The sequence below is a fragment of the Pseudomonas sp. WS 5410 genome (genome assembly GCF_012985645.1).
Taxonomy (GTDB): Bacteria; Pseudomonadota; Gammaproteobacteria; order Pseudomonadales; family Pseudomonadaceae; genus Aquipseudomonas; species Aquipseudomonas shahriarae.
In genome coordinates this window covers 1-52,806 of sequence record NZ_JAAQWS010000026.1, presented here as the reverse complement: position 1 = coordinate 52,806, position 52,806 = coordinate 1, and the positions used below count along the sequence as shown (strand labels likewise).

69 protein-coding genes and 1 pseudogene (1 of these 70 only partly in view) are annotated in these 52,806 nt (G+C 58.8%); 47 read left to right on the top strand and 23 right to left on the bottom strand.

Features of this window, described 5'->3' with window-relative positions:
* The 3 genes from HBO24_RS26665 to HBO24_RS26655 all read left to right on the top strand — a co-directional run.
* Positions 1 to 484, top strand: partial view of an OmpA family protein gene (locus HBO24_RS26665; RefSeq protein WP_057439335.1) — the 3' portion only. 425 nt of this gene lie to the left of the window's left edge; the window shows 484 of its 909 coding nt (coding positions 426-909); its start codon lies off the left edge, out of view; the stop codon is at positions 482 to 484.
* 129 nt (positions 485 to 613) lie between these two features.
* On the top strand, positions 614 to 1,831 hold the full coding sequence (locus HBO24_RS26660; RefSeq protein ID WP_029295244.1) for an argininosuccinate synthase: 1,218 nt from the start codon (positions 614 to 616) through the stop codon (positions 1,829 to 1,831).
* A gap of 629 nt (positions 1,832 to 2,460) precedes the next feature.
* Positions 2,461 to 3,093 (top strand): response regulator transcription factor, encoded by a 633-nt coding sequence (locus HBO24_RS26655; RefSeq protein WP_032858436.1) that lies wholly within the window; start codon positions 2,461 to 2,463, stop codon positions 3,091 to 3,093.
* 61 nt (positions 3,094 to 3,154) lie between these two features.
* Here the strand turns inward: HBO24_RS26655 and HBO24_RS26650 are convergent, their stop codons facing one another.
* The 8 genes from HBO24_RS26650 to metG all read right to left on the bottom strand — a co-directional run bounded on the left by HBO24_RS26650 (position 3,155) and on the right by metG (position 10,063).
* On the bottom strand, positions 3,155 to 3,337 hold the full coding sequence (locus HBO24_RS26650) for a hypothetical protein (RefSeq protein ID WP_057439336.1): 183 nt from the start codon (positions 3,335 to 3,337) through the stop codon (positions 3,155 to 3,157).
* Between the two features lie 107 nt (positions 3,338 to 3,444).
* Positions 3,445 to 4,083 (bottom strand): endonuclease III, encoded by a 639-nt coding sequence (gene nth, locus HBO24_RS26645; RefSeq protein WP_115128897.1) that lies wholly within the window; start codon positions 4,081 to 4,083, stop codon positions 3,445 to 3,447.
* 16 nt (positions 4,084 to 4,099) lie between these two features.
* Entirely contained in the window at positions 4,100 to 4,603 is a 504-nt protein-coding gene (locus tag HBO24_RS26640; protein ID WP_115128896.1) for an Rnf-Nqr domain containing protein, read from the bottom strand.
* On the bottom strand, positions 4,596 to 5,201 hold the full coding sequence (locus HBO24_RS26635) for an RnfABCDGE type electron transport complex subunit G (protein ID WP_170060673.1): 606 nt from the start codon (positions 5,199 to 5,201) through the stop codon (positions 4,596 to 4,598). Before HBO24_RS26635 ends, HBO24_RS26640 begins: the two co-directional genes overlap by 8 nt.
* Positions 5,198 to 6,169, bottom strand: coding sequence for an RnfABCDGE type electron transport complex subunit D (locus HBO24_RS26630; RefSeq protein WP_115128894.1), 972 nt, complete (start codon positions 6,167 to 6,169; stop codon positions 5,198 to 5,200). Before HBO24_RS26630 ends, HBO24_RS26635 begins: the two co-directional genes overlap by 4 nt.
* Complete coding sequence (gene rsxB, locus HBO24_RS26625) at positions 6,150 to 7,358, bottom strand: electron transport complex subunit RsxB (RefSeq protein ID WP_170060672.1); 1,209 nt, start codon at positions 7,356 to 7,358, stop codon at positions 6,150 to 6,152. Before rsxB ends, HBO24_RS26630 begins: the two co-directional genes overlap by 20 nt.
* A complete protein-coding gene (locus HBO24_RS26620; RefSeq protein ID WP_057439341.1) occupies positions 7,355 to 7,906 on the bottom strand; it encodes an Rnf-Nqr domain containing protein in 552 nt (183 codons plus the stop codon). Before HBO24_RS26620 ends, rsxB begins: the two co-directional genes overlap by 4 nt.
* Before the next feature lie 105 nt (positions 7,907 to 8,011).
* On the bottom strand, positions 8,012 to 10,063 hold the full coding sequence (gene metG / locus HBO24_RS26615) for a methionine--tRNA ligase (protein WP_057958614.1): 2,052 nt from the start codon (positions 10,061 to 10,063) through the stop codon (positions 8,012 to 8,014).
* A 171-nt stretch (positions 10,064 to 10,234) separates the two neighbouring features.
* Between metG and apbC the strand changes: the two genes are divergently transcribed.
* Positions 10,235 to 11,329, top strand: coding sequence for an iron-sulfur cluster carrier protein ApbC (gene apbC, locus HBO24_RS26610; protein WP_057439343.1), 1,095 nt, complete (start codon positions 10,235 to 10,237; stop codon positions 11,327 to 11,329).
* 498 nt (positions 11,330 to 11,827) lie between these two features.
* Here apbC and fdxA read toward each other — a convergent pair whose 3' ends face one another.
* The 15 genes from fdxA to HBO24_RS26535 all read right to left on the bottom strand — a co-directional run bounded on the left by fdxA (position 11,828) and on the right by HBO24_RS26535 (position 20,830).
* Positions 11,828 to 12,151, bottom strand: a complete 324-nt coding sequence (gene fdxA / locus HBO24_RS26605) for a ferredoxin FdxA (protein ID WP_003222178.1) — start codon at positions 12,149 to 12,151, stop codon at positions 11,828 to 11,830.
* 142 nt (positions 12,152 to 12,293) lie between these two features.
* On the bottom strand, positions 12,294 to 14,873 hold the full coding sequence (mutS, locus tag HBO24_RS26600; protein ID WP_170060671.1) for a DNA mismatch repair protein MutS: 2,580 nt from the start codon (positions 14,871 to 14,873) through the stop codon (positions 12,294 to 12,296).
* A 35-nt stretch (positions 14,874 to 14,908) separates the two neighbouring features.
* A complete protein-coding gene (locus tag HBO24_RS26595) occupies positions 14,909 to 15,445 on the bottom strand; it encodes a hypothetical protein (protein ID WP_010564154.1) in 537 nt (178 codons plus the stop codon).
* Positions 15,446 to 16,444 (bottom strand): tyrosine-type recombinase/integrase, encoded by a 999-nt coding sequence (locus HBO24_RS26590; RefSeq protein ID WP_170060670.1) that lies wholly within the window; start codon positions 16,442 to 16,444, stop codon positions 15,446 to 15,448. It lies immediately after the preceding gene.
* Between the two features lie 11 nt (positions 16,445 to 16,455).
* On the bottom strand, positions 16,456 to 16,650 hold the full coding sequence (locus HBO24_RS26585; protein WP_010564156.1) for a DUF4224 domain-containing protein: 195 nt from the start codon (positions 16,648 to 16,650) through the stop codon (positions 16,456 to 16,458).
* 67 nt (positions 16,651 to 16,717) lie between these two features.
* Positions 16,718 to 16,966 (bottom strand): hypothetical protein, encoded by a 249-nt coding sequence (locus tag HBO24_RS26580; RefSeq protein WP_057712001.1) that lies wholly within the window; start codon positions 16,964 to 16,966, stop codon positions 16,718 to 16,720.
* Positions 16,963 to 17,394: an HNH endonuclease signature motif containing protein gene (locus tag HBO24_RS26575; RefSeq protein ID WP_157255579.1), complete on the bottom strand. Its 432-nt coding sequence runs from the start codon at positions 17,392 to 17,394 to the stop codon at positions 16,963 to 16,965. The genes HBO24_RS26580 and HBO24_RS26575 overlap by 4 nt, the downstream gene beginning before the upstream one ends.
* A gap of 70 nt (positions 17,395 to 17,464) precedes the next feature.
* Positions 17,465 to 17,632 (bottom strand): hypothetical protein, encoded by a 168-nt coding sequence (locus tag HBO24_RS26570; protein WP_170060669.1) that lies wholly within the window; start codon positions 17,630 to 17,632, stop codon positions 17,465 to 17,467.
* Positions 17,629 to 17,910: a hypothetical protein gene (locus HBO24_RS26565; RefSeq protein WP_170060668.1), complete on the bottom strand. Its 282-nt coding sequence runs from the start codon at positions 17,908 to 17,910 to the stop codon at positions 17,629 to 17,631. Before HBO24_RS26565 ends, HBO24_RS26570 begins: the two co-directional genes overlap by 4 nt.
* The gene (locus HBO24_RS26560) at positions 17,898 to 18,554 is read right to left on the bottom strand and encodes a hypothetical protein (protein ID WP_170060667.1); all 657 of its coding nucleotides are present in this window, start codon (positions 18,552 to 18,554) and stop codon (positions 17,898 to 17,900) included. The genes HBO24_RS26565 and HBO24_RS26560 overlap by 13 nt, the downstream gene beginning before the upstream one ends.
* Complete coding sequence (gene csrA / locus HBO24_RS26555; RefSeq protein WP_170060666.1) at positions 18,541 to 18,846, bottom strand: carbon storage regulator CsrA; 306 nt, start codon at positions 18,844 to 18,846, stop codon at positions 18,541 to 18,543. The genes HBO24_RS26560 and csrA overlap by 14 nt, the downstream gene beginning before the upstream one ends.
* 49 nt (positions 18,847 to 18,895) lie before the next feature.
* Entirely contained in the window at positions 18,896 to 19,066 is a 171-nt protein-coding gene (locus tag HBO24_RS26550; RefSeq protein ID WP_170060665.1) for a hypothetical protein, read from the bottom strand.
* 2 nt (positions 19,067 to 19,068) lie between these two features.
* Positions 19,069 to 19,506, bottom strand: a complete 438-nt coding sequence (locus HBO24_RS26545) for a TerB family tellurite resistance protein (protein ID WP_122822414.1) — start codon at positions 19,504 to 19,506, stop codon at positions 19,069 to 19,071.
* Positions 19,507 to 19,596: 90 nt separating this feature from the next.
* Positions 19,597 to 19,977 carry a LuxR C-terminal-related transcriptional regulator gene (locus tag HBO24_RS26540; protein WP_170060664.1) on the bottom strand — a complete coding sequence of 127 codons (381 nt, stop codon included), beginning with the start codon at positions 19,975 to 19,977 and terminating at the stop codon, positions 19,597 to 19,599.
* 133 nt (positions 19,978 to 20,110) lie between these two features.
* Positions 20,111 to 20,830 carry a helix-turn-helix transcriptional regulator gene (locus tag HBO24_RS26535; protein WP_170060681.1) on the bottom strand — a complete coding sequence of 240 codons (720 nt, stop codon included), beginning with the start codon at positions 20,828 to 20,830 and terminating at the stop codon, positions 20,111 to 20,113.
* An 83-nt stretch (positions 20,831 to 20,913) separates the two neighbouring features.
* Between HBO24_RS26535 and HBO24_RS26530 the strand changes: the two genes are divergently transcribed.
* From HBO24_RS26530 to HBO24_RS26320, 43 genes and pseudogenes are all read left to right on the top strand, one after another.
* On the top strand, positions 20,914 to 21,207 hold the full coding sequence (locus HBO24_RS26530; RefSeq protein ID WP_170060663.1) for a YdaS family helix-turn-helix protein: 294 nt from the start codon (positions 20,914 to 20,916) through the stop codon (positions 21,205 to 21,207).
* Between the two features lie 145 nt (positions 21,208 to 21,352).
* Positions 21,353 to 21,655, top strand: coding sequence for a hypothetical protein (locus HBO24_RS26525; protein ID WP_170060662.1), 303 nt, complete (start codon positions 21,353 to 21,355; stop codon positions 21,653 to 21,655).
* The gene (locus HBO24_RS26520; RefSeq protein ID WP_170060661.1) at positions 21,652 to 21,945 is read left to right on the top strand and encodes a hypothetical protein; all 294 of its coding nucleotides are present in this window, start codon (positions 21,652 to 21,654) and stop codon (positions 21,943 to 21,945) included. Before HBO24_RS26525 ends, HBO24_RS26520 begins: the two co-directional genes overlap by 4 nt.
* Positions 21,942 to 22,187 carry a hypothetical protein gene (locus HBO24_RS26515; protein ID WP_262381564.1) on the top strand — a complete coding sequence of 82 codons (246 nt, stop codon included), beginning with the start codon at positions 21,942 to 21,944 and terminating at the stop codon, positions 22,185 to 22,187. The genes HBO24_RS26520 and HBO24_RS26515 overlap by 4 nt, the downstream gene beginning before the upstream one ends.
* A complete protein-coding gene (locus HBO24_RS26510) occupies positions 22,184 to 22,690 on the top strand; it encodes a hypothetical protein (protein ID WP_170060660.1) in 507 nt (168 codons plus the stop codon). The genes HBO24_RS26515 and HBO24_RS26510 overlap by 4 nt, the downstream gene beginning before the upstream one ends.
* Positions 22,687 to 23,424: a Rha family transcriptional regulator gene (locus tag HBO24_RS26505; protein ID WP_262381563.1), complete on the top strand. Its 738-nt coding sequence runs from the start codon at positions 22,687 to 22,689 to the stop codon at positions 23,422 to 23,424. The genes HBO24_RS26510 and HBO24_RS26505 overlap by 4 nt, the downstream gene beginning before the upstream one ends.
* On the top strand, positions 23,421 to 24,074 hold the full coding sequence (locus tag HBO24_RS26500; RefSeq protein WP_262381562.1) for a hypothetical protein: 654 nt from the start codon (positions 23,421 to 23,423) through the stop codon (positions 24,072 to 24,074). Before HBO24_RS26505 ends, HBO24_RS26500 begins: the two co-directional genes overlap by 4 nt.
* The gene (locus HBO24_RS26495) at positions 24,071 to 24,307 is read left to right on the top strand and encodes a hypothetical protein (protein WP_170060659.1); all 237 of its coding nucleotides are present in this window, start codon (positions 24,071 to 24,073) and stop codon (positions 24,305 to 24,307) included. The genes HBO24_RS26500 and HBO24_RS26495 overlap by 4 nt, the downstream gene beginning before the upstream one ends.
* Complete coding sequence (locus HBO24_RS26490) at positions 24,304 to 25,041, top strand: helix-turn-helix domain-containing protein (RefSeq protein ID WP_170060658.1); 738 nt, start codon at positions 24,304 to 24,306, stop codon at positions 25,039 to 25,041. The genes HBO24_RS26495 and HBO24_RS26490 overlap by 4 nt, the downstream gene beginning before the upstream one ends.
* Positions 25,028 to 25,849 (top strand): ATP-binding protein, encoded by an 822-nt coding sequence (locus tag HBO24_RS26485; RefSeq protein WP_170060657.1) that lies wholly within the window; start codon positions 25,028 to 25,030, stop codon positions 25,847 to 25,849. Before HBO24_RS26490 ends, HBO24_RS26485 begins: the two co-directional genes overlap by 14 nt.
* Positions 25,846 to 27,282 carry a DnaB-like helicase C-terminal domain-containing protein gene (locus tag HBO24_RS26480; protein WP_170060656.1) on the top strand — a complete coding sequence of 479 codons (1,437 nt, stop codon included), beginning with the start codon at positions 25,846 to 25,848 and terminating at the stop codon, positions 27,280 to 27,282. The genes HBO24_RS26485 and HBO24_RS26480 overlap by 4 nt, the downstream gene beginning before the upstream one ends.
* On the top strand, positions 27,269 to 27,832 hold the full coding sequence (locus tag HBO24_RS26475) for a hypothetical protein (protein ID WP_170060655.1): 564 nt from the start codon (positions 27,269 to 27,271) through the stop codon (positions 27,830 to 27,832). The genes HBO24_RS26480 and HBO24_RS26475 overlap by 14 nt, the downstream gene beginning before the upstream one ends.
* 168 nt (positions 27,833 to 28,000) lie before the next feature.
* A complete protein-coding gene (locus HBO24_RS26470) occupies positions 28,001 to 28,300 on the top strand; it encodes a hypothetical protein (RefSeq protein ID WP_170060654.1) in 300 nt (99 codons plus the stop codon).
* A complete protein-coding gene (locus HBO24_RS26465; RefSeq protein ID WP_169899063.1) occupies positions 28,297 to 28,842 on the top strand; it encodes a hypothetical protein in 546 nt (181 codons plus the stop codon). The genes HBO24_RS26470 and HBO24_RS26465 overlap by 4 nt, the downstream gene beginning before the upstream one ends.
* A gap of 125 nt (positions 28,843 to 28,967) precedes the next feature.
* The gene (locus HBO24_RS26460) at positions 28,968 to 29,705 is read left to right on the top strand and encodes a hypothetical protein (RefSeq protein ID WP_170060653.1); all 738 of its coding nucleotides are present in this window, start codon (positions 28,968 to 28,970) and stop codon (positions 29,703 to 29,705) included.
* Between the two features lie 330 nt (positions 29,706 to 30,035).
* On the top strand, positions 30,036 to 30,545 hold the full coding sequence (locus HBO24_RS26455) for a hypothetical protein (RefSeq protein ID WP_170060652.1): 510 nt from the start codon (positions 30,036 to 30,038) through the stop codon (positions 30,543 to 30,545).
* Positions 30,546 to 30,596: 51 nt separating this feature from the next.
* Positions 30,597 to 30,968 carry a putative holin gene (locus tag HBO24_RS26450; protein WP_170042723.1) on the top strand — a complete coding sequence of 124 codons (372 nt, stop codon included), beginning with the start codon at positions 30,597 to 30,599 and terminating at the stop codon, positions 30,966 to 30,968.
* Complete coding sequence (locus tag HBO24_RS26445; protein ID WP_170042724.1) at positions 30,961 to 31,245, top strand: phage holin family protein; 285 nt, start codon at positions 30,961 to 30,963, stop codon at positions 31,243 to 31,245. The genes HBO24_RS26450 and HBO24_RS26445 overlap by 8 nt, the downstream gene beginning before the upstream one ends.
* A gap of 54 nt (positions 31,246 to 31,299) precedes the next feature.
* Positions 31,300 to 31,476, top strand: a complete 177-nt coding sequence (locus HBO24_RS26440; protein WP_169872355.1) for a hypothetical protein — start codon at positions 31,300 to 31,302, stop codon at positions 31,474 to 31,476.
* A gap of 4 nt (positions 31,477 to 31,480) precedes the next feature.
* Positions 31,481 to 31,807 (top strand): HNH endonuclease signature motif containing protein, encoded by a 327-nt coding sequence (locus HBO24_RS26435; protein ID WP_170060651.1) that lies wholly within the window; start codon positions 31,481 to 31,483, stop codon positions 31,805 to 31,807.
* 138 nt (positions 31,808 to 31,945) lie between these two features.
* On the top strand, positions 31,946 to 32,404 hold the full coding sequence (locus HBO24_RS26430) for a phage terminase small subunit P27 family (protein ID WP_170060650.1): 459 nt from the start codon (positions 31,946 to 31,948) through the stop codon (positions 32,402 to 32,404).
* Complete coding sequence (locus HBO24_RS26425; RefSeq protein ID WP_178124621.1) at positions 32,358 to 34,145, top strand: terminase TerL endonuclease subunit; 1,788 nt, start codon at positions 32,358 to 32,360, stop codon at positions 34,143 to 34,145. The genes HBO24_RS26430 and HBO24_RS26425 overlap by 47 nt, the downstream gene beginning before the upstream one ends.
* Positions 34,145 to 35,416, top strand: coding sequence for a phage portal protein (locus tag HBO24_RS26420; RefSeq protein ID WP_170060649.1), 1,272 nt, complete (start codon positions 34,145 to 34,147; stop codon positions 35,414 to 35,416). The genes HBO24_RS26425 and HBO24_RS26420 overlap by 1 nt, the downstream gene beginning before the upstream one ends.
* 18 nt (positions 35,417 to 35,434) lie before the next feature.
* Positions 35,435 to 36,097 (top strand): HK97 family phage prohead protease, encoded by a 663-nt coding sequence (locus HBO24_RS26415; RefSeq protein WP_170060648.1) that lies wholly within the window; start codon positions 35,435 to 35,437, stop codon positions 36,095 to 36,097.
* Between the two features lie 3 nt (positions 36,098 to 36,100).
* Positions 36,101 to 37,264 (top strand): phage major capsid protein, encoded by a 1,164-nt coding sequence (locus tag HBO24_RS26410; protein WP_170060647.1) that lies wholly within the window; start codon positions 36,101 to 36,103, stop codon positions 37,262 to 37,264.
* A gap of 38 nt (positions 37,265 to 37,302) precedes the next feature.
* Entirely contained in the window at positions 37,303 to 37,491 is a 189-nt protein-coding gene (locus HBO24_RS26405) for a hypothetical protein (protein ID WP_170060646.1), read from the top strand.
* Positions 37,492 to 37,791: a head-tail connector protein gene (locus tag HBO24_RS26400; protein ID WP_170060645.1), complete on the top strand. Its 300-nt coding sequence runs from the start codon at positions 37,492 to 37,494 to the stop codon at positions 37,789 to 37,791.
* Positions 37,791 to 38,123: a head-tail adaptor protein gene (locus HBO24_RS26395; RefSeq protein ID WP_170060644.1), complete on the top strand. Its 333-nt coding sequence runs from the start codon at positions 37,791 to 37,793 to the stop codon at positions 38,121 to 38,123. Before HBO24_RS26400 ends, HBO24_RS26395 begins: the two co-directional genes overlap by 1 nt.
* A 9-nt stretch (positions 38,124 to 38,132) precedes the next feature.
* Entirely contained in the window at positions 38,133 to 38,303 is a 171-nt protein-coding gene (locus HBO24_RS26390; protein WP_170060643.1) for a hypothetical protein, read from the top strand.
* Positions 38,304 to 38,306: 3 nt separating this feature from the next.
* Positions 38,307 to 38,882 carry an HK97-gp10 family putative phage morphogenesis protein gene (locus HBO24_RS26385; protein ID WP_170060642.1) on the top strand — a complete coding sequence of 192 codons (576 nt, stop codon included), beginning with the start codon at positions 38,307 to 38,309 and terminating at the stop codon, positions 38,880 to 38,882.
* Positions 38,875 to 39,261: a DUF3168 domain-containing protein gene (locus tag HBO24_RS26380; protein WP_170060641.1), complete on the top strand. Its 387-nt coding sequence runs from the start codon at positions 38,875 to 38,877 to the stop codon at positions 39,259 to 39,261. The genes HBO24_RS26385 and HBO24_RS26380 overlap by 8 nt, the downstream gene beginning before the upstream one ends.
* Before the next feature lie 55 nt (positions 39,262 to 39,316).
* Entirely contained in the window at positions 39,317 to 39,817 is a 501-nt protein-coding gene (locus HBO24_RS26375) for a hypothetical protein (RefSeq protein WP_170060640.1), read from the top strand.
* A gap of 39 nt (positions 39,818 to 39,856) precedes the next feature.
* Positions 39,857 to 40,183: a hypothetical protein gene (locus HBO24_RS26370; protein WP_170058963.1), complete on the top strand. Its 327-nt coding sequence runs from the start codon at positions 39,857 to 39,859 to the stop codon at positions 40,181 to 40,183.
* 41 nt (positions 40,184 to 40,224) lie between these two features.
* The gene (locus HBO24_RS26365) at positions 40,225 to 40,434 is read left to right on the top strand and encodes a hypothetical protein (RefSeq protein WP_170058962.1); all 210 of its coding nucleotides are present in this window, start codon (positions 40,225 to 40,227) and stop codon (positions 40,432 to 40,434) included.
* A 36-nt stretch (positions 40,435 to 40,470) separates the two neighbouring features.
* Positions 40,471 to 40,974, top strand: a complete 504-nt coding sequence (locus tag HBO24_RS26360) for a hypothetical protein (protein ID WP_170058961.1) — start codon at positions 40,471 to 40,473, stop codon at positions 40,972 to 40,974.
* 58 nt (positions 40,975 to 41,032) lie between these two features.
* Positions 41,033 to 44,464 (top strand): tape measure protein, encoded by a 3,432-nt coding sequence (locus tag HBO24_RS26355; protein ID WP_170060639.1) that lies wholly within the window; start codon positions 41,033 to 41,035, stop codon positions 44,462 to 44,464.
* Complete coding sequence (locus tag HBO24_RS26350) at positions 44,461 to 44,814, top strand: phage tail protein (RefSeq protein ID WP_169956115.1); 354 nt, start codon at positions 44,461 to 44,463, stop codon at positions 44,812 to 44,814. Before HBO24_RS26355 ends, HBO24_RS26350 begins: the two co-directional genes overlap by 4 nt.
* 48 nt (positions 44,815 to 44,862) lie before the next feature.
* On the top strand, positions 44,863 to 45,567 hold the full coding sequence (locus HBO24_RS26345; protein WP_170060638.1) for a phage minor tail protein L: 705 nt from the start codon (positions 44,863 to 44,865) through the stop codon (positions 45,565 to 45,567).
* Between the two features lie 2 nt (positions 45,568 to 45,569).
* Positions 45,570 to 46,352 (top strand): C40 family peptidase, encoded by a 783-nt coding sequence (locus HBO24_RS26340; protein WP_170060637.1) that lies wholly within the window; start codon positions 45,570 to 45,572, stop codon positions 46,350 to 46,352.
* Positions 46,349 to 46,936 carry a tail assembly protein gene (locus HBO24_RS26335; protein ID WP_170060636.1) on the top strand — a complete coding sequence of 196 codons (588 nt, stop codon included), beginning with the start codon at positions 46,349 to 46,351 and terminating at the stop codon, positions 46,934 to 46,936. The genes HBO24_RS26340 and HBO24_RS26335 overlap by 4 nt, the downstream gene beginning before the upstream one ends.
* 53 nt (positions 46,937 to 46,989) lie before the next feature.
* Positions 46,990 to 50,910, top strand: coding sequence for a phage tail protein (locus tag HBO24_RS26330; protein WP_170060635.1), 3,921 nt, complete (start codon positions 46,990 to 46,992; stop codon positions 50,908 to 50,910).
* Between the two features lie 306 nt (positions 50,911 to 51,216).
* Positions 51,217 to 52,080, top strand: coding sequence for a hypothetical protein (locus tag HBO24_RS26325; protein ID WP_170060634.1), 864 nt, complete (start codon positions 51,217 to 51,219; stop codon positions 52,078 to 52,080).
* A 53-nt stretch (positions 52,081 to 52,133) separates the two neighbouring features.
* Positions 52,134 to 52,806, top strand: a pseudogene (locus tag HBO24_RS26320) (hypothetical protein); the annotation flags it as partial.

Genomic DNA, 52,806 nt, shown 5'->3' with positions numbered 1-52,806 from the left:
CCGCTTGCTGCCGGTGCGCTTCAACAAGGCTTACAGCGATTACCAGTTATGTACTGCGAAATTGCTGCCGATGAATTTCGAGCAGGTCAAACAGGCTGAAGTCGGCTTTCCGGGTGGCGGTATCGACCTCGACCCGGCGGCCAAGGCCAAGCTGTTGGTCATGCTTGAGTTCATCAAGGCCGACCCTACGGTCAACCATATCGAACTGGACGGCCATTCGGATAACAGCGGCAATCGCCTGACCAATCGCGACCTGTCCCGGCGTCGAGGCCTGGCGGTGATGGACTTCTTCAAGGCCAATGGCATTCCCGAATCGCAGATCGTCCTGCGCTTCCACGGCGAGCGCTATCCGCTGGTGCCCAATACCAACCCGGCCAACCGGGCGAAGAACCGACGGGTGAATATCCATCTCGACCGGGTGCCAGCCCCCGAGAAACCGGCACCCCAGGCCACCGCCCCGGCGAATGCGGCGGCGACCTCGTAGGCATCGGCCATTCGTCGCTCGCCCGACATAATCTGTCGCTTTATCTTCATTTGCTGTCGCGCCCCTGTAATTTCACGGTTTTGATCGGTAGAATCGACGCCTTTCCGTAAAACCCCGTGGAGTGATGGCATGGCCGACGTAAACAAGGTCGTTCTCGCGTATTCCGGCGGCCTGGACACTTCGGTGATCCTCAAGTGGCTGCAGGATACTTATAACTGTGAAGTGGTGACCTTTACCGCTGACCTGGGTCAGGGCGAAGAGGTCGAACCTGCACGAGCCAAGGCGCAAGCCATGGGCGTCAAAGAGATCTACATTGACGACCTGCGCGAAGAATTCGTCCGCGATTTCGTTTTCCCGATGTTCCGCGCCAACACCGTCTACGAAGGCGAGTACCTGCTGGGTACTTCCATCGCACGTCCGCTGATTGCCAAGCGCCTGATCGAAATCGCCAACGAAACCGGCGCTGACGCCATTTCCCATGGCGCCACCGGCAAGGGCAACGACCAGGTGCGTTTCGAACTGGGCGCCTATGCCCTGAAGCCTGGCGTGAAAGTGATTGCTCCTTGGCGTGAGTGGGACCTGCTGTCCCGTGAAAAACTGATGGATTACGCTGAAAAGCACGCCATCCCGATCGAACGCCATGGCAAGAAGAAGTCCCCGTACTCGATGGACGCCAACCTCCTGCACATCTCCTATGAAGGCGGCGTGCTGGAAGACACCTGGACCGAGCACGAAGAAGACATGTGGAAATGGACCGTCTCCCCGGAGAACGCTCCTGACAAGCCGCAGTACCTGGAACTGACCTACCGCAACGGCGACATCGTCGCGCTGGACGGCGTCGAAATGACCCCGGCCACCGTACTGGCGACCCTCAACCGTATCGGTGGCGAGCACGGTATCGGCCGTCTGGACATCGTCGAAAACCGTTACGTGGGCATGAAGTCCCGTGGCTGCTACGAAACCCCGGGCGGCACCATCATGCTGCGCGCTCACCGCGCCATCGAGTCCATCACCCTGGACCGTGAAGTGGCTCACCTCAAAGACGAGCTGATGCCTAAATACGCCAGCCTGATCTACACCGGTTACTGGTGGAGCCCTGAGCGTCTGATGCTGCAGCAGATGATCGACGCCTCCCAGGTCCATGTGAACGGTGTGGTGCGCCTGAAGCTGTACAAGGGCAACGTGATCGTCACCGGCCGCAAGTCCGATGAGTCGCTGTTCGATGCCAATATCGCGACCTTTGAAGAAGATGGCGGTGCCTACAACCAGGCTGACGCTGCTGGCTTCATCAAGCTCAACGCACTGCGCATGCGCATTGCGGCCAACAAGGGCCGCAAGTTGTTCTGAAGTACCTGAAGCGTCATAAAGAGTGGCCCCTTGAAAAAGGGGCCATTTTTTTTGTCCGTCATTCAGGAGGTCCGGGTTTTGTTTATCAGTGTTTAATGTCTTGCCGATGTGTTTGGGGCGTTGCTGTTTATTAGTTTTGCTTTTGTTTTTTTGTGTCGGGAAGTTGGTGCTTCAGGCATGCAGCCTTGTTTGTGTTTAAAATCATTCGGTTGTTTAGTAGGAAAGAGATGGAGTTCTATTTTATTTGTGGAAATATCTGTCAGATAATTCCAAGTGTTGTTAATGACTGTTGCACCGAGGGAACTTTTTTGCAGGGGCAATGGTCGCGTCGAGGCACGCAGGTCTGGCCCGTGCAAGGGGCATTTCCTGAAAATGGCGTGCGTCATGTTTACTTTTCTAGGGTAAACGGTGCTTTTTTTGCTCAAAATATGTTTGCCCACGGAAAGTTCTGAAAGGCTGAACAATAACCGACACATCCATAGAGGCGTTTTTTTGTAGGTCTATTCTCATAACTTTGTGGGTTGGGTCTCTGCTTGTCCTTACTTGGGGGGGAGTGCTATGCCAAGGAGGAAACGACTAGGCTATTGTGCTGGCTCTGAATAATTCGAACAGCGAAATTGGACTTGCCCATGAATAAAGTGCTGATCGTGGATGATCATCCCGTCATTCGCCTTGCTGTACGCATGCTAATGGAGCGTCATGGTTATGAGGTCGTTGCAGAGACCGATAACGGAGTCGACGCGTTACAACTAGCGCGGGAGCATATGCCGGATATTGTCATCCTGGATATTGGAATTCCCAAACTTGACGGTTTGGAAGTTATTTGTCGCCTGTCTTCCACAAAGCAGGCGCAACCCTTCAAGGTGTTGGTGCTGACCTCCCAGGCTCCCGGTCACTTCTCCATGCGCTGCATGCAGGCGGGGGCGGCGGGCTATGTGTGCAAGCAGCAGGACCTTACCGAGCTGCTGAGCGCAATCAAGGCCGTGCTGTCTGGCTACAGCTATTTCCCCAACCAGGCACTCAACTCGGTGCGGTCCACCCAGGGCAATACCAGCGAGGCGGATATGGTCGAACGGCTCTCAGGCCGGGAGATGATGGTGCTACAGCAGTTGGCCCAGGGAAAAACCAACAAAGAAATCGCCGACGGCATGTTCCTCAGCAACAAGACGGTGAGTACCTACAAGACGCGTCTGCTGCTCAAGCTCAATGCCCGGTCCCTGGTGGACCTGATCGAGCTCGCTCAGCGCAACGGCCTGGTTTAAGAAGCAGGGAGCAACAGGCAGGAAAAGCCTCCATGGCGGAGGCTTCTGTGTGATCGTTTGGCTAGAGATCGAAATCGTAATCGGCCAACTGTTTTTGCAGGCGTCGCTCTTCCAGAAGATTGTCGATGGTGCGGCGTTTGCTCAAATTGGTCTTGGCCACTTCTACGGGCGCCTCGGCTACTTCGTCAGTGTCCGTTGCCACAAAGTCATCTTCTACATCCAGTTGTTCTTTGCCAGTGCTCATAAGGTTAACTCCAGGCTAAGACTGCCGTTGGCGCTCCTTATATCGGCAATTGCGCACCGGGTAAAAAAGATTTTTTCAATCGACTCATCAATAAAAGCAATGACGGCTCAATCGTCAGACGTCTTTTCCTTGTATTCACACAGATCCTCGATGCGACAGCTGCCACAACGCGGCTTGCGGGCCTGGCACACATAACGGCCGTGCAGAATCAACCAGTGGTGGGAGTCGAGCAGGTAAGGCTTTGGCACAAATTTCATCAGTTTTTTCTCCACCTCCACCACATTCTTGCCCGGTGCGATCCCTGTGCGGTTACTCACGCGGAAAATATGTGTGTCCACCGCCATGGTCAATTGGCGAAACGCTGTATTGAGCACCACATTGGCCGTCTTGCGACCCACGCCGGGCAAAGCTTCAAGTGCTTCCCGGGTTTGTGGCACTTCGCCGCCATGCAACTCGACCAGCAGTCGGCAGGTTTCTATGACGTTTTTTGCCTTGCTGTTATACAGGCCAATGGTCTTGATGTACTGCGACAGCCCCTCCACCCCCAGGGCATGGATCGCCGCTGGAGTATTGGCCACCGGAAACAGCTTGGCCGTGGCCTTGTTGACGCCTACATCCGTCGATTGCGCAGACAGGATCACCGCAATCAGCAGCTCGAACGGCGACGAGTAGGCCAGCTCGGTCTTGGGTTCTGGGTTGTCCTCGTGAAACCGACGAAAGATCTCCAGGCGTTTTGCGGCATTCATGGGGCGAGCGGTTCCTTCAGTGTGATTTGCGGCGTTGGGTCCAGGCTTGCCACCCGGCAAGCCACAACCCGAGCAGGATAAACCCTGTGGGGGCGAGGGTGGCGATGCTGCTGCCGAGTAACAAGCGCGAGAGGGTGATTGCAACCAATAGCCCGGTAGCAACGGTGAATAGCTGAAGCTGCGCCCTGCGCTGGTTGGCGGCGAACAGGCCGGCATGTTCAAGCAATACGCATTGCACGCCAATTAACCCCAGGTACGCTCCCAGGGCCATAGACGGGCCAAAGGCCAGGGCCTGGGCCACCAAGTGTGCGCAACTGACCCAGGTGGTGGCCAGCAACACATTGGCAATCAGCCGCCAATTGCCACTGAGGCGATTACGCACCCAGGCGCAGCTCCAGCCATACAGCGTCACGATCAGCACCCACAGGGCCCAGAAGGCAGCGGCGCCGGCCGGGGTGGCGCTGACACCCAGCAGCGCAGGCAGCAGCAACAGGCTGCCAAGGGCGAATGGTTTAGTCATGGCTGGCAGTCTCCAGCAGCGCCTGACGATGTTCGTCAAAATACCGCAAGGCATCATGGGTTGCGTTAATCACCGCGCGGGAGGTGATGGTCGCGCCCGCCATCTGGTCGAACTGGCCGCCGTCTTTCTTCAGCGCCCATATCTGCGGACTTTCCCGCGACAACCCTTTGAACGAGGCAAGCCAGGGATTGCCGGGCTCGCCAATAGGTCCGCCCAATGTGGGGGTTTCTGCGTGGGCCAGGGTCTTTACCCCGAGCAGCTTGGCGTTGTGGTCGATGGCAATCAGCAATTGGATACGTCCACCGTAACCATCGACCTGCGCGCGCAGCACGACGGCGCCGGGTTTACCGGCCAGGGTCGCGAGGTAACCACCCAGCAGTTGACTGTTATCCAGCATTTCCGAGGCGATACCCAGCGGGCGCTCCAGGGGGTGATTGTCATAACTGCCAGCGGGCAGTACATCCAGCAACGCCCGACTTTGCATCTCACGCTGCTGCGCGGCAATGGGCTTGGTCGTCAGCTGTTGCAGGCCAACGGTCAGGCCCACCGCGCCGGCGGCGATCAACAGCACGATCAAGGCTTGCGAGGTGCGCGTCATGCCTTCACCGCCTGCGGCCGTGCCCAGCGCTCCAGTGTCGGCACCGCGAGGTTCATCATCAGTACGGCGAACGCCACGCCATCCGGGTAGCTGCCCCAGGTGCGGATCAGGTAGGTCAGCAGCCCCACGCCCACCCCAAACAGCAAGCGTGCCCGCGCACTTTTCGCGCCCGACACCGGTTCGGTGATGATAAAGAAAGCCCCGAGCATGGTGGCCCCGGTCAGCAGGTGAAACAGCGGCGAGCCATTGGAGTCCGAGCCCGAGCCGTTCCAGCCCAGCAGGCTGATGACAAACAGGCTGGCGAGCATGCCCACCGGCGCATGCCAACTGAATACCCGTTGCTGCAGTAAAAAGACGCCGCCGGCGAGAAACGCCAGGTTTACCCACTCGCTGCCTGTGCCGCCGATCTGGCCGAACGCCGGGTTGCTGGCAAACAGTTCATCAATGGTCAGGCTGTTATTGATGCGCAACGTATCCAGCGCCGTGGCCCGGGCCCAGGCATCGGCGGTCTCGCCGTGCAGGCCGAACACCTGTTGCAGGCCGGCCAGCAGGTCCAGGCCGTGGGATGCCGGCCAATGGGTCATTGGCTGGGGAAAGGCCAGCAGCATCAGCGCATAACCGAGCATGGCCGGGTTGAAGGGGTTCTGCTTGCCGCCATACAGATGTTTGCCCAGCAGCAATCCACTGCTCACAGCGCCCACGCATAGCCACCACGGGCAGTAAGGTGGCAGCGCCAGGGCCAGCAGGACCGCGCTGACCAGGCCACTGAGGTCGCCACCGCCCTGGCCGCGCAACCGGCGCACCCCGGCTTCGACGGCCCAGGCACAGGTACCCGCCAGCAACAGATTGATCAACACGCCCCAGCCATACAGCCAGAACAGCACCAGCACGCCGGGCGTTACCGCCATCAACAGGCGCTGCATGGCCTGTTGCTGGCGCTCAACAACGTCAGGCCCCGACATGTTCATCCACCAACCGCTGAGCGTCAGCCAGGCGTTGTCTGGCGTCGATTAACGCGTTGGTACTGCTGGCGGGCTGGCGTTCGAGTTTGTTCAGGTCGGCGCGGGCATAGGCCAGGGCGGTCTTCAATTGGCGCAGTTGGCTGTTGATGGGCCGTTTCTCGACACGTTGCAAATCAGGCCTGGGCTGCTCGGAGGCTTCTTCGGCCGCATGCAAGGCTTGTTCAGCGTCGGCCAGGGCGGCGCCCAGGGCGGCCAGTTGTTCGGCATCGGCCAGCGCGTCCTGAGCTTTTTTCAGCTCGGCGCGACGCATGGCCAACTGGATTTTGGCGCGTTTGAGCGCTGGATCTTTATTGGCCTGGGGGATCACAACAGCGGGGGCGTTGGTTTCAAGGGCGGCCAATGCCTGTTCGGCGGATTCAAATTGCTGTTGCAGGATGATCAACTGCGACTGTTGCTCAAAGGTCGGCGGATGGCCGAAGGCTTTCAGGGATTTATGCAGTTGCGCCCGGCTCATCGCCAGGTTGATCTTGGCCTTTTTTAGCGCGGCGTCGATGTCGGCGTCTTTTTGCGCGCGCACGCGCTCGATGGCAGCCTGCAGCGGGTCGCCGTTGCTCTCTGCGCTGGGGGCCGGGCGTTTACTGCGGGCCAGGCGTTCTGCCAGCTTGTGCTCTTCCTCGCGTTGCAGCCTGGCGTTGCGTTGCTCGAAGCGGCGGCGGGCGCGCTCACGCTTGGTCCCGCGCTCTTGGCGCTCCTCGGCGGTGCTGGCATAGCCCGCGACAATTGGCAGCACCGTGGCCAGCGGCAAGGGCAGCATGTCGATGCAGTCCACCGGACAGGGCGCGACACACAAGTCGCAACCGGTGCATTCATCCACGATCACGGTGTGCATCAACTTGGCCGCGCCGACAATCGCATCCACCGGGCAAGCCTGGATGCACTTGGTGCAACCGATGCACTCGGCCTCACGGATAAAGGCAATCTGCGCGGGAGCTTCACCACGAGTACTGTCCAGCTCCAGGGGCGCCAGGTTCAACAGCTGCGCCAGCTCGGCGATGGTTTCTGTGCCGCCTGGCGGGCACTTGTTGATAGCCTCACCTCGGGCGATGCCTTCGGCGTAGGGTCTGCAACCCGGGTGCCCGCATTTGCCGCATTGGGTCTGGGGCAGCAGGGCGTCGATACGTTGAATCAGGCTCATGGTTTGATCATTGCGTTTAAGCCCAGCAACGCCACGGCCATCAGCCCGGCACTGAACAGGTCCACGGGCAGGCCTTTGAAGGGCTGGGGGATATCGTTGTGGTCTATGCGCTGGCGCAAATCGTTGAACAGGCTGAGGGTCAGCCAGAATGCCGGGCCGATGCCCAGGCTATAGATCAGTTGGGTGGTATTGCCAGGGCCCAGGAATACCACGCTGAGCACGCCGGCGTTCGCCAGCAGCGGCAGCCACAATCCGTCGAAGGGCAGTGCGGGCACGCGGCGGGAAAGTACCGTCAGCAATGGCTGGCTCAACAAGATCGCCACCGGCACATAAGCAAACAGCCATACAGCGTCCAGCGCCAAGGGTTGCAACACAAAGTGAACAACCAGGTAGCTGAAAGCGCCGCTGAGGGCGACCAAGAGTGTGGTCGCCAACCCCAGGGCGTGCACCCGCCGTCGTTCCAAAGGCGGATCCCCAGGCAGCGCAACACGCAGCAGGTATTGGCTGATCAGGGCAGCGCAGAGAAGGGCGACAAGCAGTTCGGTCATGGTCGAGCCGGTTAAGCAAACAGGGCCTGATTATCCGGCAAGCAGGGAGAGGGTACTAGCGCAAACCGCCCTGTCGCGGCCAATCACCGCGACAGGGTTTTCCGGTTACTTGATGCGCTGGCCAGGCTTGGCGCCGCTGTCCGGGCTGAGCAGGTAGATTTCCTCGCCGCCGGGGCCGGCTGCCATCACCATGCCTTCGGAGATGCCGAACTTCATTTTGCGTGGCTTGAGGTTGGCGATCATCATGGTCAGGCGACCATCGAGCTTGGACGGGTCCGGGTAGGCACTTTTGATCCCGGAGAACACGTTGCGTTGCTCGTCACCGATATCCAGGGTCAGGCGCAACAGCTTGTCGGCGCCTTCCACGGCTTCGGCCTTGATGATCAGCGCGACCCGCAGGTCCACGGCGGCAAAGGTATCGAAGTCGATTTCCGGCGACAGCGGATCCTTGGCCAGCTCGCCATTGCCCGCTGGGGCGGCGTTGCCGGTGTCGGTCTGGCTGGCGGTCAGGTCTTCCTTGGAAGCATCCGTCATGGCCTGCACCTTGACCGGGTCGATACGGGTCATCAGCGGCTTGAATTCGTTGAGCTGATGGTTGTTGAGCAGGCTGGTGTGGTCATTCCAGGTCAACGGTGCAACGTTGAGGAACGCCTCGGCGTCGGCGGCCAGCAACGGCAGCACCGGCTTGAGGAAGATCACCAACTGGCGGAACAGGTTGATGCCGGTGGCGCAGATGGCCTGGACTTCATCCTGCTTGCCTTCTTGCTTGTTCAGCGACCACGGTGCCTTGTCGGCGATCCAGGCGTTGGCGCGGTCGGCCAGGCCCATGATCTCGCGCATGGCGCGGGCAAAGTCGCGGGCTTCATAGGCGTCGGCGATGCTTGGCGCGGCCGCCAGGAACGCGTCGGTCAGCTCCGGTGCGGCGTTGACCGGCACCATCACCCCAGCGTTGCCTTTGTGGATAAACCCGGCGCAGCGGCTGGCGATGTTGACCACCTTGCCCACCAGGTCCGAGTTGACCTTCTGCACGAAGTCTTCCAGGTTCAGGTCCAGGTCGTCGACGCCACGGCCCAGCTTGGACGCGTAGTAGTAGCGCAGGTATTCCGGCGACAGGTGGTCCAGGTAGGTGCGCGCCTTGATAAAGGTGCCACGGGACTTGGACATCTTCTGGCCGTTGACCGTCAGGTAGCCGTGCACGGCGATGCCGGTCGGCTTGCGGTAGCCCGACCCTTCGAGCATTGCCGGCCAGAACAGGGCGTGGAAGTTGACGATGTCCTTGCCGATGAAATGGTACAGCTCGGCGGTGGAGTCCTTGCCCCAGAACGCGTCGAAGTCCAGCTCCGGCGTGCGGTCGCAGAGGTTCTTGAAGCTGGCCATGTAGCCAATCGGCGCGTCCAGCCACACATAGAAGTACTTGCCCGGCTCATCGGGGATCTCGAAGCCGAAATACGGCGCATCGCGGGAGATATCCCACTGTTGCAGGCCGGCATCCAGCCATTCGGCGATCTTGTTTGCCACGGCGTCCTGCAGGGTGCCGCTACGGGTCCAGGTTTGCAGCATTTCCTGGAAATCCGGGAGCTTGAAGAAGAAGTGCTGGGAATCCTTGAGCACCGGGGTGGCGCCCGAGATCGCCGATTTCGGATCTTTCAGGTCGGTCGGTGCGTAGGTGGCACCGCATTTTTCGCAGTTATCGCCGTACTGGTCTTCGGTGCCGCACTTGGGGCAGGTGCCCTTGATGAAGCGGTCGGCCAGGAACATTTTCTTTTCCGGGTCGAAATACTGGGTGATCGAGCGGGTGGCAATGTGCCCGGCATCACGCAGTTTCAGATAGATCTGGCTCGACAGCTCGCGGTTCTCTTCGGCGTGGGTCGAGTGGAAGTTGTCGAAATCCACCAGGAACTCGGCAAAGTCGGCGCTATGTTCAGCCTGGACGTTGGCGATCAGTTGTTCCGGGGTGATGCCTTCCTTTTCGGCGCGCAACATGATGGCCGAACCGTGGGCGTCGTCCGCGCAGACATAAATGCATTGATTGCCGCGATGCTTCTGGAAGCGCACCCACATATCGGTCTGGATGTACTCAAGCATATGGCCAAGATGGATGGAACCATTGGCATAGGGCAGGGCGCTGGTGACGAGGATCTTGCGTGGCTCGGACATGGGGCTCGGCTACTTGATGAAACGGAGGTCGGCCACTATAAAGCGCTGGGGAATTTATTTCACCCCGTGAGGCTGTTTCAGGGTTTTCCAATATCGCGAAAGCATGCCCCTCACGCCTCGGAACGGTTAGGATAGCCGCCTGTTTTAGTCTGTCTTTTCCGGGAGTAGCCCATGAGCGCCGTCAATCGCGCAGCGGTGGAAGCCGTTCTTCGCCAGTACACCGACCCCTACCTGAACCAGGACCCGGTCAGCGCCGGCTGTGTCCGGGCCATTGAGGTGCAGGGCGATCAGGTCACGGTCCAGCTTGAGCTGGGCTACGCCGCAGGCCTGTTCAAGAGTGGCTGGGCGCAGATGCTGCAAATGGCCATTGAAGGCCTGGACGGCGTGCGCTCGGCCAAGGTCGACATCCAGTGTGTGATCGCCGCGCATAAGGCCCAGGCGCAGATCCCCGGCCTGGCCAACGTCAAGAACGTGGTGGCGGTGGCGTCCGGCAAGGGCGGCGTGGGCAAGTCGACCACGGCGGCCAACCTGGCCTTGGCCCTGGCCCGTGAAGGTGCGCGGGTGGGCATCCTCGACGCGGATATCTATGGTCCCAGCCAGGGCGTGATGTTTGGCATCGCCGAAGGCTCGCGGCCGAAGATCAAGGACCAGAAGTGGTTCGTGCCGATCCAGGCCCATGGCGTGGAAGTGATGTCGATGGCGTTCCTGACCGATGACAACACCCCGATGGTGTGGCGCGGGCCCATGGTTTCCGGGGCCTTGATGCAACTGGTGATGCAGACCGACTGGGGCAACCTGGACTACCTGGTGATCGACATGCCGCCGGGCACCGGTGATATCCAGCTGACCCTGGCGCAAAAAGTGCCGGTGGCCGGTGCAGTGATTGTCACCACCCCCCAGGACCTGGCGTTGCTGGATGCGCGCAAAGGCGTGGAGATGTTCCGCAAGGTCAACATCCCGGTGCTGGGTGTCGTGGAGAACATGGCGGTACACATCTGCTCCAACTGCGGCCATGCCGAGCATCTGTTCGGTGAAGGCGGCGGCGAAAAGCTCGCCACCCAATATGGCGTTGAGCTGCTGGCTTCGTTGCCGCTGGCGATGGGCATTCGTGAGCAGGCAGATGGTGGCAAGCCGACGGTCGCCGCCGAACCCGATGGGCAGATCGCCATGGTCTATCAGGAACTGGCCCGTCATGTAGGCGCGCGGATTGTCTTGCAGGAAGCCGGTGCCCAGGCAATGCCGACCATCACTGTCAGCGACGACTGATCGACCTGAAGGCAGACAAGCCTCGACCCTGTCGGGGCTTTTTCTTGTCTGGCGTAAACCTTTTGGGAGGGCGGGTGCGCATTTCCCTAATGGACGGTGTAAGCATTCGCTTACTTTTTCGTAAGTGTTTGGTTTTTTAACCGGACCTGGATGCCTCGAATCACCTGGACATATTTCTATATCATTGAAATATAACGCTTATTTATTTGTGATCGAGAGCGACGGCGGGGTGTGCTTGGGAATGGATCCCGTTGAACTTGTCTGGGAAGTCTCTACTATCAGCTCTGTGTCCACGGATTGACACAGTCATCACGGAACGATGATTCAGGGAACCTCGCAGGATGCGATTCATCAGGACGATGAAAAGGAACACAGGGACTAGGGAAAAAATGTGGGCGGGTCAAACCGCCCCTTTTTTTTGCCTGCAGAAAAGTAAAAGACCCGCGCGCAAAAACGCAAAAAGGCCCGCAAGGGGCCTTTTAGAGGGGGGCGACGCTGTTAGCGTTCGAGGTCTTTGATCTTGCCTTTAACGCCATCCCACTCTTCCGCATCTGGAAGCGATTCTTTCTTCTCAGTGATGTTGGGCCAGATTTCCGCCAGCTCGACGTTCAACTGAATAAATTCCTGCATGTCCTCCGGTACTTCATCCTCGGAGAAAATCGCAACGGCCGGGCATTCTGGCTCACACAGGGCGCAGTCAATGCACTCATCCGGGTGGATTACCAGGAAGTTCGGGCCTTCGTAAAAGCAGTCCACCGGACACACTTCTACGCAGTCGGTGTACTTGCACTTGATGCAGTTGTCGGTGACGACGAAGGTCATTTCTAGTTTTCTCCTCAGGCGGCGGCAGCGAAACCCCTTCTGGCAGGGCTCGCGAGGTTTGGGAGCGATAGTCTGCAGGCCAGGCTAAAAGCCCGCAGCATCCCAAACCGCGCGAGATTCTATCAGCTTGCACGCGTCTGCGTTAGACCCGTGTCTTCAGTGCATAGAGCAATTCCAACGCTTTTCGTGGAGTCAAGTCGTCCAGGTCAAGCTTTGCCAACTCATCCAGTACCGGGTGGGGCAGGCTGGCGAACATATCGCTCTGCATGGGCACACCCGGTTTGCTGGTGGCCTTGGCTGGGCTTGCAACCACGGTTTCGTGGGGCAGGGCGGTGGTTTCCAGGCGGCTGAGGTGCTCGCGGGCGCGCAGGATCACATCGTTCGGCACACCGGCCAACTGGGCCACGGCCAGGCCGTAACTCTGGCTGGCAGGCCCTGGCAGCACATGATGCAGGAACACGATGCGCTCGTTGTGCTCGGTGGCATTGAGATGCACGTTAGCCACCAACGGCTCGCTTTCCGGCAGCACGGTCAGTTCGAAATAGTGGGTGGCGAACAGCGTGTAGGCCCGCAGGTGGGCCAGGCGCTCGGCAGCGGCCCAGGCCAGGGACAGGCCGTCGAAGGTACTGGTGCCGCGCCCCACTTCGTCCATCAGCACCAGGCTGCGGTCGCTGGCGTTGTGCAGGATATTGGCGGTTTCGCTCATTTCCACCATAAAGGTCGAACGGCCACCGGCCAGGTCATCGCTGGAACCGATCCGGGTGAAGATGCGGTCCACCAGGGACAGCTCGCAACTGGCCGCCGGCACAAAGCTGCCGATATGCGCCAGCAGCACGATCAAGGCGGTCTGGCGCATGTAGGTGGATTTACCGCCCATGTTCGGACCGGTGATCACCAGCATGCGGGTATCGTCGTCTAGCGACAGATCGTTGGCCACGAACGGCGTGGTCAGCACTTGCTCCACCACCGGGTGGCGACCCTGGACGATGCGCATGCACGGCTCGCTGACAAAACGCGGGCAGTTCAGGTCAAGGTTCAGGGCGCGCTCGGCAAGGTTGCTCAACACATCCAGCTCGGCCAGGGCCGCAGCGGTGTCCTGCAGCGGTGCCAGCTTGCCGATCAGGTCTTCGAGCAGGGCTTCATAGAGCATCTTTTCCCGGGCCAGGGCGCGGCTCTTGGCCGACAGCGCCTTGTCTTCGAATTCTTTGAGCTCAGGGGTGATAAAGCGCTCGGCACCTTTAAGGGTCTGGCGACGCTGGTAATCAATAGGTGCCTGCTCGGCCTGCTTGCTTGGCAACTCAATAAAGTAGCCGTGCACACGGTTGTAGCCGACTTTCAGGTTGGCCAGGCCGGTGCGGGCTTTTTCGCGGGCTTCCAGGTCGATCAGGAACTGCCCGGCGTTCTCGCTCAAGGCTTGCAGCTCATCCAGCTCGCTGTCGTAACCGGTCTTCAGCACGCCGCCGTCGCGGATGATCGCGGGCGGGTTGTCGATAATGGCTTTTTCCAGCAGCGCAGCCAGTTCCGGGTAGGTGCCGGCCGTGACAGCAAGTTGTTGCAGGTGCGGCGCGTCCAGTTCGGTCATCGCCTGTTGCAACTCGGGCAGCACGCCCAGCGCGTCACGCAGGCGCGCCAGGTCACGCGGGCGGGCGTTACGCAGGCCGATCCGCGCAAGAATCCGCTCGATATCACCGATTTCCTTGAGCTGCGGTTGCAGCTTTTCAAAGCGGTAGCCGTCCAGCAGGCAGGTAATGGACGACTGGCGCGCCTGCAATACGGTCAAGTCGCGCAGCGGACGGTTCAGCCAACGGGTCAGCAGACGGCTGCCCATGGCGGTCTGGCAACGGTCGACCACCGACTGCAGGGTATTGTCGCGCCCGCCGGCCAGGTTGGTGTCCAGCTCCAGATTGCGCCGGCTGGCGCCATCGAGCACCACCGTATCGTCCAGGCGCTCATGGCGCAGGCTGCGCAAATGCGGCAGGGCGGTGCGCTGGGTTTCCTTGGCGTAATTGAGCAGGCAACCGGCGGCGCCGATGGCCAGGGTCAGGGTCTCGCAACCAAAACCCTTCAGATCCTGTACGGAGAATTGCTGGCACAGACTTTTCAGCGCCGAATCGCGCTCAAAATCCCACGGCGCACGGCGCTTGGCCCCACGGCGTTTTTCCGCCGGCAGATCCTTTGGCCAATCATCCGGGATCATCAGCTCCACCGGATTGATGCGCTCCAACTCCGCCAGCAGGTTCTCCCAGCCCTTGATTTCCAGGACCGTGAAGTTGCCACTGGTGATATCCAGCACCGCCAGGCCGAACAACCGCTCGTCCCCCAGCACCGCCGCGATCAGGTTGTCCCGCCGCTCATCCAACAGCGCCTCATCACTCACCGTCCCCGGGGTAATGATGCGCACCACCTGACGCTCCACCGGCCCCTTGCTGGTCGCCGGGTCGCCGATCTGCTCACAGATCACCACCGACTCACCGAGCTTGACCAGCTTGGCCAGATAACCTTCCAACGAATGATAAGGAATCCCGCACATCGGAATCGCCTGCCCAGCCGACTGCCCGCGCGCGGTCAGGGTGATATCCAGCAGCTTGGCGGCCTTCTTCGCGTCTTCATAGAAGATCTCGTAGAAGTCGCCCATGCGATAGAACATCAACTGATCAGGGTGCTGGTTTTTCAGGCGCCAGTACTGCTGCATCATCGGGGTGTGGCTAGAAAGGCTTTCCATTCAATAACTTACGTGCGCTTATCTAATTGAAAGTATTAGAGTATTTGACGTTGTCCAATACTCGGGCGTTTGCGGGCGTATTTGAGCATGGTCAGGAGGATGCTGTCTCCCCATGTGTTCATCGCAATATTTGCAGCCAGGCAGACGATCCTGCAGTTGCCCTCGACGTACCCGGCTGCGCTGTCTATCCGGTCGATACTTGGGGCGAATGGCTTGCGTCCGTCGTGAGAAATGACCTCGAGCGAGAACGGCGTGTTGGTGACGGAACATCGGTAGCCGCACTCTTTCAGTAGGCCGAGCACGTAGTCCTGGTCGATCTCAAACTCTTTGATCTTTCGGCCTTTGGCGTTTTGCCTGGCTCTACCAAGAACGGAAAGCAGGTGAGTCTCCAGGGCTGATCGCGCCATTGGCTCCTTCCACCCGTGGGGGACTTTTCCATCTGCGAACCCGAACCTGAGTTGCAACTGGTTGCTGATCTGGTCGACATCCTTGGTCAGAAAGTGCCACTTGCCTTGCTTAACGAGGTAGTAGCTGCCGTGTTTGAAGTAAACGCACTTCGGTAAAGCTTCCATTTACTGTTCGGCCTCTTTCGTCTTTGGCATTGTCGGCGGCAGTCCGACGTTGACTTTGCGTAGGCGCAGATATCGCTGCGTCATTTTGGCGTCAGTGTGTCCGCCCAGTTTTTGCGCATCGTTGCCCTGGTCGTCGGTATCGGAAAGGGATTTGGCGCGCAGGTCGTGAAGGCTTGCGTCATCAACGCCGGCCTTCCTGCAACTGATGGCGAAGGCATCCTTTACCGAGCTGTAGTGCACCGGTTTGCCGCCGCGTGGGGAGCAGAATAGTGTGAGGCCTCGGATCTTCCGTGGTAGCGCCTTGACCCGGGCGATCAGAGCCTCCAGGTCTGGTGTCATCTGCACCAGCAGTCTGGCATTGGTCTTTTCCTGCTTAAACGAGATCCCGTCAGCGCTGATGTCGGCAAGTCGGATCGCCAGAACGTCACCAATGCGCTGCCCGGTCAGGTAGCACATCTCGTAAATAACCCGCATGTTGTCGCTTGAGTTGGCGCAGATCGCCTGGAACTCACCGTGGGTGATGTACCGATCGCGCCGGTGTTCTTGGTGTCGACGAACGCCGGTGCAGGGGTTGGAGTCGACGATCTGCTGTTCCAATGCGTAGTTAAATACGGCACGCAGGACCGAGATAATCCGATTGGCCATATTCGGCGTGTCTGCCATGTGTAGCTTGAGTGCGACGACGTGTCGCTGAAGCACCTCACGGGGCTCGAAATCGGCGAAGTTTTCCTTCAGGCGTTCGCACGCAGCCTCGTACTGTTTGAGCGTATTCGGCTTAAGTGGTGGCTTCGTTCTGGTACGCATATGCTCGAGCGCATCGTCGATCAGCTTGGGCATTCCACCCTGGGTGCCTTTGTCCAGCAACTTGGCGTACTCTGCCAGGGATGCCTGAAAGTCGGTGCCCAGGCGCTTCCACTTGCCCTTTCGGACCAGGTAATAAGCGCCATGCTTCTGGTACATGCACGCCGGCAGGTGCCGGTCCTTCTTGCGCGGACGCATCGATCTTCACCTCAACCCAGCCGAAGCTCCGGCCCCTTCCTTGATTGAATACCACCCAGCCGACCAATGACAACCTGGCGCAGCACCTTCGGGTGACCATCACCGCCTACCGCGAACCCGTAGCGTTCGGCGGTCAGCCACTTTATCTGTGCCCCTGGCTTCTTATAGCCAGTCAGGTCGGCAACTTCCTCTGCTGTCAGAAACATACCTACCTCCGTTCGTGTCGCGACACGTTTTCGTTATCCGTTGGTGGTGTCGCGGCTTTCTTCGTGATCATTGGCGCGTAACCTTTCCTGGAGGCAGCGCCGGCTTCGACTCAATGAAGCTGCTTGCGCTGTTCTCGCCGCCTATGTGGCGGAAATAGTCGATCTCAACCTTGGCGCTTTCGATCAATACGCGGCTGATGTCGGATACGGATTGCGCGCGCGATACCTCCTTGGCCAAGTCCTCATCGGAGGCTTCACGCACTGCCTCAAGCTGCGCAAAAAGGTGGTCCCGCAGGTCGCTCAGTTTGTTCTTCATGATTTCTTCTCCCGTATTGCTCTCTTGAGGTCTTGCTGGGCCAGGATCACGTCCTGCAACTCAGCGGGGTATTTGCGTATTTGGTTGCGCCTCCAATGCCTGTCCTTCGTCACGAGCATAAGGTTGGCCAAGTCGGTGTTACGTCTGTTTCCATCCCGTGCAGCCACAACGCACTTGTCGGGAATCGGGCCGTGGGCCTGCTCCCAAACCCAGCGGTGCTCAAGAACCCATGCCCCACACGGGAGCTTGATCCTTATGTTTCGCCCGTCGTCCCTGCGCTCACCGACCTCGATCCGGTTATAGGATTCTTGGCCGGGCTTGAAGCGAGTTGCCCCCAGGATCGATTGGTCTCGCCTTAGTCCGAGGTTTGTGGCCTTGTTCTTGATCTGGCCGGCAGTCTTGCCCACCTTCGCTTCTATCTCGGGCATGGGCGTCAGAGGATAGAGCTCGGTTAACAGGGCAACTTCTTGCTCTGTCCATCTACGGCCGATCCCATCCTTACGCACGACCATGACCTCGCTGAAAATGGTCAGCCAGCACCCGGCGGGCATCGATGCCGCACGATGCCGACATCGCGTAGATCTGGCCGAATGTGGTTTCTCGGCGCTGCAGGGCGTTGAACAGCTCGATCAGGCGCTGGCCCTTTGTCCCGTTGCGACAGCTCACAGCTGGAGCCCCTTTTGCTGTGTGGGCGGGGTGGCAGTCAATTGCTCGTTTTGGCACATGGAAGCTGCCAGAGAGGCCCGCGCCGCCGGGCTTTCGTCGGTGGCGGCGCTGGCGGGCGCCTGTAGGAGCGAGCTGTCCGGCAGGCAACTGATCCCGGTGTTGTTCACGATCCAGCAGGTGACGCCGCGCACGCTGTCGTGCTGTACGTCGATCAACTGCTCGCCGGCGGCGGCGTGGCCGACGATCAGCAGCAGGGAGATTGCGATCAGTCGGCGCATGTGTGCAACTCCTCCAGGCGGGCCAGGCGCATTTCATCGTCGACGTTCATGTCTAGGTCGTGGCCGAAGAACACGGTGTCATCACGCGCAACGCACAGCGCGGTATCGATATCGGTGACGCGGTTCCGGTCGCGCAGCCATTCGTAACGCTTGGCGTTCGCTGCCATCTTCACGCGGTCGTCGATGTGCATCGAATCGGTATCTACCGGAATTCCGGTAGTTGAACTCGGCGCCCCGAAGACCTCGGCAGACTTCACTTTGTCGAGCAGATCCCATATCGCATCCATAGCTTCGTTGTGCTCGTCCCACATCTGCTCGGATGGCTCGCCGCCATGGCCAAGAACGGCATTCAGTCCACCGACCTTGACGTTGATACGATGCAGAAGGTCGAACATTTCCTTGGCGTGGGCGGCGAGGTGTGCAGGCGCGCCCATGGCTTCCTGGTGCAGGTTGCACTGGATAGTGCGGTCGTCGCGCTCCTGGCCGAGCACTGCCTGCAGGTCTTCGTCGCTGGCGCCGGCGATCACCGCCAGACCACGACCGATGGACACTGGCGCACCGAGCTGCACGAACGGCAGGACTTGCTCCAGGGTTTCGCCTTCTTTGGCGCGCAGCACCAGGGTGATTCGATCAGTTGCTTGCATGGTTGCCGGCCTCCGTGGATGGCTTGGATTTTGCCGCTTGTTCGGCCGCCAGCAGTTCGCGCCATTCGGCCTCGGTGCGATTGGCATACAGCGGTTCATCAGCGGCAGGCACGGCAACTGGCTTGGGCATCTCGGATGCCTTACGGATTGCAATCTCTTCGCGATCTACTGGCACGCCTTTCGGTGCGTTGATGCCCAGGCGTACCTGCTGGCCGTTAACGCCGAGTACCGTGACGCTGATGTCGTCGCCGATTCGAATTACTTCGCCTTGGCGTCGGGTGAGTATCAACATGGGTAAATCTCCTTGAGTGCGGGGTGGTGCTGATCACCACCCCATCGCTTTAATCGCGGCTTGGTTTCTTTCCGATCATCAGCACCATCAAGAGGAGGGCGACTAACACGAGGTCGCCCACCATCGAGAGGATGCGGCTGGCCGAGTCGACGAAGACAACGCCACCAGCGAGCCCGTAGGCCGCCAGTGAACGCGCCTTGGTGCCGAGCTTGGCCAGCACGGTTACAGGTAGTCTTTCAGGTTGAGGTTCATGATCTTGGCGGCCTTCTCGAGCACCACCATCTCGGCGGGCTCGATCTCGCCGTCAGCCTCGGCAACGGTCAGCATGAAGTTCAGGACTGTCGCGGCGTCGTCGACGCTGTGCGCCAGATCCTTCAGTTCTTTTTCAGCGTTCTGGCGGATGATGCGCGGGCCGCCGTCGTTGAAGTCGGCCTTTGCGCGATCGATGGTGTTGCTCAGCTCAGCGCCGAAGCCCTTGAGCGCCGCCGAGTTGTTGATCAGTTTCTCGATTTTTTCGAGCTCTTCCTTTTCGATGTCACCATCAGCCGAAGCGACGTAGAACACGCCGTAGACGGAGGCCTGCATCAGATCGCGGTTGGTCATAACGGCCAGGGCCTGACGCGCTTCGCCGGATTTCTTGCCAAACAATTTACCGAACATGGGTGTTTCCTCTTCTTGGGTGGGGTGAATCTTTTTCGAGGCCGAGCGAATCCCGGCCGCGTTGTTGGCTTTCGCAAAAATCAGGTTTGGTTAAGCGGTGAGTGCGGTCTCGATGCGACGCACTGCCACGCGAGTCTCAACGCGGCGTTCGCCTGGGCGGCGGATGCGGCCGAACTGTTCGGTGTTGGCTTGCTGGACGGTCAGCACCATACACAGCAGTACAATCAATGGGCTGATGATCTGGCGCTTGAACGCTTCCATTACCAGGCCACGCATTGTCTTGGCGCCCAGCTTGAAGCGAGCAGAGTCGAGGCGTTTCTCAGCGGTGTTCGGGCTGATGCCCATGACGCGACCAATCTCTTTTACCGTCAGATCGGCGGCAGCCCACAGTGTGGCTTCAAGCTCGCGAGGAGCTAGACCCATCTTGAGGTTGCCCTGCCAGTTGCCGGCGGTGAGTGTGTTGTTGGTCATGTCGTGAGGCTCCATGCGGGGATGCAATGGAGAGAAGTAAACAATATGTTTATAGGTAAATCAACATTTTTGTTTATTGATTTTCTGAGGGCGCAAAAAAGCCCGCAAGTAGCGGGCTTGGAGGAGGGGGGGGCTATTTAGCGTACATGGCCCACCAAAACACGTGACCCAGAATGCTAATTTCCTGATCCTGCATCTGCTGAAATGTGTACTCCTCGTCCGGGTGTTCTTCTCGGTTGAAGCTTCGAAGCCTGATGCCCGTGGGCAAACGGTATACCTGTTTGATACGAAGCTGGCCATTGTGATTTATGGCATACATCTCACCATCTGCAAGCTCACCGACGCCTCGCCGCCCGATGTTGACCCCAACGGTAGCTCCATCGCGGAGAACAGGAGACATGCTATTGCCGCGCACGGTAACGCATCTGGCCTGGTCGAACTGAACCCCGTTTTCCCTGAGGTTCTTCTTGCTGAAGCGAAGGCTGGAGTCGAAGCTTTCCTCAATTGAGAACCGACCAGCACCGGCTGCCAGCTCGACCTCCTGCAAAAAAGGGACCTCTACCTCATCATCTTCCAGCGGGGTCTCTTCGTCCCATAAGCTCAAGCGCTGCAAGCCTATGCCCCCTTCGCCCATCTCGGACAGATAGCGCGGCCCTTCGCCCACGTTCAGCCAGGTGATGCTGATTTTGAGAATGTTGGCGGCAGGGATGAGCCAGCGCCCGGGCACCCCTCGGACGAACCAATTGTTAAGCGTTTGAGCACTTACGCCTATGGATTTCGCAAATTCAGCCTGCGCTATCCCTTGACGATGGAGCTCATCTTTTAGGCGGCTACCGGAATGTTGAGTATTCATAAACGGAAAGTTTACCGGGGTTGCGGCGTTTATTAAATAAACGTATTGTTGATTTACGTTTATAACCATGCATCGGTGCGCCTATGAATCATTCTCCGCTTGAGCGAGCGATTGCCGCTGCGGGATCAGCTGTTGAGCTTGCGAAATTGGCAGGCGTGACGCCGATGGCGGTTTCTTATTGGAAGGTTCGCGGTGTTCCTGCTCGACACGTCGTTTTGATTGAAAGCGCAACCGGTGTCAATCGTCACGAACTCCGCCCTGACCTATACCCAGAAGCGCCGCCAACCTTGAACCAAATGATGCCCCAGATGCCGGTCACCGATCAGTCTGGCAAGCCATCTGTTCATTCATCCAGTACTGCGCAGGCATCCCCATGAACCCCCGCAGCGCCTCCCTATTTTTGCTGAGCGGCTGAGCTTTTCGACCGCCCACAAAAAAGCCCAGCCTGAGCTGAGCTTCTTAGTTGCTACCTGTTCCACCAGGTGGCTTTGGCATCACTTTGTCTATCGAAGGGCAAAAACAATGCAAATGAAAAATAGCAACAAACAATCAGTAGCGCAAGAGCAGCAACACATCAGCTACGAAGGTGAGCTGAGCAACTGCTCACAAGACATGCAGGAAGCTGGTGCATTCGTCTGGGCATTGGCAACACTTTTGCGTAAGGCTCATGCCATTGAGGTCGAGACGGAACTGCTGCCAGCCAGCGTGATCGACGGGCTTGCTGCTGGTCTCGCCATCATCTGCTCGAAACCGTCCGACGATGGCGAGGCTTGCCGCGACTTGCTACGCCGCAACGGGGCTTATGCCCAAGGCGGTGTCCTGTGACCGCCCAGACAATCAAGGACCTGATCGAAGAGGCTGAATTCCAACTCCTCGCGCACATTGACATCTGCAATTGGGTTGCGGCCATCGCTCGCGCCATCGCTCGCGACGTTGATACTGGCGGCGGCGCTGATGTGCCGATCCTTACCGAACTCGTGAAGCATTTCGACGACTCCGGCGGCGCCACCCTTGACACCGCGTTTGAGCAGTTCAAAAAAATCGCGGCCCTTTGCCCTGCGCCACGTTCTGCGCAATCTGAAAACGTGGCGCGGAATCTGGAGGTTCAGCCATGAATACTTCAATGAGCATGTACACCGAAGTAGCGGAGCGCCTCGAAGTCTCGCTCGGGACCATCCAAATTCTCGCCGAGGTATTGATTGCCAATGGTGGATGCAAGAGGCACTCCTCAGACGACAACGAAGCCCAGATCGATGTGCGAGGCGAAGAAGGAATTCATCGGGCCATCTTGCTCATCGCGGCAGCATCGCACCGCGACTTCTGCCGACTAGCAACCGATTTGGAGATTCCGCAATGAAGATCTCCATCCCTAAATCCAAGCGTCCACTCCCCAAAAGTAAGCGAGTTTGCCTTCGGTCGAAGCCAGAAGGCAAACACGCCTGGGATCGCCTGCCATTTGTTGGCAAGGATCATAGCGAGCGCTGCTCGAACTGGGATGTTCCACTCGCTGGTGGCTTCTTCGGCGGCATCGAAGTAGGGCGCGTGGTTGGGCGCATGTTCCTGAAGTACCTGCGCGACGAGCGCGAGAACCCTTGCAGGCTGGGCAGCAGCAGCCTGAAAAGCGTACTCGATTCCATGGAGGCCAAAGTAGCTACTACTGACGAGGAAAAGCGGTCTCTGGAAGGTCAGCGTACCGGATTCATCAGTGAGATCAGTTACTGGCTTGAATCCGCTGCTGAGAGGCTGGGATCAAGCTTTGACGAAATTCCCATGCGCTCCTTTGTCCAGCTGGCGAATGAAGACCTAGAGCGTACAGACGAAGCTTTCCATGCAGCTATCAACTCGAAGGTGAGCCAATGACCATCGCCAAATTCCAAGGCGGCGATGCCGTCACCATGTCCTCGCGTGAAATTGCCGAGCTGACCGAAAAGCGTCACGACCACGTCAAGCGCGACATTGAAAACATGCTCGCCGAGCTGAAAAAAGATATCCCCAGTTTTGGGGGCATCTATTTGGACAGCATGAATCGGGAGCAGATCGAATACCACCTCGACCGCGAGCTGACCGAAACGCTGATCACCGGCTACAGCATCCCGTTGCGGCACAAAGTAATTCGGCGCCTTCACGACCTGGAAGAGAAGGCTTCTCGCCCGATGACCCAGGCCGAGATCACCGCCGCCAACGCGAACCACCTGGTGGCTGTCGAGCGCCAGCAGCGGGAACAGCAGGTGGCGCTGGAGCGGATAGAAACCCGGGTGGCCAACGTCGAGCAGGTTCGCTACCTCGACTCAAGGCCCGCCGGCTTTGAGTCGATGACCACGATCCGTGAGCGCATCAACCTTCGTCACGGCATTCCGCCCTGGGTGATCAATGCAGTGATGCGCGACATCCCCGGTGCGCCGCTGCCGTTCGCCATGGTGCGCAGCAATCACGCTGACGACGGCGCGCAGCCGTACGCCATCTGGCCAAAGGCCGATATCACCCGCCGCTTCGACCGCTTCGTCACCGAGTGCACGTTGGTGACCGCTGAGCGAGCCACCCATCCCGATATTCAGCAAGGCCGCTTCAAGCTGCGCCAGAGGACTTCCGCATGAACGCACGACACAGCAGTACCGAGCAGTTACCCGCGGGCTTCAGCCTGGTGCGTGAACTTGTCCGCATAGCACAAAAGCCCGGTGCCAGCATGAGCACCAGCCTCATAACCACTCGCCGTATCTGCCGGGTTTTCGGCGAGCGTTTCGACGCTATTAGGTCGGAGAGGCGGGCGTTTCGCCGCGAAGCGGGCAAGTTGCGCCATCACCTTCCCTTCACGGCAAACAAAATCTACGAGCTCCGGGAGCAATCAAGCCAGCATCGCAAGGAGCAGTTTGACGACTTGCGCAAAGTGCTGGCTGGCTTTGGCCGCTCGTTGATGCTGGATACCGAAGGGCTCACGGACGGTCTGGGCTTTGACCGCCTGTGCGACCTGCTGGAGGTCAACATCGTCGAGCGTGAGAAGGTAAGGGTGGATGGGAGCACTTCGGTCTCGGATCTGGTGTTTGCCCACGCGATCGAGGAGAGCGCCGCTCGCCGCAAGCAAGAGTGGAACGACACTCCACTGTTCAATGCTTGTCACCTGGCCTTTGCGGACTTCCTCAAGGAGTGTCCGCGCGACCTGTTGCCTGATCCGTTCGCACCTGGCGCGCCATTTGGTCCGAAAATCCCACCGACCTTGAGGGTTGTCGCTGGAGGGAAGGCGCAATGACTACTCCCCTGGAATCAACTACCGGAATCCCGGTAGTTACCACCACTACTGGCGAAGTAGTCGCCGGCCCCTGGCCCAACTACTCCAATTGCCGTCACCTGCCCGATCGCGACCGCTGGGAGGTCTACGCCATGGCAAAGGCCTCGCGCGGCGCCCTAGAGGATCGCGGCGTGGTTATGACCGAGAGCTATGACGCGTTCATTGCCCGGATTACGCGGGAGCTGGACATATGAGTATGGATCTGATGGTTAAGGCCATGAAAACCAAGGTCGGAAACCCGTTGCGCAAGCTGGTTCTGGTCAAGCTGGCCGACAACGCCAGCGATCAGGGCGAGTGCTGGCCGTCGTATCAGCATATTGCCGATCAGTGCGAGATCGGACGCTCCACTGTGAAGGTGCATATTCGCGAGCTGGAAAAGGCTGGCTTTCTTCGCCGGGAATACCGCCGAAAGGGCGAGATGAATCAGTCTAACGTTTTCCATTTGTCGCTTGATGGTAGGTCAGCTCCTGACCTAGGGGGTGGGGCAGCAGATAACCCACCTGGGGCAGGAGATAACCCAGGGGGTGGGGCAGGAGCTGCCCCCAGAACCAGTCACTCTTCTGAACCAGTCAAGGAACCTAAAACCTTGTGCACATCGGAAGTGGAATTGGCCGAAGCCTTCGAAGTGTTCTGGAAGCTGTACCCGAACAAGAAGTCGAAGAAGGACGCTCGCAAGGCATGGGAGAAGCTCAAGCCAAACGACGAACTTCGCCAAACCCTGATGACGGCCCTGGGCAGTCACCGCCTTTCCCGCGACTGGACGAAGGATGACGGCCAGTACGTGCCTATGGCGTCGACCTGGCTGAACGGTGAGCGCTGGACTGATGAACTTAAGCCCGCATATGGCACCACGCAACACTCCAGCCAGAGCGCCGTCCTCAGCGTGCCAACCCACCGTCAGGAGGACTACCCCAATGACCGTTTCTAAATTCATCCTGGCGCCTGAGCTGGCTGATACCCGCGAAAGGTCCTGCGGTACTCCTGGGCACAACGCGTTCAAGCAGTCGCTGGTGGAGCAGTTCGACGGATCGTGGAAGCTCAACACCTGCCCGGCCTGCCGCTGGCAAGCGCTGTACAACACGCCCAAGGATCGCGAGGAGCATTTGCAGGCCGTGGCTCAGGTCGAAGCTGAGCGCCTCAACAGCGACCTCATGGCCACCGGCATCACTCCGCGCTTTCGCAAGTGCAGCCTTAGCAGCTACGTCACGGGCGACGACAAGGCCAAGCAGCGCGCACTGAGCATCTGCCGTAAGTACGCTGATAAGTTCGATGAGCACCGTGACGCCGGCCGCGCGCTGATGCTGATGGGCGAAATCGGTACCGGCAAAACGCATCTGGCCTGCGCAATCCTGCAGTGCATTGTCCGCCACGACGGCAGCACCGGACTGATCGTCACCGCCGAGTCGATCACCCAGGCTGTGACTGACAGCTTCCGCAGCAACTCAGGGCCATCGAAGACGGATTTGATCAACGAGCTGGCATCTGTCGACCTGCTGGTGATCGATGAGGTGGGTATGCACACCGCGAAGCCTGGGAAGGACTTCACGCCCGGCCTGTTGCACGAGGTGATCGACCGCCGCTACCAGTTGATCAAGCCCACAATCCTGATCAGCAATCAGAAGCCGGAGGATCTGCACACCTTCATCGGGCCACGGGCTGCTGATCGCCTTCGCGAAAATGAGGGCCTGCTGGCGCCGTTCACCTGGAAGTCGGCGCGGTCGGGAGGCTTGGCATGATGGATTACCCTGAAATTCACGAGTCTCCATCGCCCTACCACCAGGTTCCCGACTCGGCGCTCTACAGTCATGAGGCTGAATACGCCCTGATCGGCAGCATGATCCAGCAATCCGACCTGATCGATGAAGCCGGGGGGAAGCTGTCCGTTGCGGACTTTCACCATCCTGCCTGTGCCGAGTTGTTCGAGGTCGTGCTGGGACTACGCTCCAAAGGCCGCGCAGTGGACGTTGTGACCATCTGCGAGGCTCGCCCCTTTCTTGCGGATCGGCAGAGCTCTGTGGCCGTTGTGGGGCTGCTGGTGCAGAACACACCGAGCGCCGCGAACTTTGACGAATACGCCCGAGTCGTCAAGCAGCGCTCAGTTGCCCGCCGGGTTATCGCTGCCGCAAGAATCATGAGTCAGCGTCTGATTGACGGTGAACCGCTTGACGAGGTGATGAGCCAGGGCCAGCAGGCGTGGGTGTCGCTTGAGGCGGAAGGGCTCGATTCGCGCCGCCGGTACCGATTCGTTAAGGACATTTTGAACGAGGCAATCGACGGTATTGACCGCCGATTCAATCGGACGGCAAGCCTTGGGTTCGATACCGGCTTGCCGTCGCTTGATGAGTTCATTCCGGGTATTTGCCCGGGCCACGTCGTGGTGGTCGCTGGCACGCCCGGCAGCGGCAAGACCACTCTGGGCCTAGGCTTCGCCGAACGTGTTGCCCTGGTCAAGAAGGAGCCGGCTCTGGTGTTTTCGCTGGAAATGACGGATGTGGAGCTGACCAACAGGTCTCTGGCATCGGTCGGTAGCGTGCAACTTAAGCACATCAGCGAAGGCCACTCGATGACCGAGGCCGAATGGCCGGGGCTGACCATGGCAGTGAACAAGCTGCAGGATTCCCCACTGATCATGTGTGATGACTCGTCGCTTACCCTGCGGGATATTCGTCAGATCTGCCGGACAGTGAAACGCGAGCATGGGCTGGCGTTCGTCGCCCTGGATTACATCGGCCTGGTCAACGGCGAAAACAAGTCGTCGAGCCGATACGAGACGGTCACCGAGATCAGCAAGGGCCTGAAGCGACTGGCGAAGGAACTGGGCGTGCCTGTCGTGGTGCTGGCCCAGCTCAACCGAGGCCCGAGTAATCGCCCCAACAAGCGCCCAACCAAAAGCGACCTGCGCGACTCCGGGCAGATCGAGGCCGACGCTGACGTGGTGATCCTGGTGCATCGCGATGGTGAATCCGACGCCGGAAAGGCTGGCGTCACAGAGCTGATCGTCGACAAGAACAGGCACGGGCCCACGGGCTCATGCCGCGTGCAGCACCAGGGCGCCTATCACCGGTTTGTTGAGCTTATCGGCAACCCGTATCCATCAGAGGAAGAGGTCGAGATGGGCCGCCCACTCGCCAGCAAGTACAAGGGGAGGAGGAACGATGAGAAGTTTTAATCTGATTGATCGTTTATTGGGGCGGAAGCCAGAGATCGAGAAGGCCCATGCAGCAGCGCTGCGTGGTGAGGCTTTCACGCTAGAGCCCGGCATGAAGATTATTGAAGTTCCTCGGCACCCCGAAGCCGAACGCATCGCCGAGTCGATCCGCGACTATCCCGAGGATTGGGCTTGGGCGATGAAGGGTTACAAGTTGATCCACACGCCCAGCGGCTTTGTCCTGTGGGTGGCAAATCAGGACTACGGCCTGGCTGAGGTCTACAGCAACGGAGGAAAGGGCGACTTCTCCAAGCCCGAGCAAGAGATCATCTGGCCGGCGGTCGAGTGCTGGCTGGCGCGGCACAAGGTCGGGTTCACTGGGCGACTACCGAAGGCGCGGATCACTGGCCGCAGTGGCACGTTCTGGTGCTACTCGAAGGAACACCCGTGGGCCGGTGTTGGAGATTCGCCCGAGGAGGCATATCGATCCTGGAGCCACGCTATCTCCTCCCAGGCTCGCAACGGCATGAAGCCAAACGAATATCTGCAGGTGCGGAGTGCAACGTTATGACCGGCCCGAAAGTGTTAGACCGGATCGGCCAAAGCGCTGGCGCAGAGCAGACAGGCGTTAGATTCGGAGATTCACATAATCGCCCACAACCCACGGCCTGCATGGGCTGCTGTCACATTCGACAATTAACCATACTGGAGGTTTGTAAAAGCCTCGGGAGTGCCGCAAATGAGTAACGTGACGGCGGCATTGCCGCGCAAAAGCCTGCAGGAACATGAGCGCAAGTTCTTGAAGATCGCCGGCGAGGGGCTGGCCCAGGAGAAGGTTGGCGGCGCCGCAGCTATGGCCTGCCTCTTGGATATGGTCGCCAGTTGGCGCGCAACCCGGGTCAATATCGAGTTTGGGGATTACTGCAAGCGCTGGGTTGCAGAGGGGAACGCCAAGAGCAAATCGGCCGACAAGCTGTTGCGCAACCTGCTTGGCCTTGACGACAACCCACCACCACGCCGCATTCGGAGGGCTGCATGACTGTCTATCGCGATGCTGCACACTGCATCAGTCGGGTGATGTCTATCGAGATCCACGACGGCACAAAAAAGGCCTCATGGCAGCGCAAGTACAAAGCCACCTTCGATGATGAGTTGCCCGGAGGGTCGGTAAGCGATGATCTATCCCCGGAGGAGCGGCTGACTCAGGATTCAATGACCCGAGCGACCATCAAGCGGGCACTACCGGAGATCCAGTGGCAGGCGCTGGTGGGCAAGTATTCGATCAACCAGAATGAGGTGAGGATCGCCGCCGCGTATCTCACACCCAGGGTTGTCAGTCCCGCCCACCAACTTTTCAAGACCAAGTGCGTTATGGCCTGGATGGTTCCGGAGAGGCGGAACGGACTACCGGGGTCGTTCTATGTGCTGCACAGTTGGGATGCTGAGGGTACGCCGGAAAGGACGCTGCGCCGCTGGCGCTCGATCACCAAGCGCTGGCTGGATGACCAGGTGAGTGCGGCGCACATAGCCGTTGAGGTGCTGCTCGAGGAGCGCGGTCTTTTGCTTCAGCAGGTTGCTTGACAGTGACCGAGTGACCGCGTAGATTTCGAACCTGCGGTTTGGTGCATCACAGGATGACGCCCAAACAGAGAAAGCCCGGCCATATTTGAGCCGGGTTTTTTATTGCCCACGATTTGGATTTCCCCATGAAAGAGCCTATTAGCCGTGTAGACGCTAAGGTTCTCGGGCTGAAGTTCTATTTCACGGGTGAGGCTTGTCGCGCCGGGCATGTAGTGGACCGATACACGAAAAGTGGCGGTTGTGTGACATGCACTATTGAGCGCGCCAGCAGGAGTTATCAGGAGAATCCATCCGCTACTGCCGAGCGTAGCCGCAAGCGGAAGGCTGATAATCCTGGCCTGGTCGCGGCAGAGAAAGCCGCCCACTACCTTAAGAGCAAAGAAAAAATTACTGCGCGACGGCAGCAGAACAAAGCATCAATTGCAAAGACTGCCGCCAAGTATTACGTAGAAAACAAAGCTGCTATCGCAATTTATGGCGCGAAGTGGCAGGCGAGCAATCGCCACTACCTTTCGAGTCGCAGGAAGGCGCGCTATTCGTCAGATCCCGACTTCAGGCGATCTGAACTGATCAGGGATATTGTCAAGCGAATGGTCAGGGCTACCAAGGCGGGGCGACCAGCTAAAGCCTTTGAGTTGTGTGGCTATCTACCCAACGAGTTCCGCGCCCATATTGAAGGCCTGTTCAAGCCAGGAATGACCTGGGCTAACCACGGAAAGTGGCACGTTGATCACGTGAAGCCACTTTCCGAGCTGATCAGGTCAGGAGTGACCGATCCTAAAGCCGTCAATCGGCTATCAAATCTCCAGCCACTTTGGGCTGTTGAAAATCTCGAAAAGGGCGAGAGGCAGCTTTCTGCATAGCCTTCGCCTACTGACAAACTTTGTTGCGTGAAGCCATAGCCAGGGTGGGCCTTCGGGCGGGCCTGGACGCGGTATAGCCGGTAGTCACGCGTTACGGAAGAACACCGGCAGCATGAGCAGCTCATTCTTGTGCTATTGGGGCTGGCTCAAGCGGGCAGCGTGGGAAGACACGCACGTTATGCAGATGAATGCGCATTGGATGCGCGGCGAATGAAGCGCTGTAGTCAAGCCTTTGGCCATGACTGAAAGCAGGAAATCAGCTCCTGCCACCTGCACCCATTCCAAGGCTCGCCATGTCGGCGGGCCTTCGTCGTTTCTGGAGCACAGCAAATGTCGGAGCAAGTAGATCGTGGTACCCGGGCTGTGGCCGATGCAGTCATTGGTGCGAGCATTGACCGCCTATGGCGCGCACTGAGGGCGCTGTCAGAGAGCGCTCCCGCAGAGTTCCTGCGCTTGACCGGCAGACTTATCGACGCGACCCAGGTTACTCGGGTTTCGAACATCGGATTGTTCGGCATCACCGACAGCGAGTTCTATCACGCTGACGGGATGGTTTTTGGTTCCGTTTACACGCCTGACGAATGGTTCTCCCGAAAGGTGGGTCCGTGTGGTGCAGGCCTTCATTACGAGCAGGTCAGCGCTATCGTGACCAAGGTTCGTGCCGAGTACGACGAAACGGTGCTGAAGAAGGCTATACAGCTCAAGGAGTCACTGGAAGAGCTGGACCGGCTACTGAACGGCCACTCTTTCGCCGACAGTAAGCTGACCAGCCTGGCGCACGTTGACCTGTTCAAGGGGCACGCCCTGCTGGTCGCGGCGCTGAATCCACTCGGCCGCTAATCCATTCCTTCACTCCCTAACCGGGAGAACAACAAACATGGAGTACCAACGATGGCCGAACCGAGTACCGGTGCGCTGGCGGTGACGGCTGCTGTTGGTGTGACTACCGCAAGCTTTATCCCTGGCATTGATGTGAATGCAGTTGTGGGCGCCTTTGCGGGCGCGATGTTCTTCGTGGTGTTCGCCAGAGAACTGACGGCGCTGTCGAGGCTTGGTTACTTCCTGGCCTCTTGGGTGCTGGGCTACTACGTGTCGAGTGAGGTGATGGGCCGCAACTGGGCGAACACCTCAGGCCTAGTGGCCTTCTTCGGCGCCTTGTTCTGCGTGGTGGTGTGCATCAGCCTGTTGGAGTGGGTGCAGGGCGGCAAGACGCCTGGCTGGTTGCGATTCATCGCTGACCGCTTTGGAGGTCGCAATGGTTGATCCCTGGACTTTGATCGCTGCCGCTCTGTGCGGCGCGATCTGCTACCGCATCGCGGTCTATCGCCGTGATGGTGCGCGCTACCGTGCCGGTGTGTCGTGGCTGGCCTACCTGCTTGCCGTAGGCACTGGGTGCGAGTCGTTGCTGATCACGCTATCGGTAATGTTCGCCAAGCCGGTGCCGGCCGTATCCCCGTTCTTATTGATGGTTCTGATCGTTCTGGTGGTGCTGGTCTATCGCGCCCGAGGGAATGTCGCACGCATCCTCAGGATGGATTAATCCGCGCCACGTTTTCGAATGCGCCAAATCGTGGCGCGCAACGAGGAACAACCCATGAGCACAGTCAGTGCTGAGTACTACCAGATGAAGGGCATGGTCACCGAGATGTCGGCAGACGAGCAAGCCGAGGTCCTCAAGGCTGAAGCCGAGGTGATCGCTATCGCTACACGTTCCGACAAGGCGCTTATTGGTGCGCTCATGGCAATGATCAAGATCGCAGCAGAGGCTTAAGCCGGTGGCGAGCACATCACCCTGGCACCACCTGTACAAGACCAAGGAATGGTATCGGCTCAGGTGGGCTCAGCTCCAAGCAGAGCCACTGTGCCGCCGCTGCACCTCGCAGGGCCGCGTGGTAGCTGCCAACATCGCTGACCACATCAAGCCCCACCGTGGTGACGTCACGCTGTTCTTCGATGCGACCAACCTGCAGAGCCTCTGCAAGCTTTGCCATGACAGCGCGAAGCAGCGAGAGGAGAAGTCCGGCGTTGTGGTTGGGTGTGACGTCAATGGCCTGCCTATCGACCCGAACCATCACTGGAATCGCCAGAAGTCGTCGAAGTGAGAATGTTTCTCACGAATTCAGCGCCGTTTCGGTGTGGCACGCCAATGCCCCTAGGGGGAGGGTCAAAAGTTCGGGAATCCGCTGTATAGGACCGCCCTCGACCCTCTTTACGCATAAAGCCAGAATTGGAGAGTTTTTTTGAAGGGAAGAACCCCCGCCCCGACGACCCAGAAAAAGGTCACCGGCACGTTGCGTGCCAGTCGGGAAAACAAGCGGGAGCCTCAGCTTGCGGTCGCCTCATACCAGTCGCCGCCCGTCACGATGACGGCAGAAGGCCAGGCGGTGTGGAAAGTTTTCTGCCCGCTCGCCTCGTCCATGGGCGTACTCACTGAAGCCGACCTTCAAACCCTTGAGCGGTTGTGCGAGGTCGCCGCCGAGGTTCGCCGCTTGACCAAAGTTATTTCCGAAGAGGGCCATACCTATTCGACCGAAGCCGGACTGATCAAAGCGCATCCGGCGGTGGCGATGGCGGCTGACGCCGACCGCCGGCTGCTCTCTTACCTTACCCATTTCGGCATGACACCCGCCGCCCGATCCAAGGTCCAGGCCATTGGCGAACCTCAAGACAAAGACCCGGAAGACGAGTTCTTCAATTGAGGTCAAGAAGGTTTCCTATGCGGTCGACCCAGTAACGGCCTGGGCTCAAGAGGTTTACTCCGGCAAGGTGTTGGCCGGTCCCGATATTAGAAACGCATGTGGTCGCCACCTGCGAGACCTGGAAGACGGGCCGAAGCGCGGGCTAACCTGGGATCTCGAAAAAGCCAACCGGGCTATCCGTTACTTCAAGACAGTACTCAAGCTCAACGGCGGCGAGCACGAAGGTCTGCCGTTCATTCTGTTGCCTTGGCAGGCGTTCATCGTCGGTTCGATCTTTGGCTGGATGGCGCCGGACGGCTTCCGTCGCTTCCGGACTTGCTACATCGAGTCGGGGAAAGGTTCGGGCAAGTCGCCTTTGGCGGCGGGCATCGGCCTGTATTGCCTGACCTCAGACAACGAGCCGCGCGCCGAAGTGTATGCCGCAGCGACGAAGCGCGACCAGGCAATGATCCTGTTCCGCGATGCGGTGGCGATGGTTGATCAGTCGCCGTCGCTGATGAAGAAAATAAAGAAGTCGGGCCGCGATGAGAAGGTCTGGAACCTGGCCTACCTGGCAACCGGTTCGTTCTTCCGCCCGATCAGCTCCGACGATGGGCAGTCTGGTCCGCGGCCCCACTGCGCACTGATCGACGAAGTGCACGAACACAAGAACAACAAGACCGTCGAGTTCATGCGGGCGGGCACCAAAGGTCGCCGCCAAGCGCTGATCCTGATGATCACCAACAGCGGTCACGACCGTAACTCGGTTTGCTACAGCTATCACCAGCTCGGCGTGAACGTCTGCGAGGCCGGCGCCAAAGGCGTGACAAAGCGGCATCGCCACTTCAACGATGGTTTCTTCTCGTTCATCTGCTCCCTGGATAAGGGCGATGACCCGTTCAAGGATGAGAAGTGCTGGGGCAAAGCCAACCCGTCTCTGGGGCACACGTTCCAGCCGAAGTATCTGCGCGAGCAGGTGACCGACGCAAAGGGGATGCCGGCGAAGGCGAGCACTGTTCGCCGCCTGAACTTCTGTCAGTGGGTGGATGCGGCAAACCCATGGGTTGATATTGATACCTGGCTGTCTTGCTGTGCGAAGTTTGACCCCGAGAAACTGGCAGGTCAGATCTGCTATGGGGGGCTCGACCTTTCCGGAAAGCGTGACCTGACGGCGCTGAATTTGTATTTCCCAGAACAGGGAAAATCAATCGCGGAGTTTTGGACGCCCAAGGACACGCTGCTTGACCGCGCCGCGGTTGACGGCGTGCCGTACGACATCTGGCTTCAGGATGGACACATCCACGCACCGCCCGGCAAGGCGATCAACTATGCCTTTGTTGCAAAGCGATTGGGCGAGCTGGCCGCGAAGTACGACATCCAGGCGGTTGCCTTCGATCCGTTCCATATGAGCTATCTGGAAATTGAGCTTGAGGATCAAGGCATCGAGTTGAAGCTGGTGGCTCACGGGCAAGGCTTCCGCCCAGCGAGAGAATCCAATCTGTGGATGACTCACTCCATCGATCTGATCGAAGACCTGATCGCCACGGGCAAGATTCAGGTACTTGATAACCCTTGTCTAACTTGGAACGTCGCGTCCGCTGTAATGGAGGCCGACGCCCAGGAGAACAGATGTTTTTCGAAGCGAAAACGAACTGGCCGGATCGACGGCGCGGTTGCCCTGGCTATGGCCGTGGGCGCAGCAGAGCAAAGAACCGTGACCCAGAACCTTGATGACTTCCTCAATCGACCGATGAGCATGTAATGGCAGATACCGACTACAGCATTGACCTGCGCACCCGAAGCCCTTTCTGGGCGCGCATGGCGAGCTTCTTTGTCGGCGGTCGGTTGTCGACGCCGAACAAGGGATCTCAGACAGGGCCTGTTTCCGCTACCGGTGAGGTTGGCGACTCGGTCGTAACAGATGAGCGTTCGCTCCAGATCTCCACGGTTTTCGCGTGCGTGCGGCTTATATCGAGTGTTACGGCATGTATGCCCTTGGACGTTTTCGAAACCAAGGGCGAGGACAGAGTGAAGGTCGGGTTGGATAACCCGCTCGCGCGACTGCTCAAATATCGGCCTAACGACTTCATGACGGCTTTCGACTTCCGTGTCGCGATGACCATGCAGCTTTGCTACTACGGAAACGCCTACGCGCTGGTGGAGCGAAACAGCGCTGGCGACGTAATCAGCCTGGTCCCGCTGATGTCGGTCAATATGGATGTTCGCCTGGAAGGCAAGCGGATCATCTACCGATATCGGCGAGACACTGAATACGCCGACTTCAAGCAGAGCGACATTTTCCACCTGAAGGGTTTTGGCTTTAACGGGCTGGTCGGCCTTTCCCCAATCGCTTTCGCCGCCAAGACGGCAGGTGTCGCCGTTGCTATGGAGGATCAGCAACGCGACTTCTATGCCAACGGTGCGAAGTCACCACAACTGCTGATGACGGGCGAAGGGAAGCTGCTCACCACCGAGCAGCGCAACCAGGTGGAGGCCAACTTCAAAGAGATATCCGGCGGCCCGGTAAAGAAACGGCTGTGGATATTGGAAGGTGGGTTTACCACTCAGGCCATCGGAGTGAGCCCGCAGGACGCTGAGACGATGGCTGCTCGAAAGTTTCAGGTGAGCGAGCTGGCTCGGTTCTTTGGCGTCCCGCCTCACCTTGTGGGTGATGTTGAAAAGTCAACCAGCTGGGGCTCCGGCATTGAGCAGCAGAACCTGGGGTTTCTCCAGTACGCGCTCGATCCTTACCTTGAAATATGGGAGGGCTGCATTCTCCGCTGGCTCGTCAAGCCAAAAGACCTTGGCGTGTTCCACGCTGAGCACAACCGAGACGGCTTGTTAAGCGGCGACTCGACGGCGCGGGCGAACTACCTGAAAACCCTTATCGATACGGGGCTGCTGACACCGAACGAAGGCAGGCGGGTTAATAACCGGCCCAAGCTGCCAGGCGGCGATGTCGCCACACGCCAGTCGCAGAACGTGCCGCTAGATCAACTTGGCAAAACGAACCCCGCCCCTAGCGGGGTTTAGTTTTTCTGGAGCTACCCAATGTCAAATATCCAAAAGACCCTGGCCTTTACCGACACCGAAATCAAATTCTCCTCGGATGGCAAAGCTGGGGTTTTCGAGGGTTACGCCAGTGTCTTTGATGTCATCGACTCGGACGGCGACATCATCCTGCCTGGCGCTTACAAGAAGGCCCTGGCCGGACAAAGCCGAAAGGTCGGGATGTTCTTCAACCATCAAACGTGGGAAATGCCCGTCGGCAAGTGGCAGGCACTGGAAGAGGACAGCAAAGGCCTGATCGTCATTGGTGAGCTTACGCCCGGTATGTCCGCTTCCAACGACCTGCGCGCCGCCATGGAGCACAAGACGGTCGAAGGTATGTCTGTGGGCTTCACGGTCACGAAAGACGACTACAGCATCATCGACACCGGTCGGGCGTTCAAGAACGTGCAAGCGCTTCGCGAGATCAGCATCTGCACCTTCCCTGCCAATGAACAAGCAACCATCGATTCTATGAAAAGCATGGAGTCGATCACCACCATTCGCGACGTAGAACACTGGCTGAGGGATTCGGCCGGTCTATCGAAGTCGCAAGCGCTGGGCTTTATCGCCCGGTTCAAGTCCGCAGTTCGGAGCGATTCCGAAGGTGGCGAAATCACCGCGCTCCTGGAGCGCATCAAGTCCTTCCCATCTGTAGGAAATTGAACCATGTCCGAATTGGCCCAAATTCAAAAGGCTATCGAAACCGCGCAAACCAACATGACCGCGCTGTTCGATGAGCAGAAGAAAGAGATCTCCGCTACCGGCGAGATCAGCAAGAAGCTGCAGGGTGACCTGCAAACTGTGCAGGACGAACTGAAGTCTGCCGGTACCCGCCTGTTCGATCTTGAATCGAAACTCGCTGGCGGCGCCCTGGACAACCCAGAAACCAAGAAGTCTTTTGCTGAACGCGCAGCCGAAGACCTGAAAAAAGGCTGGAATGGTTCCACTTCGGGCAAGGTTGACGTGAAGAGCTTCAGCAAGGCCCTGGGCGCCGGTGCAGCCTCCGCGGGCGCGCTGGTCCAGCCGCAGCAGAACGCCGGCATCCTGATGCCAGGGCTGCGCCGCCTGACCATCCGGGATCTGCTGGCGCAAGGTCGCACCACCTCCAATGCCATCGAGTACGTGCGCGAGAACGTGTTCACCAACAGCGCGGCACCGGTGGCTGAAGGCGCGCTCAAGCCTGAGTCGCAGCTGACCTTCACGAAGGAAACCGCAAACGTCAAAACCATCGCTCACTGGATTCAGGCCTCGCGCCAGATCATGGACGATGCCCCGATGCTGGAATCCTACGTGAACGGCCGCTTGCTCTTCGGCCTGGACCTTGTTGAAGAAGGTCAGTTGCTCAACGGCGACGGCACCGGCGACAACCTGATCGGCTTGAATAAGGTGGCCAGCGCCTACGACGTTGCACTCAACGCCACGGGTGACACTCGCGCTGACCAGATCGCTCATGCCATCTTCCAGACGAGCGAGTCGGAGTTCGAGGCTTCTGGTCTGATCCTCAACCCACGCGACTGGCACGCGATCGCGCTGTTGAAAGACGCTGATGGTCGCTACATCTTCGGTGGCCCAGCCGCATTCGCTGCCAAAGTCATGTGGGGTCTGCCGGTGGTGGCTACCAAGGCTCAGGCCCAGGGCACTTTCACTGTTGGCGGCTTCGATTTGGCCTCGCAGATCTGGGACCGCATGGACGCGACCATCGAGATCAGCAACCAGGATCGCGACAACTTCGTGAAAAACATGCTGACCATCCTCTGTGAAGAGCGCCTGGCGGTGACTCACTACCGTCCGACCGCAATTATCAAAGGCACTTTCACTCCGGCTGGATAACTACAGGTGCGGGGCAGGCAACTGCCCCGACTATCGACATGAAGACGATTCGTGCATTACGCCAGTTCTCCCATTATCACGCCGGACACTTCGATCAATTCGAGGAGCGCCCGGTGACTGATGAGATCGCCGAGGCCTTGATTGGCATGGACTTGGCTGAGGAAGTCGAGGCGGCTCCCGCGCCAAAGGAGAAGTCAGTGACAGTAAAGAAAGCGAAGGCAACCTAAATGATCGACCTGGCGCGCGTGAAGCTGCACCTCCGTATCGACGGCGATGACGAGGACGCGATCATTGCCGGTTACTTCGAGGCAGCCAAGTCCCACGTCGCAATGCACTGTGACCGGGTACTGGTGGAAACCGAGCCAACAGGGCCGGAGCAAATGGGGTTTACCCCGGATGTCGAGCAGGCGGTGCTGCTGCTTGTCGGCCACTGGTACGCCAACCGCGAGGCCGTCGTGATCGGCACCATTTCATCGGCAGTTCCTTTGGCCTTCGACCGACTCCTCTGGTACAGGAAGCGTTTCTGATGAGAGCAGGCCCAATGCGTCACCGCTGCACGATGTTCAAGCCGGTGCTCACCAAGAACAAATCAGGTGGCTCCGATGTCACCTGGGTCGAAGTCGGCAAGCTGTGGGCTGAGATCACTATGCCGACAGGCCGCATTGCCCCTGTTGCTGAAAGGCTTACGGCGGTAATCATCGCCGAAATCCGCATTCGCCCCAGGGCTGACGCGGTGGCCGGTAATCGCCTGGTGCATACAGCAAAAGGAATCACCACCACCTACCTGATCGGCGCTGCGCTGATCGACAACGAGAACACCATGCTGCGGCTGCTGTGTTCAAACGTACCCAATCCATAGAGGTGAATCATGAGAGTTATTGCCCTGGGCACCCTGTCCGGCGCCACTGGCGACCGGGAGAGGGGTGAAGATTTTGTGGTCGACGCCAAGCTCGGCGCCGATCTTGTCGCGCGCGGCCTGGTGGAGCCTGCACCCGAAGCAGCGCCCACAACTGAAAAGCCGGCCAGGGCCAAGGAGTAGGCCATGGCTGTCCGACGCTCCCGCATGTCCGGCGACTTCAAGTTGCGCCGGACGCTGCGCAACATCCACGCAACGACGGATAACGAGCTCAGGCCAGCGATGCAGGAAGCGGCCGACAAGATTCTTGCCACGATGAAGCAGCTGGTTCCAAAGGACACTGGCGCGGCAGCTGCTGCGCTAAGGGCGTTCGTTTCAAAGAGCGGCCTGGACGCGCAGATCGGGATTCGTGGAAAGAGCGACAACCGGCGGTTCTTCTACCTGCGTTTCGCTGAGTACGGAACCAAGGGCTACAGCGGCACCCTGTATCGCCGTGCCGACCGAAACTCTATTGGCGGGCACACCAACAACCGCGACAAGTCGAAGATGGGCGGTCGTCGTAACGCTTTGCGGGCCAGGGATACCAAGAACAAATCAGACGGAACCACCTTCTACGGAAAGTACCCGGACATCCCGGCCCGGCCGGCTCACCCCTGGCTGCGCCCTGCGATGGATGTGAACCGGGAGTTCGTCCTGGCCAGCATTCGCGCCGCTGTCCTGAACGCCTTGCGCAAGGCCAGCATGGGAGCAAGTGATGCTTGATGTATCTGTCGCGTTGCAGGAAGCAATGTTCGCTCGGCTGGACGCCGAAGTGTCGTGCCCGATTCATGATGGCGCGCCAATGGATGCGCCGATGCCGTACGTTTCGTTCGACCGGGAGATATCCACCAACATCTCACCTATCGCCGGCAGGAAGCGCGAGCAGCGCCTGATCTACCTTTCGGTGTGGTCGGATGCCGTTGGCCAGGCGGAAGTTAAAAGAATCCTCAGCGAGGTTGTGGCGGCCCTGGACGAACGACGACTGCCGCTAGAGGTTGGCCGGGCAGTATCGGTCCGTGTCGAGCAAGCCGACGCCCAGCGCGATGCTGACGGCGTCACGTACCAGGGATCTATCACGGTCCGCGTTATCACCACCCACTAAATCCCACACCCGGCCGCACCGCGGCTTTATCCAATGTGCCCTTGGAGGAACCCCCATGGCCGAAGACAACCTCAACACAGCCGCCGGCTGCCGGATCGGCATCGGCAGCAAGAACGGCGCGGACACCGAAGCGCTCTATAAGGCTGACACCTATGTCGATATCGGCGAAGTGGAAGACCTGGGCGAGTTCGGTGATACGTTCAGCTCTGTGACCTTCACGTCGCTGCGCGATGGCCGTGTGCGCAAGTACAAGGGCACCGCCGATGCCGGCGACCTGACCCTGGCGGTCGGCCTCGACAACGGTGACCTGGGCCAGGCCAAGCTGAAGATCGCCCACAAGGATCGCAGCAAGGGCGACTACAACATAAAAATTACCCTGAACGATGGCGATCCTGATGCCACCCCGGCGCCGCTGCTGCCAACCACCTTCTACCTGCGCGGCAAGGTGATGAACAACACCGTCGCCGCCGGCGCCGCTGATAACGTGGTTCGCCGCAACGTCACCATCGGCATCAACTCCGACATCCTGGAAATCCTCCCGGCTGCCGCCCCTTAACCTGCGGGGCTTCGGCCCCAAACCCCAAGGATTCGAAACATGAGCAAGACTCTTCACGGTACCGTCGACATCAAGCTCGATGACGAGACGTACACGCTCCAGCCTACGCTTGGGGCGGTTCGGGCAATTGAGGCTCACTTCGGCGGGCTGCGCGGCGCCTCCCAGGCAATCAACGCCCTGAGCATCGACGGTTGCGCGGTGATCATCGCCGGCGGCGCAGGCTTGAAAGGCAAGGCTGCCGAGGCTATCGCCGAACAGGTTTGGCAGGCTGGTGTGCTGGAGGTGTCAGTGCAACTGAACGCTTACCTGGTGGCGCTGTACAACCCGAAAGGCCCGAGCACGGGAAAGGCCAGGCCGGCGGCGTAAGTGCCGTAGAAGACGGCAGCTATGTTGACCGGCTCTACGCAGTGGCCACGGGGTGGCTGGGCTGGCCTCCCGATCTGGCGTGGCGCACGCCAATGCCTGAACTGTTCCTGGCCATGGACGCCAAGATTGAGTGGGCACAGATGACGAACCCATTTGGCGGCGGTAAGGCCAAGCCCAAGGCAGGCAAGCCATCCGCGTCGACTGTGGCGGACAAGCTGCGCCAGGCGCTGACTGGGCGTCAGGCAAGCTAGCTTGATATAGTTCTGGCTTTCCTAGGAGGGAAACCTATGAGAGCTATTGCGGTAATCCTGCTCGCTACTTTTGTTACGGGCTGCGAGAAAGAAAAGGGGGAGGATTTACTGGCCCGATTGCCTTACTGGAAGTGGGTTCACTCAGAAAAAAAAGATGATTTCACCGATGTTGTTTCTAGATCATCCGTCCTCAAGTCGGGCCCTATTTCGGACGGCAATGAGGAGCCGGTTGAGATGCACTTTCGGTGCACTGCGGGAAAGATGGATTTCTACCTAAGCTGGAATCGTCGAATAGAGTCAGACTCCCTGGTCGATATCAGGGTAGATAGCGATCCGCACGAACCCAATAAGTGGGAGCCATCTACTGACAGAAAATCTACCTTCTATCCTTTCTTGACTCCTCCATTTCTCGATAGGTTGGCAGCAAGTAAGTCCTTCATCGCCAGAGCTTCAACATTGTCTGGTGAGATCACCGCGAAGTTTGATACGTCCAAAGTTTTGGAAGAAACGAAAGAAGTTCGCGCTGCCTGCAAATTTTAAACTACCGCCCAACATCGAAAGCCGCCTTAGGGCGGTTTTTTGCTTTCTGGAGAAAAACATGGCCGATACCGACGTACAGGGGATGCTCGTTCGCATTGAGGCCACCACGGCGCAGCTGCGCCAGGAGATGGCGCGAGCAGATTCCACTGTCGGCCAGGCCTCCAGCAAGATCGACAAAAGCCTGGGGAGAGTGGATGCCGCCTTTGATCGTGCTGGCGAGCACGCCGTAAATGCCTCCGGTTTGATAAAGAGCGCGCTTGCGGCTGCCATTGGTGCGGCGTCAATCGGAAAGATTATTGAGACTGCCGACTCCTATGGTCAGATGTCTGATCGTATTGGCATGGCGACCAGCAGCGTAGGCGAGTACGACCTGGTGCAGCAGCGCCTGTTGGACACTGCGAAGCGCACTTATCGCCCGCTGGCAGAGGCACAGGAGCTTTACATCCGTACAGCGGACAGCTTGAAGTCCATGGGTTACAACACTGGCCAGGCGCTGGATGTGATGGACAGCTTCAGCTTCTTGCTGGTGACTAACTCTGCATCAGCGGACAAGGCCAGCTCTGCCATCGATGCATATTCGAAAGCGCTTCAGACGGGCAAGGTTGAAGCGGATGGGTGGCAGTCGATCTTGGCAGCCATGCCTACTGTTGTTGACACCATCGCTAAATCCACAGGAAAGACTGCTGAAGAGATTCGCAGCCTCGGCTCTCTAGGCAAGTTGAGTCTTGATGTTTTAACTGAGGGGTTGCAGAGGTCCGCCCAGGCCAATGGCGTACTAGCGGACAGCATGAGCGTCGCAGTTCGTGATGCGTTGCAGAACCTCTCAAACGCATTCACTGTGTACATCGGGCAGCTGGACGAGACAATTGGTTTCACGGGTACGCTTGGGAGCGGCATTGCCGTACTTGGAGATAATTTTTCAGCGCTGGCTGATATCGCAATTTTTGCCGCGATCGCTGCCCTGACCCGGTATGGCGTAACCTCGGCAAACTCTGCCGCTGTGGCAACCTACGCCGCCTACAAGGATGCCGCAGCGCGAAAAGCACAGGCTACCGCCGTTCTTCTTGCTGCCCAGGCCGAGCAGCAAAAAGCGCAGACAACGGTGTTTCTCGCTCAGAAAGAGGCCGTGGCGGCGCGCGGTACTGCCGTCCAAACTCAAATGTCTCTCCAGCTTGCGGAAGCGCGAATGGTTGAGGCGAGGGCGACCACTGCTGTTTCTGCAGCTCAAGCAGGCCTTGGGCGTGCAAGTAGTGGCTTGGTCGGTCTTCTTGGCGGCCCAGTTGGAATTGCCGCTCTTGCTATTGGCGCCGCGACTGCATTCATCACTCTGCGTGACAACACCAGCGTACTTGAAAAGAAGCTGGGGGATCTCGGCGACCCGATCGATAAACTGGTTGAGCGATTCAATAAGCTCAATAGGGCTACGCAGTCCGTCACCCTCCGGGAGCTGAAGGCTTCCATTGAGGATGCTGAGGGCGATCTGACCACTGCGGCGGGCTCAATCGCCTTCGAATTTCAGAGCAGCCTGACAAACGCCGGTCTCGCTGGCGCGTCAGGTTTCATGGGGGGTATCGCTCCGTTACCGGCAGAGTTTCAGTCGGCAATGGATATCATCAAGAAAGCCTCGTCCGATCAGTCTGCAGGGATGGTTGTTGATTGGAAGGCTGTGGCCGACCAGGTGCGAGAGGTCCCTGGTGTTACGGCTGAGATGGCCAACGCCCTTGAGAAGAGTGGTGGCGCCGCGGCCGATAAGGCAGAAGTTATCGCCCAGCTCAAAACTGCACTGGCTGAACTTACCGGCGAGACGGACGCCAACACCCGTGCAGAGCGCGATAATGCTGCGGCTCGGGCGGGTGCTGCCCAGGCCGGACAAAAGTATCTCGATCAGCTATTGAAGCAGTTGGCCACCGCCCAGGACAAAACCAATCTCGAAGCGGCCAACCGATTTATCCGTGAGAACACTCTGCTAACCGAAGGGCAGATCGTTGCTATTCGTTCGGCCGCTGCCGCCAAGGATGCTCAGAAAACTGCAGACGACGCGGCAACAAAGGCAAAGCAAAAGAACTCGAGCACCATCGAGTCTGCCGCCAAGCAGCAGCTCAAGTCGTTTGATACCGCCGAGGAAGGCTACAAGCGTCAGATCGAGCTGATCAACACCACGGGCGACAAGCAGAAAGACGCCACAGAGGTGATGAAGCTGTCCTTCGAACTCCAGGAAGGAAAGCTCGGCAACCTGAGCGAAGCACGTAAGAAAGAACTCTTGGGGTTGGCTGCTGAGCTGGACAAGCTCAAAGAGATCCAGAAGGCCAATGAGGAGGCCCTCAAGCTGGCGGCGTTCAAGAACGCTCAGGCACTGACCACCCAGACCTCCAAGGACGGGTTCGACCAGGAGTTGGCCGGCGTCGGAATGGGTGACAAGGCCCGCGACCGGATGCGTGCTGATCTGGCATTGCGCCAAAAATATGCAGCTGATGTGGCCAACCTTGAGGAGCTGCACAATACCGACCAGATCACGGACTCACTTTACGCCAAAGAAACAGCAGTTCTTAAAAGTGAGTACGACAAACGCTTGCAGCACCAGCAGGACTTCTACGCCGCAACGGACGAGCAGCAAACCAACTGGATGAACGGCGTCAACGAGGCGTGGGCAAACTATGCTGATGCCGCGCGGGACTACTCGGCTCAAGCCACTGACATCACCAATACGGCGTTGAGCGAAGCCACTGGCGGGCTGGGCACTTTCTTCTCGGACGTGGCCAGCGGTGCAGAGGATGCTGGTGACGCGCTGGGCGATATGGTCGGTAACTTCGCCAAGTCGATGTTGAAGGCGCTGGGTGATATGGCGGCTCAGTGGCTGATCTACCAGGGCATTCAGATGCTGGTTGGCAAGACCACTCAGGCAAGCGCCGCCGGCACCCTGGGGGCAAACGCTCAGGCTATGTCCTTGACCGCGGGCCTCAATGCGTACGCATCCACGGCGGCGATCCCGATCATAGGCCCGGCAGCAGCGCCTGCGGCTATGGCGACGGCAATGTCTGTTACTGCTCCCCTGGCTTCTGCAGTGGGTATGACCGCGCTGGCAGGTATGGCGCACGACGGTATCGAGTCGGTTCCTGAAGATGGCAGCTGGTTTCTGCAAAAGGGCGAGCGGGTCACCACCGCTCAAACCAGCGCGAAGCTTGATGCCATGCTGTCCAAAATCGACAGCGGGCTAAACAACGCTCAACCACAAGCGCAGATCGGCGCGGGAGTGCTAGAGGCGATGAGCGATGGCCGGCCAGGAATGGTCGGATCAGGCGGTGGCGGGGCGGCGCCGGGCGGGCCTACGCAGATTGTGTACAGCCCTCAGGTCACAGTTCAGGCCCAGCCAGGTATGAGTGACCAGGACGCGCGCCGCCAGGGCGAGATGATCGGCGCAGGGCAGGAAACGCAATTCAGGGGCTTTTTGCAGCGCGAGATGGGGCAGGGGGGATTGCTGTGGAAGCGATGACTGCTGAGACCTTTGATTTTGATGTTGAAGTCGGCGCCGATGGTGATGTTAGCCAGCGCACCTGGGAAAACGAGTTCGGCGACGGGATTGTCCAGGCCGGCGGCATCGGGATCAACACAAAGAGTCAGGTGTGGAACCTGGTGCATACCGGAGAGAATCTGCCGGGCGAGGAATTGCCAGAGCTTCTGGCGTTCCTAGACCGGCACGAAGGCTACAAGGCTTTCAGGTATGCACCGCCCGGGGAGCCAGAAGGCTGGTACCGCGCCAATGGCTATAAGAAAAAGGCCCTTGGCATGGAGATCTACACCGTCACCTTCACCGTCAAGCAAGTGTTCAACCCCCGACCCTAACCCTCACCAGACCCCGCCTTGTGCGGGGTTTCTTGTTTCTGGGGCTCTATGAATTACGACAACGATATCCAAAAGCTTGAGCCCGGCAACCAGATCAGGCTCTACGAGCTGGACGCTACGCGCCTGGGCGGCATGCTCTGGCGCTTCCACGGCCATGCCCATGAAGGCGACATCATCTGGCAGGGCCAGCTTTACTCGCCGCTCCAGATTGATTCAAAGGGTTTTGATATACGCGGGGATGGCCGACCAGCCACCCCAACGCTGCAGGTCGATGATGAGCTCGGCGGCGTGCGAGGGGCGATCACCGCCCTGTGCTTCCAGTTCCGCGACCTGGCCGGCGCCCGGGTCAAGGTCATTGAAACGTTCCGCCACTTCCTGGACGCCGCCAACTTCCCCGAGGGAAACCCTGAAGCCAGCAACCAGGCCAAAACGAACCTCTGGTTTATCGAGCAAAAGACCGAAGCGCTCCCCGGTATATCCGTGACGTTCTCGCTTTCCAGTCCCACGGACATGGAAGGTCAGATGTTGCCGTCCCAGCAGATCACCAAGTTGTGCCGGTGGGCCTGCCGTGGCGGGTATAGGCATGAGGCTTGCGCCTATATGGGAACGGCGATGTTCGACAAGAAGAACCAGCCCACAGACAACCCTTCCGAGGATCGCTGCCCGGGCCGCTGGAGCAGTTGCAAGCTGCGTGGAAACACCAGGCGGTTTGGTGGATCGCTGGGCGCAAGCATCATTGTCAGTTCGAGGTAACCATGCGTATCAACCAGAAATTGCAGGACGAGATTCGAGCGCACGCCGAGCGGGCCCATCCGAATGAGGCGTGCGGTGTACTGATCAAGGCTGCTGCCGGACGCGAGTACGTGCCTTGCGCGAACTTGGCTACCACGCCACGCGAACATTTCCGGATCGACCACAAAGACATGGCCCAGGCCGAAGATCGCGGCGAAGTGCTGGCGATTATTCACAGCCACCCGGACCAGGCCCCGACGCCGAGCATGGCCGACCGCGTCAGTTGCGAGTTGCATGAGTTGCCCTGGGGCATTGTTGGCTGGCCCGGCGGCGACTTCGAGTGGTTCAAGCCTTCGGGCTTCCAGGCGCCGCTGCTGGGCCGGGACTTCTCCCATGGGCTGCTTGACTGTTGGGCAGCGTGCCGCGACTGGTACGCGCGGGAGGCTGGACTGCAGCTGCCCAACTTTGAGCGCAATGACCTGTGGTGGGAGCAAAAGGACGGTCCGAGCCTCTATGAGGACAACTTCGCGGCCACCGGTTTCTACCAGGTCAACGAGGCGCAGCGGGGCGACATGCTTGTTCTGCAAATCCCCATCCCGGGCCGGGAGTGCTACTTCCCCAACCACGCGGTGATTTACCTCGGCGATGAGCCGGCGCTTACCAGCGAGCCAGCCCCAAAGTTGGGCGGTTCTGGCCCGTTCATTTACCACCATATGCCTGGACGACTGGCCGCCCGCGAGATCTACGGGTGGTCGATGGCCAACCGGGTGAAGCTGATATTGCGGCACAAGGATTACCGACCATGACCATGCAGACCATCAAGCTTGGCGGTGTGCTGGGCAAGAAGTTCGGCAGGGAATACCGCCTGGACATCAACGGCGTGCACGACGCCATGACGGCCTTGTGCATGATGAAGCCAGGCTTTGAGAAGTACATGCGCACCGCCGAAGAGCGTGGCCTGGTGTTCGCTGTGTTTGTCGATGAGCGCAACCTGGGCGCGGATGAGTTGGGTCTGAAGCGTCCTGTTGCGGGCGAAATCCGCATCCAGCCGATTGTTCAAGGTAGCAAGCAGGCCGGCCTGTTCCAGACGATTTTGGGGGTTGCGCTGATCGTTGCCAGCTTCTTTACAGGCGGCACCACCGCTGGCGCCGGCCTGGCCCTTCTGGCTGGTGGCGCTGCGATTGCGGCCGGCGGCGTGGTGCAAATGCTGTCACCCACCACCAAGGCCGGCAGCGAAACCCGGAACGATGAAGGAAATAATCCCAGCTATGGGTTTGGTGGTGCGGTAACGACCACTGCCCAGGGCAACCCCTATCCATTGCTCTATGGGGAGCGGGAGATCGGCGGGGCCGTTGAGTCGGGCGGAATCTACCCTCAAGACAAAATCTGATCGAACCAACTCACAAGACCCGCTTCGGCGGGTTTTTGCATTCTGGAGGGCGCATGAGCGCAGTAGCAAAGAAGGCGCGCCACGCAGCACCCCGCAAGCGCCGCGCCGTTGCGGGGTGCAAGGGCGGCCAGGCCAAGCAGAAACAACCGAGCATCGCCTCCAATAGCGTGCCCTCGATATCTACTGCGCAAATTGTCTACATGTGGAGTTGGGGCCCTATCGTCGGCCCTGTAGACGGTTTGCGTTCCATCAAGCTGGATGGAACGCCGATCCAGGCTGCTGACGGGACGATCAATTACCCTGGCGTCAAATGGCAGTTCCGTTCCGGCGAGTTAAACCAGCAGCGTCTGGATGGCCTGTCCGAAACCAGTAACGAGATCGATGTCCAGCAAGAGCTGACCAGCGAAACGCCCTGGCTGCACACGATCACCAATAGCGTGATCGACGCGTTCCGTCTGCGCCTGGCGTGGCCCACGCTGCGTAGCCAGGATGCAGCCGGCAACATCAACGGTGTGCGAATCGACTATGCCGTCGATATCTCTACAGACAATGGCCCATACATCGAGGTGCTGGCCTCCTTTGTAGACCGCAAGAACGTTACAGAGTACGAGCGTGCCCACCGTATAGAGTTGCCGGTCGGCAGTCGCTGGACTGTGCGCGTGCGGCGTCTCACCCCCAACGCCGGCTCCGAGCTGGTCGCTGATCAAATGGTTGTCAAGGCTATCGCCGAGGTTGTCGATAGCGATCAGGAATACCCGCTCACTGCTGTCGGGTGTATTGAGTATGACGCCCAGACTTTTGGCGGCAATATCGCCAAGATCGCGGCCCTCATGCGCGGCCGGATCATCCGGGTACCGGCCAACTACGACGCCGAAACACGCACATACGCTACGGCGGGTACCGGCACAAGCAACGGGATCTGGGATGGCACCTTTAAGGAGGCCTACACCAACAACCCCGCGTGGATTTTCTTTGACCTGGTGCTGGATCCATATTACGGCCTAGGTGACCGCATCGACGCCACGATGGTGGACCGCTGGTCTCTGTACCGCATTGCCCAGTATTGCGATCAATTGGTACCGGACGGCAAGGGTGGCATGGAACCTCGCTTCACTTGCAACCTGTACTTCCAAAAGCAGGCTGCGGCTTACGCGGTGCTGCAGGACCTGGCCTCGATCTTTCACGGCCTGGCTTACTGGGACGGCAGCCAGATTGTGGTCAACGCCGATATGCCTGGCGATCCGGTCTACACGTACAACCAGACCCAGATCCTCAACAATGGGGCAATCAGGTACGAGGGCACCCGCGCGCGCGATCGTCACACCCTGGCCATGGTGGCCTGGGACAACCCTGACCAGGGCTTTGACACGGATAAAGAGCCGGTGGTCGATGATGAGGCCATGGGTGAGCTGGGCATCGTTCGTGACATGACGGTCGATGCGATTGGCTGCACATCCCTCGGGCAGGCGCAGCGTAGCGGGCAGTGGGCATTGCTTTCCGAAAAGCTGCAGACCCAGGGTGCGTCGTTCCGGGTGGGGCTTGATGGGCATATTCCAAAGCCTGGCCAGGTTATCGCCGTAGCCGATCCGATGTTGGTCGGTCGCGACAATGGCGGGCGCATCTCGGCGGCGGCCGGGCGCATTGTGACGCTCGACCGTGACACCACCGTGCCGGTGGGCGCTCGCCTGCTGGTCAACCTGCCCAGCGGCAAGTCAGAAGGGCGGATAGTCAAGTCGGTTGCCGGTCGTGACGTGACCGTGATGGCAGATTTTAGCGAGCAGCCCCAGGCGGAAAGCGGGTGGGTTCTTGATTACGAAGACCTGAAGCTGATGCAGTTCTACGTCCGCAACGTCACGCGGCCGGAGTGGCACCAGTTCCAGTTCGAAGTGATCCAGCACGACCCGAGCAAATTCGACGCTATCGACAACGACGCCGTGGTCGACACCCGGCCAATCACCGGGATTCCGGTTGGTACCCAGGACGGCCCGGCACGGGTGATGTTGAGTCAGCACGTAGTGATCGAGCAGGGCATCGCGGTCACCGTCATGTCGATCGCATGGGACGCAGCGCCAAACGCCGTGGGTTATGACGTCGAATGGAAGTGGGGCGCTCGCGAGTGGGTTCCGGTACCGCGCACCGGTGAGTTGATGGCCGATGTGCGCGGGATCTATTCCGGGCAGTACATGGCCAGGGTGCGGGCGGTGAGTGCGCTCAACGTTTCGTCGATCCCTGTCACGTCCGCGCTGACCAACTTGGAAGGCAAAGCCGGTAAGCCGCCGGCGGTGGCGTTCCTGACTACCACCCGCCTTGTCTACGGTATCGGCATCCAGTGGGGGTTTCCACCAGGCGCCGAGGACACTGAGCGCACAGAGGTCTGGTACAGCGAGTCGCCGGACCTGACGACGGCGGTCAAGTTGAGCGACTTCAGCTACCCGCAGGCCAAGCATGAGATGCACAGCCTGCTGGCGGGGGCGAGCCTGTTTTTCTGGGCGCGCCTGGTGGATCGTACCGGCAACGTCGGTCCGTTCTACCCGATCCCAGGTGCGGTAAATGGCCAGGCCAGTTCGGACCAGACCGAGTACGACAAGTACTTCGCCGACAAAATCGGCAAGGGTGCGCTGTATCCAAGCCTTCGAGAAGAGATCGCGCTGATTTCGGGGGATGGCGACGGGTCGGTCAACGAACGGCTGAAAGAGGCCAAGGCAGAGCTGGAGGGGCTGCTGGGCCAGATCACCGGGGCGGAGCCGTACAACCCGGACGAGCCCTACACTGTTGGCGCATTCACGCAAAAGGATGGGCACCTGTACCAGGCGACTGGCCCGGTACCGGCCGGCGAAGCGCCGCCAAACCCGCTGTACTGGAAGGATATCGGCACGATCCTGCAAACCACCGACGCGCTGGCCCAGCAGGTTCAACTGGTCACCAGCATGATCGAAGAGATCGAGGGCCAGGTGGTGGCCACCGCGACATCGGTTGAGGCATTGCGGTCGGCGGCCCGTGGTGATGATGGATCGGGCGACCTGGCGGACGCGGTGAAAGGCTGGCAATCGACCGCTGATCTCGGGATTGAGAAGCGCACCCGGGCCACGGAAAGCGATGCAATGGCGCGGCAACTCACCACGATGGAGGCGCGGGTGGGTGCGAACCAGTCCGGGCTGACCGTGCTGGAGCAGGTGGTGGCCACCAACAAGCAGACGGCAGCCACCCAACTGACTCAGCTCAAAAGCGACTTGGAGTTGACCGAAGGGAAGGTAGCCGGCAATGCCCAGGCCATTACCGGCCTCGACACCAAGGTCACCAACCTCGACGGTAAGGTCTCGTCTCAAGCGTCCAGCAATGAGGCGCTGCGGGCTTCGGTGCGCGGCGATGATGGTTCTGGCGATCTTGCCGGCGCGATCAAGGCATGGGAGTCGACGGCCAGCTTTGAGGTTGAGAAGAAGGTGCAGGCTACTGCGACTGAGGCGCTGGCCAAGAGGACAGAAACCCTGCAGTCGAGCATCGGCCAGACCAGTGCATCTGTGCAGGCCGTCAGCGAGACCGTGGTCCAGCTCGACGGCAAGGTGTCTGCCCAGACCACCATGAAGGCTCAAACCATTGTGGATGGTCGGAAGGTTGTTACTGGGCTGGCGTTTGGTTCGGATGGTGAACAGTCGGAGTTCTTGATTTTTGCGCAGCGATTTGCAGTCGTGAACGAGATCGACGGAACAGTCATCCCGATGTTTGTGGTCCAGAACAATCAGGTTGTATTCAACACAGCGATCATCAGCAAGGCGTTTATCCAGGAGATCATCCTTGGAATGAACTTGAAGTCCGCAGCTGTAGATGGAAATGGGCAGCCGCTGTTCGAGTTGAATGTGGCGACTGGCTCCTGGGTGTTCCGTGGTAGTAAAAACGGCAACTCCTCACTACTCAATAGTGACGGGCTTAAATTCACCTATGCCAACGGTGTTGATGGCATTGAACTGGTTCTTTGACATGGTTGGTTTAATAATTAGGGATAAAGACACAGGTTTAGTAAAAGTTGATATGACTAGTTTCATTAGTCAAGAGACTGGAAGCGTTGAAACGGGCGGTCAGAACGGGTCTATTCAGATACCGGCTGCGCCGCCTGGCAGGTCCCTGTTTTTTTCTGTCTGTCCGCTGGTTGATTTGCAGGTTGAGAAAGGGAAGAGGCCTGGAGTCACGCTTAACGGAACCACTCTGTCTTGGGTTTATTCATACAATACCGCTGGCTGGGGTTTCTTCTCGGCCAATTGTCGCATTAGCTACGGGTACTACTAATGAGTGCAAGGTTAATAGCCAGGCTTGAAAGTGGTGAGATTTTGTATGACACAACTAAGATTAGCTATGGATTAGTAAAGTCGGGATATCTTAGCTATTTTGAAAACTGGAGGCAGCTACGTAAGCGCGGGATCAACGTTGATCCTAATATTGGTAGTAGCTGGGTTGATCAAGGAGTGCCTGGCATTAATCAGTACGGCTTCACCGTAGACAATCCTAGATCCCCAATTGTTTTTTTGGTGGGTAAGGGGGTCGTGACGGGCGTTAAGGTCTCTGGGAACAGTAAGACATATCTTTATGCTGGAGCTTCGGAGGTAACCAAGTTTTACTGTTTTGATTTGATGGCGGATGATGAGGTTAACGGCCCCGGCCTAAAGTCGAGGTCCGATAATGGAGTTTTGACATTCAATTCAAGGCAGGCCCCGCTTAATGTGATTGCTGCTGTAACCGCTCCGGTGCCTGGTACACCCAATAGATTTGGTAGGCCAGTAACTACGTACGTTGGTGGTCGGAATGAACGTATAAGTTTTCAAACCACAGGGGGGTGTGCTTCTGTTCATTCGGTCGTAGATGTACCACTTCCAGGTGGCTATGAATATGCAGCCTTTCTGCCATGGAGTAGAAGTTGTGGGATTGTCGATCCCTATGCCTACAATACGTCCGGCGGTGATATATATGGCGTTTCGGAAGGGGCATATGGCCGCAATGGTGGTATGTCCTTTTTTTTCGGATCGCCTGGGAAGACAACAATGGATCAATGGTTTGGTGGGGATGGTGAAGTTTGTTATTACCTAATGCCAACGGATAGATACCCAACAGCATTAGTAATAAAAACTGCTGGTTTGCCATTTCCCTTCAATTGATTGTTACGAACTTAATTAGTTTACTTTGTGTAGACACCTAATTGGAGAGACCTATGGCTTCTTGGTTTTCAGAAGGGACTGTGAGCGTGCAGAACGGGGGCACGACAGTAACGGGCGTCGGCACCAAGTTCTCGAACTGCCGTTCCGGGGATATGTTCGTCGGTCCCGACCTGGGCATCTATCAAGTGATCAACCCAGCCAGCGATACGTCGCTTGCCATTTCGCCACCGTACCGTGGGCCGGCCATTGGCGGCGCCGGGTACGGGATTGTGCCTGTCAACGGATACCCCAAAGCCCTGGCCGATGCTGTGAACCAAATGGTTCAGCAGTGGGGCGCCACGCTCGCGGGCCTGGGTGATGTGTCCACTCAGGATGTCGTGCCGGTGGCCATGGGCGGTACTGGTGGCAGAAGCCAGGCCGAGGGGCGCTCAGGCCTGGGGCTGGGCACTGCGGCGACAGCGGCCGTGACCGTGGGCAACGCCGATACCACACCAGGGCGAGTGTTAAAAAATGGAGACCTTGGCCTTGGTGCCGACTGTGTAGGGATTTCAGATTGGACTGCCGCCTACGATGAACTTGGCGGCGCGCTTATCGCCGGTAATGCGGGGTATCCAGGCGGTACCGGAGAATCGATCAATGCAACCGGCATAAGCTTGAGGCGCTCAGGTCGCGTTGGCGCTCAGATTCTGATCTACAACGGCGATAATCAGTTTTGGTTTAGGACAT

Excerpts from the sequence above, each read along its gene's own strand:
- HBO24_RS26660 (WP_029295244.1), top strand. The coding sequence starts at position 614 with ATGGCCGACGTAAACAAGGTCGTTCTCGCGTATTCCGGCGGCCTGGAC.
- HBO24_RS26655 (WP_032858436.1), top strand. The coding sequence starts at position 2,461 with ATGAATAAAGTGCTGATCGTGGATGATCATCCCGTCATTCGCCTTGCT.
- HBO24_RS26650 (WP_057439336.1), bottom strand. The coding sequence starts at position 3,337 with ATGAGCACTGGCAAAGAACAACTGGATGTAGAAGATGACTTTGTGGCA.
- nth (WP_115128897.1), bottom strand. The coding sequence starts at position 4,083 with ATGAATGCCGCAAAACGCCTGGAGATCTTTCGTCGGTTTCACGAGGAC.
- HBO24_RS26640 (WP_115128896.1), bottom strand. The coding sequence starts at position 4,603 with ATGACTAAACCATTCGCCCTTGGCAGCCTGTTGCTGCTGCCTGCGCTG.
- HBO24_RS26635 (WP_170060673.1), bottom strand. The coding sequence starts at position 5,201 with ATGACGCGCACCTCGCAAGCCTTGATCGTGCTGTTGATCGCCGCCGGC.
- HBO24_RS26630 (WP_115128894.1), bottom strand. The coding sequence starts at position 6,169 with ATGAACATGTCGGGGCCTGACGTTGTTGAGCGCCAGCAACAGGCCATG.
- rsxB (WP_170060672.1), bottom strand. The coding sequence starts at position 7,358 with ATGAGCCTGATTCAACGTATCGACGCCCTGCTGCCCCAGACCCAATGC.
- HBO24_RS26620 (WP_057439341.1), bottom strand. The coding sequence starts at position 7,906 with ATGACCGAACTGCTTGTCGCCCTTCTCTGCGCTGCCCTGATCAGCCAA.
- metG (WP_057958614.1), bottom strand. The coding sequence starts at position 10,063 with ATGTCCGAGCCACGCAAGATCCTCGTCACCAGCGCCCTGCCCTATGCC.
- apbC (WP_057439343.1), top strand. The coding sequence starts at position 10,235 with ATGAGCGCCGTCAATCGCGCAGCGGTGGAAGCCGTTCTTCGCCAGTAC.
- fdxA (WP_003222178.1), bottom strand. The coding sequence starts at position 12,151 with ATGACCTTCGTCGTCACCGACAACTGCATCAAGTGCAAGTACACCGAC.
- mutS (WP_170060671.1), bottom strand. The coding sequence starts at position 14,873 with ATGGAAAGCCTTTCTAGCCACACCCCGATGATGCAGCAGTACTGGCGC.
- HBO24_RS26595 (WP_010564154.1), bottom strand. The coding sequence starts at position 15,445 with ATGGAAGCTTTACCGAAGTGCGTTTACTTCAAACACGGCAGCTACTAC.
- HBO24_RS26590 (WP_170060670.1), bottom strand. The coding sequence starts at position 16,444 with ATGCGTCCGCGCAAGAAGGACCGGCACCTGCCGGCGTGCATGTACCAG.
- HBO24_RS26585 (WP_010564156.1), bottom strand. The coding sequence starts at position 16,650 with ATGTTTCTGACAGCAGAGGAAGTTGCCGACCTGACTGGCTATAAGAAG.
- HBO24_RS26580 (WP_057712001.1), bottom strand. The coding sequence starts at position 16,966 with ATGAAGAACAAACTGAGCGACCTGCGGGACCACCTTTTTGCGCAGCTT.
- HBO24_RS26575 (WP_157255579.1), bottom strand. The coding sequence starts at position 17,394 with ATGCCCGAGATAGAAGCGAAGGTGGGCAAGACTGCCGGCCAGATCAAG.
- HBO24_RS26565 (WP_170060668.1), bottom strand. The coding sequence starts at position 17,910 with ATGCGCCGACTGATCGCAATCTCCCTGCTGCTGATCGTCGGCCACGCC.
- HBO24_RS26560 (WP_170060667.1), bottom strand. The coding sequence starts at position 18,554 with ATGCAAGCAACTGATCGAATCACCCTGGTGCTGCGCGCCAAAGAAGGC.
- csrA (WP_170060666.1), bottom strand. The coding sequence starts at position 18,846 with ATGTTGATACTCACCCGACGCCAAGGCGAAGTAATTCGAATCGGCGAC.
- HBO24_RS26545 (WP_122822414.1), bottom strand. The coding sequence starts at position 19,506 with ATGTTCGGTAAATTGTTTGGCAAGAAATCCGGCGAAGCGCGTCAGGCC.
- HBO24_RS26540 (WP_170060664.1), bottom strand. The coding sequence starts at position 19,977 with ATGACCAACAACACACTCACCGCCGGCAACTGGCAGGGCAACCTCAAG.
- HBO24_RS26535 (WP_170060681.1), bottom strand. The coding sequence starts at position 20,830 with ATGAATACTCAACATTCCGGTAGCCGCCTAAAAGATGAGCTCCATCGT.
- HBO24_RS26530 (WP_170060663.1), top strand. The coding sequence starts at position 20,914 with ATGAATCATTCTCCGCTTGAGCGAGCGATTGCCGCTGCGGGATCAGCT.
- HBO24_RS26525 (WP_170060662.1), top strand. The coding sequence starts at position 21,353 with ATGCAAATGAAAAATAGCAACAAACAATCAGTAGCGCAAGAGCAGCAA.
- HBO24_RS26515 (WP_262381564.1), top strand. The coding sequence starts at position 21,942 with ATGAATACTTCAATGAGCATGTACACCGAAGTAGCGGAGCGCCTCGAA.
- HBO24_RS26510 (WP_170060660.1), top strand. The coding sequence starts at position 22,184 with ATGAAGATCTCCATCCCTAAATCCAAGCGTCCACTCCCCAAAAGTAAG.
- HBO24_RS26505 (WP_262381563.1), top strand. The coding sequence starts at position 22,687 with ATGACCATCGCCAAATTCCAAGGCGGCGATGCCGTCACCATGTCCTCG.
- HBO24_RS26500 (WP_262381562.1), top strand. The coding sequence starts at position 23,421 with ATGAACGCACGACACAGCAGTACCGAGCAGTTACCCGCGGGCTTCAGC.
- HBO24_RS26495 (WP_170060659.1), top strand. The coding sequence starts at position 24,071 with ATGACTACTCCCCTGGAATCAACTACCGGAATCCCGGTAGTTACCACC.
- HBO24_RS26490 (WP_170060658.1), top strand. The coding sequence starts at position 24,304 with ATGAGTATGGATCTGATGGTTAAGGCCATGAAAACCAAGGTCGGAAAC.
- HBO24_RS26485 (WP_170060657.1), top strand. The coding sequence starts at position 25,028 with ATGACCGTTTCTAAATTCATCCTGGCGCCTGAGCTGGCTGATACCCGC.
- HBO24_RS26480 (WP_170060656.1), top strand. The coding sequence starts at position 25,846 with ATGATGGATTACCCTGAAATTCACGAGTCTCCATCGCCCTACCACCAG.
- HBO24_RS26475 (WP_170060655.1), top strand. The coding sequence starts at position 27,269 with ATGAGAAGTTTTAATCTGATTGATCGTTTATTGGGGCGGAAGCCAGAG.
- HBO24_RS26470 (WP_170060654.1), top strand. The coding sequence starts at position 28,001 with ATGAGTAACGTGACGGCGGCATTGCCGCGCAAAAGCCTGCAGGAACAT.
- HBO24_RS26465 (WP_169899063.1), top strand. The coding sequence starts at position 28,297 with ATGACTGTCTATCGCGATGCTGCACACTGCATCAGTCGGGTGATGTCT.
- HBO24_RS26460 (WP_170060653.1), top strand. The coding sequence starts at position 28,968 with ATGAAAGAGCCTATTAGCCGTGTAGACGCTAAGGTTCTCGGGCTGAAG.
- HBO24_RS26455 (WP_170060652.1), top strand. The coding sequence starts at position 30,036 with ATGTCGGAGCAAGTAGATCGTGGTACCCGGGCTGTGGCCGATGCAGTC.
- HBO24_RS26450 (WP_170042723.1), top strand. The coding sequence starts at position 30,597 with ATGGCCGAACCGAGTACCGGTGCGCTGGCGGTGACGGCTGCTGTTGGT.
- HBO24_RS26445 (WP_170042724.1), top strand. The coding sequence starts at position 30,961 with ATGGTTGATCCCTGGACTTTGATCGCTGCCGCTCTGTGCGGCGCGATC.
- HBO24_RS26440 (WP_169872355.1), top strand. The coding sequence starts at position 31,300 with ATGAGCACAGTCAGTGCTGAGTACTACCAGATGAAGGGCATGGTCACC.
- HBO24_RS26420 (WP_170060649.1), top strand. The coding sequence starts at position 34,145 with ATGGCAGATACCGACTACAGCATTGACCTGCGCACCCGAAGCCCTTTC.
- HBO24_RS26415 (WP_170060648.1), top strand. The coding sequence starts at position 35,435 with ATGTCAAATATCCAAAAGACCCTGGCCTTTACCGACACCGAAATCAAA.
- HBO24_RS26410 (WP_170060647.1), top strand. The coding sequence starts at position 36,101 with ATGTCCGAATTGGCCCAAATTCAAAAGGCTATCGAAACCGCGCAAACC.
- HBO24_RS26405 (WP_170060646.1), top strand. The coding sequence starts at position 37,303 with ATGAAGACGATTCGTGCATTACGCCAGTTCTCCCATTATCACGCCGGA.
- HBO24_RS26400 (WP_170060645.1), top strand. The coding sequence starts at position 37,492 with ATGATCGACCTGGCGCGCGTGAAGCTGCACCTCCGTATCGACGGCGAT.
- HBO24_RS26395 (WP_170060644.1), top strand. The coding sequence starts at position 37,791 with ATGAGAGCAGGCCCAATGCGTCACCGCTGCACGATGTTCAAGCCGGTG.
- HBO24_RS26390 (WP_170060643.1), top strand. The coding sequence starts at position 38,133 with ATGAGAGTTATTGCCCTGGGCACCCTGTCCGGCGCCACTGGCGACCGG.
- HBO24_RS26385 (WP_170060642.1), top strand. The coding sequence starts at position 38,307 with ATGGCTGTCCGACGCTCCCGCATGTCCGGCGACTTCAAGTTGCGCCGG.
- HBO24_RS26380 (WP_170060641.1), top strand. The coding sequence starts at position 38,875 with ATGCTTGATGTATCTGTCGCGTTGCAGGAAGCAATGTTCGCTCGGCTG.
- HBO24_RS26375 (WP_170060640.1), top strand. The coding sequence starts at position 39,317 with ATGGCCGAAGACAACCTCAACACAGCCGCCGGCTGCCGGATCGGCATC.
- HBO24_RS26370 (WP_170058963.1), top strand. The coding sequence starts at position 39,857 with ATGAGCAAGACTCTTCACGGTACCGTCGACATCAAGCTCGATGACGAG.
- HBO24_RS26360 (WP_170058961.1), top strand. The coding sequence starts at position 40,471 with ATGAGAGCTATTGCGGTAATCCTGCTCGCTACTTTTGTTACGGGCTGC.
- HBO24_RS26355 (WP_170060639.1), top strand. The coding sequence starts at position 41,033 with ATGGCCGATACCGACGTACAGGGGATGCTCGTTCGCATTGAGGCCACC.
- HBO24_RS26350 (WP_169956115.1), top strand. The coding sequence starts at position 44,461 with ATGACTGCTGAGACCTTTGATTTTGATGTTGAAGTCGGCGCCGATGGT.
- HBO24_RS26345 (WP_170060638.1), top strand. The coding sequence starts at position 44,863 with ATGAATTACGACAACGATATCCAAAAGCTTGAGCCCGGCAACCAGATC.
- HBO24_RS26340 (WP_170060637.1), top strand. The coding sequence starts at position 45,570 with ATGCGTATCAACCAGAAATTGCAGGACGAGATTCGAGCGCACGCCGAG.
- HBO24_RS26335 (WP_170060636.1), top strand. The coding sequence starts at position 46,349 with ATGACCATGCAGACCATCAAGCTTGGCGGTGTGCTGGGCAAGAAGTTC.
- HBO24_RS26330 (WP_170060635.1), top strand. The coding sequence starts at position 46,990 with ATGAGCGCAGTAGCAAAGAAGGCGCGCCACGCAGCACCCCGCAAGCGC.
- HBO24_RS26325 (WP_170060634.1), top strand. The coding sequence starts at position 51,217 with ATGAGTGCAAGGTTAATAGCCAGGCTTGAAAGTGGTGAGATTTTGTAT.